At 58.8% G+C, this 49,260-nt stretch carries 51 protein-coding genes; 45 read left to right on the plus strand and 6 right to left on the minus strand.

Annotated features, from left to right (window positions below; genetic code table 11):
• The first annotated feature begins 155 nt into the window (after positions 1-155).
• The 9 genes from IEX04_RS14805 to IEX04_RS14845 all read left to right on the plus strand — a co-directional run bounded on the left by IEX04_RS14805 (position 156) and on the right by IEX04_RS14845 (position 8,852).
• Entirely contained in the window at positions 156-1,181 is a 1,026-nt protein-coding gene (locus tag IEX04_RS14805) for a LacI family DNA-binding transcriptional regulator (protein WP_188686698.1), read from the plus strand.
• Positions 1,182-1,225: 44 nt separating this feature from the next.
• Positions 1,226-2,902 carry an ABC transporter substrate-binding protein gene (locus IEX04_RS14810; protein WP_188686700.1) on the plus strand — a complete coding sequence of 559 codons (1,677 nt, stop codon included), beginning with the start codon at positions 1,226-1,228 and terminating at the stop codon, positions 2,900-2,902.
• A gap of 72 nt (positions 2,903-2,974) precedes the next feature.
• Positions 2,975-3,952 (plus strand): ABC transporter permease, encoded by a 978-nt coding sequence (locus tag IEX04_RS14815; protein ID WP_096256852.1) that lies wholly within the window; start codon positions 2,975-2,977, stop codon positions 3,950-3,952.
• 5 nt (positions 3,953-3,957) lie between these two features.
• Positions 3,958-4,932 carry an ABC transporter permease gene (locus IEX04_RS14820; RefSeq protein WP_188686701.1) on the plus strand — a complete coding sequence of 325 codons (975 nt, stop codon included), beginning with the start codon at positions 3,958-3,960 and terminating at the stop codon, positions 4,930-4,932.
• A complete protein-coding gene (locus IEX04_RS14825) occupies positions 4,929-5,846 on the plus strand; it encodes an ABC transporter ATP-binding protein (protein WP_188686703.1) in 918 nt (305 codons plus the stop codon). Before IEX04_RS14820 ends, IEX04_RS14825 begins: the two co-directional genes overlap by 4 nt.
• Positions 5,843-6,793, plus strand: coding sequence for an ABC transporter ATP-binding protein (locus IEX04_RS14830; protein ID WP_188686706.1), 951 nt, complete (start codon positions 5,843-5,845; stop codon positions 6,791-6,793). Before IEX04_RS14825 ends, IEX04_RS14830 begins: the two co-directional genes overlap by 4 nt.
• A gap of 42 nt (positions 6,794-6,835) precedes the next feature.
• Positions 6,836-7,174, plus strand: coding sequence for a hypothetical protein (locus IEX04_RS14835; protein ID WP_194446461.1), 339 nt, complete (start codon positions 6,836-6,838; stop codon positions 7,172-7,174).
• Between the two features lie 664 nt (positions 7,175-7,838).
• Positions 7,839-8,330 (plus strand): hypothetical protein, encoded by a 492-nt coding sequence (locus IEX04_RS14840; RefSeq protein ID WP_188686713.1) that lies wholly within the window; start codon positions 7,839-7,841, stop codon positions 8,328-8,330.
• 198 nt (positions 8,331-8,528) lie between these two features.
• Positions 8,529-8,852, plus strand: a complete 324-nt coding sequence (locus IEX04_RS14845; RefSeq protein ID WP_188686716.1) for a transposase — start codon at positions 8,529-8,531, stop codon at positions 8,850-8,852.
• 190 nt (positions 8,853-9,042) lie between these two features.
• Here the strand turns inward: IEX04_RS14845 and IEX04_RS14850 are convergent, their stop codons facing one another.
• The 6 genes from IEX04_RS14850 to IEX04_RS14875 all read right to left on the minus strand — a co-directional run bounded on the left by IEX04_RS14850 (position 9,043) and on the right by IEX04_RS14875 (position 14,874).
• On the minus strand, positions 9,043-10,185 hold the full coding sequence (locus IEX04_RS14850; RefSeq protein WP_229677174.1) for a glutamate--cysteine ligase: 1,143 nt from the start codon (positions 10,183-10,185) through the stop codon (positions 9,043-9,045).
• A gap of 145 nt (positions 10,186-10,330) precedes the next feature.
• Complete coding sequence (locus tag IEX04_RS14855) at positions 10,331-11,572, minus strand: THUMP-like domain-containing protein (protein WP_188686722.1); 1,242 nt, start codon at positions 11,570-11,572, stop codon at positions 10,331-10,333.
• A 96-nt stretch (positions 11,573-11,668) separates the two neighbouring features.
• Positions 11,669-12,043: a flagellar assembly protein FliW gene (locus IEX04_RS14860; RefSeq protein WP_188686725.1), complete on the minus strand. Its 375-nt coding sequence runs from the start codon at positions 12,041-12,043 to the stop codon at positions 11,669-11,671.
• Positions 12,040-12,915 carry a flagellar hook-associated protein FlgL gene (gene flgL / locus IEX04_RS14865; protein WP_188686728.1) on the minus strand — a complete coding sequence of 292 codons (876 nt, stop codon included), beginning with the start codon at positions 12,913-12,915 and terminating at the stop codon, positions 12,040-12,042. Before flgL ends, IEX04_RS14860 begins: the two co-directional genes overlap by 4 nt.
• Positions 12,916-12,930: 15 nt before the next feature.
• Positions 12,931-14,334: a flagellar hook-associated protein FlgK gene (gene flgK, locus IEX04_RS14870; RefSeq protein ID WP_188686731.1), complete on the minus strand. Its 1,404-nt coding sequence runs from the start codon at positions 14,332-14,334 to the stop codon at positions 12,931-12,933.
• 9 nt (positions 14,335-14,343) lie between these two features.
• Entirely contained in the window at positions 14,344-14,874 is a 531-nt protein-coding gene (locus IEX04_RS14875) for a flagellar protein FlgN (RefSeq protein WP_229677175.1), read from the minus strand.
• A gap of 235 nt (positions 14,875-15,109) precedes the next feature.
• Between IEX04_RS14875 and IEX04_RS14880 the strand changes: the two genes are divergently transcribed.
• The 36 genes from IEX04_RS14880 to IEX04_RS15055 form a co-directional block, all read left to right on the plus strand.
• Positions 15,110-15,919 (plus strand): sigma-70 family RNA polymerase sigma factor, encoded by an 810-nt coding sequence (locus IEX04_RS14880; protein ID WP_188686737.1) that lies wholly within the window; start codon positions 15,110-15,112, stop codon positions 15,917-15,919.
• Between the two features lie 110 nt (positions 15,920-16,029).
• The gene (locus tag IEX04_RS14885) at positions 16,030-16,899 is read left to right on the plus strand and encodes a flagellin N-terminal helical domain-containing protein (RefSeq protein ID WP_194446462.1); all 870 of its coding nucleotides are present in this window, start codon (positions 16,030-16,032) and stop codon (positions 16,897-16,899) included.
• A 162-nt stretch (positions 16,900-17,061) separates the two neighbouring features.
• On the plus strand, positions 17,062-18,384 hold the full coding sequence (gene fliD, locus IEX04_RS14890) for a flagellar filament capping protein FliD (protein ID WP_188686739.1): 1,323 nt from the start codon (positions 17,062-17,064) through the stop codon (positions 18,382-18,384).
• Positions 18,381-18,791, plus strand: coding sequence for a flagellar export chaperone FliS (locus IEX04_RS14895; RefSeq protein ID WP_229677176.1), 411 nt, complete (start codon positions 18,381-18,383; stop codon positions 18,789-18,791). Before fliD ends, IEX04_RS14895 begins: the two co-directional genes overlap by 4 nt.
• Complete coding sequence (locus IEX04_RS14900; RefSeq protein ID WP_229677177.1) at positions 18,784-19,113, plus strand: hypothetical protein; 330 nt, start codon at positions 18,784-18,786, stop codon at positions 19,111-19,113. Before IEX04_RS14895 ends, IEX04_RS14900 begins: the two co-directional genes overlap by 8 nt.
• Before the next feature lie 115 nt (positions 19,114-19,228).
• Positions 19,229-19,570: a flagellar basal body rod protein FlgB gene (flgB, locus tag IEX04_RS14905; protein WP_188686745.1), complete on the plus strand. Its 342-nt coding sequence runs from the start codon at positions 19,229-19,231 to the stop codon at positions 19,568-19,570.
• The gene (locus tag IEX04_RS14910) at positions 19,570-19,962 is read left to right on the plus strand and encodes a flagellar basal body rod protein FlgC (RefSeq protein WP_188686748.1); all 393 of its coding nucleotides are present in this window, start codon (positions 19,570-19,572) and stop codon (positions 19,960-19,962) included. The genes flgB and IEX04_RS14910 overlap by 1 nt, the downstream gene beginning before the upstream one ends.
• A complete protein-coding gene (fliE, locus tag IEX04_RS14915) occupies positions 19,962-20,270 on the plus strand; it encodes a flagellar hook-basal body complex protein FliE (protein ID WP_188686750.1) in 309 nt (102 codons plus the stop codon). The genes IEX04_RS14910 and fliE overlap by 1 nt, the downstream gene beginning before the upstream one ends.
• Positions 20,270-21,865 carry a flagellar basal-body MS-ring/collar protein FliF gene (gene fliF, locus IEX04_RS14920; protein WP_308422427.1) on the plus strand — a complete coding sequence of 532 codons (1,596 nt, stop codon included), beginning with the start codon at positions 20,270-20,272 and terminating at the stop codon, positions 21,863-21,865. Before fliE ends, fliF begins: the two co-directional genes overlap by 1 nt.
• A complete protein-coding gene (gene fliG / locus IEX04_RS14925) occupies positions 21,862-22,887 on the plus strand; it encodes a flagellar motor switch protein FliG (protein ID WP_188686753.1) in 1,026 nt (341 codons plus the stop codon). Before fliF ends, fliG begins: the two co-directional genes overlap by 4 nt.
• Positions 22,880-23,503: a FliH/SctL family protein gene (locus IEX04_RS14930; RefSeq protein ID WP_188686756.1), complete on the plus strand. Its 624-nt coding sequence runs from the start codon at positions 22,880-22,882 to the stop codon at positions 23,501-23,503. Before fliG ends, IEX04_RS14930 begins: the two co-directional genes overlap by 8 nt.
• A complete protein-coding gene (locus tag IEX04_RS14935) occupies positions 23,500-24,819 on the plus strand; it encodes a FliI/YscN family ATPase (RefSeq protein ID WP_188686757.1) in 1,320 nt (439 codons plus the stop codon). The genes IEX04_RS14930 and IEX04_RS14935 overlap by 4 nt, the downstream gene beginning before the upstream one ends.
• Before the next feature lie 17 nt (positions 24,820-24,836).
• Positions 24,837-25,244: a flagellar export protein FliJ gene (locus tag IEX04_RS14940; RefSeq protein ID WP_188686760.1), complete on the plus strand. Its 408-nt coding sequence runs from the start codon at positions 24,837-24,839 to the stop codon at positions 25,242-25,244.
• Positions 25,241-26,047: a C40 family peptidase gene (locus IEX04_RS14945; RefSeq protein WP_229677178.1), complete on the plus strand. Its 807-nt coding sequence runs from the start codon at positions 25,241-25,243 to the stop codon at positions 26,045-26,047. Before IEX04_RS14940 ends, IEX04_RS14945 begins: the two co-directional genes overlap by 4 nt.
• Positions 26,044-27,780, plus strand: coding sequence for a flagellar hook-length control protein FliK (gene fliK, locus IEX04_RS14950; RefSeq protein ID WP_194446463.1), 1,737 nt, complete (start codon positions 26,044-26,046; stop codon positions 27,778-27,780). Before IEX04_RS14945 ends, fliK begins: the two co-directional genes overlap by 4 nt.
• A 13-nt stretch (positions 27,781-27,793) precedes the next feature.
• Positions 27,794-28,261, plus strand: coding sequence for a flagellar hook assembly protein FlgD (locus tag IEX04_RS14955; RefSeq protein WP_188686767.1), 468 nt, complete (start codon positions 27,794-27,796; stop codon positions 28,259-28,261).
• A gap of 64 nt (positions 28,262-28,325) precedes the next feature.
• Positions 28,326-29,498, plus strand: a complete 1,173-nt coding sequence (locus IEX04_RS14960; RefSeq protein ID WP_188686770.1) for a flagellar hook protein FlgE — start codon at positions 28,326-28,328, stop codon at positions 29,496-29,498.
• An 80-nt stretch (positions 29,499-29,578) separates the two neighbouring features.
• Entirely contained in the window at positions 29,579-29,791 is a 213-nt protein-coding gene (locus IEX04_RS14965; protein ID WP_188686773.1) for a flagellar FlbD family protein, read from the plus strand.
• Between the two features lie 28 nt (positions 29,792-29,819).
• A complete protein-coding gene (locus IEX04_RS14970) occupies positions 29,820-30,638 on the plus strand; it encodes a motility protein A (protein WP_188686776.1) in 819 nt (272 codons plus the stop codon).
• Positions 30,635-31,441, plus strand: a complete 807-nt coding sequence (locus IEX04_RS14975) for an OmpA/MotB family protein (RefSeq protein ID WP_188686778.1) — start codon at positions 30,635-30,637, stop codon at positions 31,439-31,441. The genes IEX04_RS14970 and IEX04_RS14975 overlap by 4 nt, the downstream gene beginning before the upstream one ends.
• A gap of 94 nt (positions 31,442-31,535) precedes the next feature.
• Positions 31,536-32,450, plus strand: a complete 915-nt coding sequence (locus IEX04_RS14980) for a flagellar motor switch protein FliM (RefSeq protein ID WP_188687030.1) — start codon at positions 31,536-31,538, stop codon at positions 32,448-32,450.
• The gene (gene fliN / locus IEX04_RS14985; protein ID WP_188686781.1) at positions 32,447-33,196 is read left to right on the plus strand and encodes a flagellar motor switch protein FliN; all 750 of its coding nucleotides are present in this window, start codon (positions 32,447-32,449) and stop codon (positions 33,194-33,196) included. The genes IEX04_RS14980 and fliN overlap by 4 nt, the downstream gene beginning before the upstream one ends.
• 17 nt (positions 33,197-33,213) lie before the next feature.
• Complete coding sequence (locus IEX04_RS14990; protein ID WP_188686784.1) at positions 33,214-33,657, plus strand: FliO/MopB family protein; 444 nt, start codon at positions 33,214-33,216, stop codon at positions 33,655-33,657.
• A complete protein-coding gene (gene fliP / locus IEX04_RS14995) occupies positions 33,657-34,490 on the plus strand; it encodes a flagellar type III secretion system pore protein FliP (RefSeq protein ID WP_188686787.1) in 834 nt (277 codons plus the stop codon). The genes IEX04_RS14990 and fliP overlap by 1 nt, the downstream gene beginning before the upstream one ends.
• A gap of 2 nt (positions 34,491-34,492) precedes the next feature.
• The gene (gene fliQ, locus IEX04_RS15000) at positions 34,493-34,768 is read left to right on the plus strand and encodes a flagellar biosynthesis protein FliQ (protein WP_188686791.1); all 276 of its coding nucleotides are present in this window, start codon (positions 34,493-34,495) and stop codon (positions 34,766-34,768) included.
• Position 34,769: 1 nt separating this feature from the next.
• A complete protein-coding gene (gene fliR / locus IEX04_RS15005; RefSeq protein ID WP_382344652.1) occupies positions 34,770-35,531 on the plus strand; it encodes a flagellar biosynthetic protein FliR in 762 nt (253 codons plus the stop codon).
• The gene (locus IEX04_RS15010) at positions 35,528-36,649 is read left to right on the plus strand and encodes an EscU/YscU/HrcU family type III secretion system export apparatus switch protein (RefSeq protein WP_188686793.1); all 1,122 of its coding nucleotides are present in this window, start codon (positions 35,528-35,530) and stop codon (positions 36,647-36,649) included. Before fliR ends, IEX04_RS15010 begins: the two co-directional genes overlap by 4 nt.
• On the plus strand, positions 36,646-38,700 hold the full coding sequence (locus IEX04_RS15015) for a flagellar biosynthesis protein FlhA (RefSeq protein ID WP_188686796.1): 2,055 nt from the start codon (positions 36,646-36,648) through the stop codon (positions 38,698-38,700). Before IEX04_RS15010 ends, IEX04_RS15015 begins: the two co-directional genes overlap by 4 nt.
• Positions 38,678-39,613, plus strand: a complete 936-nt coding sequence (locus IEX04_RS15020; RefSeq protein WP_188686799.1) for a hypothetical protein — start codon at positions 38,678-38,680, stop codon at positions 39,611-39,613. Before IEX04_RS15015 ends, IEX04_RS15020 begins: the two co-directional genes overlap by 23 nt.
• A 33-nt stretch (positions 39,614-39,646) precedes the next feature.
• Positions 39,647-39,904 carry a carbon storage regulator CsrA gene (gene csrA, locus IEX04_RS19030; RefSeq protein ID WP_188686802.1) on the plus strand — a complete coding sequence of 86 codons (258 nt, stop codon included), beginning with the start codon at positions 39,647-39,649 and terminating at the stop codon, positions 39,902-39,904.
• Positions 39,905-40,539: 635 nt separating this feature from the next.
• A complete protein-coding gene (locus tag IEX04_RS15030) occupies positions 40,540-42,048 on the plus strand; it encodes an amino acid permease (RefSeq protein ID WP_188686805.1) in 1,509 nt (502 codons plus the stop codon).
• 195 nt (positions 42,049-42,243) lie between these two features.
• Positions 42,244-42,540, plus strand: coding sequence for a co-chaperone GroES (gene groES / locus IEX04_RS15035; protein ID WP_096253924.1), 297 nt, complete (start codon positions 42,244-42,246; stop codon positions 42,538-42,540).
• Between the two features lie 100 nt (positions 42,541-42,640).
• Positions 42,641-44,239 (plus strand): chaperonin GroEL, encoded by a 1,599-nt coding sequence (gene groL / locus IEX04_RS15040; RefSeq protein ID WP_188686808.1) that lies wholly within the window; start codon positions 42,641-42,643, stop codon positions 44,237-44,239.
• 244 nt (positions 44,240-44,483) lie between these two features.
• Positions 44,484-46,667 (plus strand): acyltransferase family protein, encoded by a 2,184-nt coding sequence (locus IEX04_RS15045; protein ID WP_188686812.1) that lies wholly within the window; start codon positions 44,484-44,486, stop codon positions 46,665-46,667.
• Positions 46,668-46,764: 97 nt separating this feature from the next.
• Positions 46,765-48,270 (plus strand): IMP dehydrogenase, encoded by a 1,506-nt coding sequence (guaB, locus tag IEX04_RS15050; protein ID WP_188686813.1) that lies wholly within the window; start codon positions 46,765-46,767, stop codon positions 48,268-48,270.
• A gap of 138 nt (positions 48,271-48,408) precedes the next feature.
• The coding region (locus tag IEX04_RS15055) for a hypothetical protein (RefSeq protein WP_194446464.1) at positions 48,409-49,260 on the plus strand (852 nt) is incomplete at its 3' end.

Raw genomic sequence — 49,260 nt, forward strand, 5'->3', positions numbered from 1 at the left:
GGTTTAACGCGCCGTGATCAATGGGTTTTCAGAACCGCTTTTGAACTGCGAGAGCCATACCTTATTTCTCAGCGTAGTAACGCGCGTTACTGAATCGTGTTAGCAAATCTGCAATACGGACAGTTTCGCATTGATCTCAAGGGGGAGGAGGGGAAATGACGCAGCAATCCGTGACCATGGCCGATGTCGCCAAGGCAGCCGGCGTAAGCCGAACAACTGTCTCATTTGTGCTCAATGGCCGGATGGAAGCAAATATCCCCGAAGCCACGAGAGAGAGAATCAACCAGACGGCACGCATGCTGGGCTACCGCCCCAATGCGGCCGCACGAACTCTGGCTAGCAAACGCAGCGCCTGGTTCGGTCTGGTGACCGAGATTGCTACATCACCCTTTGCTACCGACGTGATCAAGGGAGCACAACGCTCGGCGTGGAAAGATGGAAACTTTCTGCTCATCGCACCCAGCGATGATGACCCCGGCATGGAAATGCTCGCGGTGGAGAAGCTCCTTGAACAACAGGTAGGCGGGCTGATCATTGCAACCACCTGGCACCGAGAAATCATCGTGCCAGAGAATGCAAAATCGGTTCCCTGCGTTCTGGTCAACTGCTTCGACGCCGAGGGAGAATTTCCATCAATCGTCCCGGACGAAGTGGCAGGCGGTTACGCCGCCGCCGAGATCCTCGCACGGGCTGGACACACCAACATTGGCCATATCACTGTTGCCCAAGGAATCCCTGCTCAGATCGGGCGCCAAACCGGTATGAAGCAGGCTCTGCGTGATCATGGACTTAGCCAAGAAGAGTCAAAGATTGTTGCCGGTGACGGTACCGCCGATAGCGGATATCACGGAACTCAAGAGTTACTGGCTCAACCAGATCCGCCAACCGCAATTTTTTGCGGTAATGACCGGATCGCCATGGGAGCCTATGACGCAATCAAGGAACTCGGTTTGCGAGTGGGGGAAGACATCTCAATCGTCGGTTTTGATGATCAAGAGATTCTGGCACCACATATGCGACCAAAACTGACAACCATCGCCCTGCCCTTTGAAGAAATGGGTATGGCAGGGGTGTCATTACTGAATCAAATGGTAGAGGGCTCACCGATTGAGAATCGCCAAATTACCATCGGCTGCCCTCCACGCATTCGTTCATCTGTGGCCATGCACGGCCAAAGATGAGCTTCCCCTCCGCTACACATCACATGAATGGATGAGGAACTTCCATGATAGTCAAATACTTACGCCGCGCGCACCTTGCCGTGGCTGCGACCGCAGCGGTCGGCGCACTCGCGCTGACCGGATGCGTCGCATCAAACCCAGGCGGAACCGAAGCTGACGGAGCAACAACCAGCTCAGCGTTCCTCACCATCCCGCGTGAAGACATGGGTACCTTCTCCAAGAACTTCAACCCGTTCTCGCCCAACGCCGCGCCAATGACCGGCCAGTCCATCTATGAGTCCATGCTGGTTTACAACCCTGCCGGCGGCGACACGGTGCCTTGGCTGGCCACCGACTGGGAAGCGGGCACCGACGGCAAGTCGCTGACCTTTAATCTGCGTCCGGGAGTCAAGTTCTCCGATGGCACCGAGCTGACCTCCGAGGACGTGAAGCTTTCGGTGGAACTGCAGAAGGAACTGCTCGGCGGCTACGACTACCTGAAGTCCATCAAGACCCCGGATAAGACCACCGTGGAGTTTACCTTCAAGAAGGCTTTCGCCCCGGCACTGTACGAATTGGGGCAGCAGGTTATCGTGCCTGCGCACATCTGGTCCAAGTTCGACAAGCCAGGCAACGAAGAGAACCCGACCCCGGTCGGCACCGGCCCATACACCGAGATTGCCAACTTCCAGGCCCAGTCTTTCGAGCTGCAAAAGAACCCGTACTACTGGCAGCCCGAGAAGCAGAAGCTTGGCGGCATCCGGATGCTCGCCTTCGCCGGCAACGACGGTGCCAACCTGGCCGCCATCTCCGGCGATGTCGACTGGACTCAGACCTACATGCCAGACATCCAGACCACCTATGTGGATAAAGATCCAGAACACCGCCACTACTGGTTCCCAACCACAGGCTCCGAGATCAACTGGCAGCTAAACACCACCAAGGAAGAATTCTCCGACGTGCGGGTGCGCAAAGCACTAAGCATGGCCGTTGACCGTGAACAGGCGGTCAAGGTTGGCATGAGTGACTACACCGTTCCGGCCGACTGCACCGGACTGTCGGGCAACTACGACAAGTGGCGTGATGCCTCGGTCGTGGAGAAATGCGACTGGACTAAGCGCGATCTTGAGGGCGCCAAGAAGTTGCTGGATGAAGCTGGCTACAAGGAAAACGCCCAAGGACAGCGCACCACCCCAGACGGTAAACCATTCACCTTCGACATCTCCGTGGGTTCAAGCTCCACTGACTGGCTGTCGGTAGCAAACATTATCGCGCAGAACCTTCAGGACGTGGGCATTAAAGCCACCGTCGATTCCCCTGACTGGGCCGCGGTGACCGCAGCCTACGAGACCGGTGAATTTGATACCGGCATCGTCTGGACGGCTAACGCTCCGACCCCGTATCAGTACTACCTGAACCTCATGGGAAGCGAAAACGTCAAGCCGGTCGGCAAGCAGACCTTTGACAACTACCACCGCTTCAGCGACAAAAAATCAGATGACCTGCTGAACAAGTTTGTTGCTACCGGTGATGAAGGCGAGCAGAAGCAGGTCATCAATGACTTGCAGTCGCTGTATAGCGAACTAGCTCCGGTTGTGCCGTTGTTCCCTGGCCCGGAGTGGGGTGCCTACACCACCGAGAATTTTGTTGGCTGGCCCACCGAGGAAAACCCTTACGCGACTCTGAGCAACCGCGCACCGACCACCGTGCTGGTGCTCACCAACCTAGAACCCGCGAAATAACATCAAGCTCCCACGTGGTGGGCGGCCTCTGGCTGCCCACCACGACGCGATCTTTCGTGAAGGACACATATTATGAGCTTCCTCTTCCGGCGTCTGGGCTTTTACCTGCTAGCCTTCTGGGCGTCCATCACGCTAAACTTTCTGCTGCCGCGGCTGATGCCCGGTGACCCGGTCACCCGCATGCTTTCCCGCTCGCAGCAACGCCTCGAACCACAGCAGGTCGACGCGCTACGCACCATGATGGGCGTAGACGGCGGCCCGCTGATCCCCGAATATTTCAGCTACCTTGGCCGCATCCTCACCGGCGATTTCGGAATGTCGATTTCCCGTTTCCCCACGCCAGTCTCCGAAGTTATCGCCTCTCAACTGCCGTGGACCCTGCTGCTCGGTATCACCTCATTGGTGATCGCCGTAATCCTCGGCAACCTGCTGGGTATCCTGGCGGCCTGGCGCCGTGGCGGTTTCCTGGACTCGGTGGCTCCGCCACTGCTGGTATTCATTGGTTCCTTCCCGTACTTCTGGCTCGCCATGGGTGCGCTATATATCTTCGGCATCAATATGGGTGTCGCCCCGATGCGCCATGCTTTCTCGGTGGGTCTGGTCCCCGGATTCAACCTTGAATTCATTTTGGATGTGGCAGCTCACCTGTTCCTGCCGGCACTAACCATTGTGCTGGTGTCCTTGGGCGGCTGGATGCTGGGCATGCGCAACACCATGATCGCCACCAACTCCGAGGATTACATCCTGATGGCGGAGGCCAAGGGTCTGCGCCCGCACCGCATCATGCTGAACTATGCGGCACGCAATGCAATGCTGCCTTCAGTGACAAGCATGGGCATGAGCATCGGGTTTATCGTCGGTGGAGCCTTGCTCACCGAAGTAGTGTTCGCCTACCCGGGCGTTGGCTACCAGCTGCTCGCTGCAGTCCAAGGCCTTGACTACCCCTTGATGCAGGGCATGTTCCTGACCATTACCGCCGCGGTGCTAATCGCGAACTTCCTTGTAGACCTGGTCTACGTCCGACTTGACCCTCGTGTGCGGAAGGGCTGAACCTCATGAGCCAGATAACCACAGATCCTCTGACCTTGACTCCCGAGGACCCAGCGGCAGAAAGTGCCACGGACCGCGCTCGACTGGGCGCCACACGCCTGTTGCGTACCTTGTTGCGCAACGGAAAGGCGGTGGCCGGGCTGAGCATCATTGTAGTGTTCATTGCGCTGGCCCTGCTGGCCCCGGTGTTCTTCCCGGGAGATCCGGCGCGCATCACCTCTGCCGGTGCCGCAGCTCCGAGTCTGGAGCACTGGCTGGGCACCACCACTAAGGGCCAAGACGTCCTTGGATTGACCTTGTGGGGCGCGCGCTCCTCGCTATTTGTCGGCTTTGCCGCTGGGATCTTGTCCACCGTGATCGGCGTGCTGATCGGTTTGAGCGGTGCGTACTTCGGCCGTGGCCTGGACGAGGCGCTCTCACTGGTGACCAACGTGTTCCTGCTGGTTCCTGGTCTGCCGTTGTTGGTCATCCTGGCAGCATTCATGCCGCCGGGCCTTGGAACGGTTATCGTGGTGCTGGTGATTACCGGTTGGGCCGGTAGTGCCCGCGTCATGCGTTCTCAAGCCATGTCCATTCGGGGCAAAGATTATGTGGCGGCCGCTCAGGTATCCGGTGAACGTCCACTGCGCATTATGGTGCGCGAGATCTTGCCCAATATGGCCTCGGTGGTCATGACCACCCTGCTGGGCTGCATCATCGGTTCCATTGGTGCCCAGGCCGGGCTCGAATTCCTGGGTCTGGGAGACGTCAACACGCTCTCCTGGGGTACCAACCTGTTCTGGGCTACCAGCGATGGTTCGCTGATGCTCGGCCAGTGGTGGATTTTTGTTCCATCGGGTCTGGCTATTGCGTTGGTGGCCTTCGCCTTGGCGTTGTGCAACTACGCGGTAGATGAGATTACCAACCCGCGCCTGCGCCGGCCCAAGCATGCAACGAAGAGCACCGCGGCAACCACCGTGGCGCGAAAGGAAGAAAAATGAGCGTCCCGGTATTGGAAGTTCAGGACCTGACCGTCGAATACGTCAGCGACGAGCGTGCGGTCCGCGGTGCGGACCGGGTCAGCTTCACCATCCATCCCGGTGAGATCTTTGGCCTGGCCGGCGAGTCCGGCTGCGGCAAGTCCACGATCGCGAACTCGATCATGCGTCTGCTCAAGGACCCTGCCCGGATCAGCAACGGCAAAGTCCTCTTTGACGGCACGGACGTGCTGGGCATGGATGAGGCAGCGTTGCGTGCCTGGCGTTGGAATAACGTGGCCATGGTGTTCCAGTCGGCCATGAACTCCCTGAACCCGGTCACCCGTATCGGTGAGCAATTCATCGACGTGATCCGCACTCACCGTGGTGGTACCCGGGCGGCCGCGCTGCATCGTGCCCACGAACTGCTTAAGATGGTGCGCATCGATCCGGTACGGTTGCGCGCTTACCCGCACCAGCTTTCCGGAGGCCAGCGCCAACGCATTGTCATCGCCATGGCCTGTGCTTTGAACCCGCGGCTGTTGATCCTTGATGAACCTACTACTGCGCTAGATGTGGTGGTGCAGCAGGAGATCTTGGAGCAGATCCGTGAACTGCAAAAAGAACTCGGCTTCGCGATTCTGTTCATCACCCACGACATGTCGTTGATGCTTGAACTCTCTGACCGTATTGGCATCATGTATGGCGGTCGTATTGTGGAGCTGGCTCCGGCAACAACACTGCGCCATGGTTCCCGGCACCCCTATACTCAAGCGCTGCTGGGAGCTTTCCCACCCCTGCATGGCCCAAGGGTTAAACTCACCGGGCTGGCCGAAGGTACCAAATTCACCAACATCCAGGATCTGGAAGACACCGGCGAGGGTCATTGGGTGGCTCCCTCGGATCAGCCTGTGCTCTCGCAAGGAGAACTGCTATGACTTCAATTGCTACCCAGCGGACCGCAGTGGGTCCGGCCGTGCGAATCCGTTCGCTGAGCAAATCGTTCACCAGCTCCGCGTTATTTAGTCGAAAGAAAATTCCTGCCTTGCGGGATATCGATCTGGAGATGCAACGCGGGGAAATCGTGGCACTGGTGGGAGAGTCGGGATCCGGCAAGTCAACGCTGGCCCGTTGTCTTGCGCTGCTTGAAACTCCGGATTCCGGTGAGGTTCTAGTCAATGGAAAAGATATTGCGGGGCTGAAGGGGGCAGCGGTGCGCAAGTACCGCAGCGAAGTGCAGATGGTCTTCCAAGACCCCTTCGGTTCGCTGAATCCTACCTTCCGCGTGGAGCATATCTTAGAACGCGCTTTGGCTCTGCACCAGCCAGAAATTAAGTCAAAGCGCAGTGAAATGGCAAAGCTGGTGAGCACCGTGGGTCTCAGCCCGGATGTGCTCTCCTCCTTCCCACATGAGCTCTCTGGCGGCCAGCGTCAACGTATCGCGATTGCCCGAGTGCTGGCGGCCAAGCCGAGCATCATTCTGGCCGACGAACCGACTTCAATGCTGGACGTCTCGGTGCGCATTGGTGTGTTGAACCTGCTGCATAAGCTGCGTGACGAGCATGGGATCACCATCTTGTACGTCACCCATGATCTGGCTTCGGCCCGTTACCTCTCGGACCGAATTGCTGTGCTCAACGAGGGGCGAATCGTGGAATCAGGGGAATCCGTGCATCTGCTAGATAACCCGAGCCATCCATATACTCAGCTGCTCGTGGGTGCGGTGCCTGATCCTGACCGAGACAGTAGCTTCGACGCTCCAAAGCGCGCGGCCCTACGCGAACAAATCCAGCGCTGGTCAACCAGCGCCAACCTGCAAAAGCACATTATCGATGAATCAAGCCAGCACTGGGTGCTGGCGGACGAAAGCGAAAAGAATAACTGATGGATCGGGAAAACAGATTCATTGGACGCTCATCGGATAGCGATGGCCACGTTGTCACTGGACGAAGAGCAATTGCGCCGTCCCCGTTTGAATGAAGGGATCAGGCAAGGCATTCGCATCCTTACGAATTCCCGGGTCTCGATGTCTAAAGATCGTACGCGGTCGGTCAACGCGCTGAACGTGTTGGTTCGCAGCAATGCGTTGGGAACCGACGCCCGCAAGACGTTAACACGAGTTCAGATGGAGGAAGTCAGCCGGTGGCGCTACCGCGATGAGCAACTCTCCGTGCCGATTGCGAAGACCAAGATAGTTCGGTTGGCCAAGCACATTTTGGAGCTGGACGCCCAACTGGCTACCAAAGAACGCCAGTTAGGTGATTGAATCAATGCCAGCGAGGCAGCCCCATCTGCTTGAAGTACCCGAGACTGGCGCAGTGACTGCGGACAAGTGCTTCGTTCCCTGGTCTCACGAAGGAAGTCTCCGCGACTAGACAGCGATCGGCTGCCTAGCCGGGGCGAATTCCGTCTCATCGTCCTATATGAATACGAGCAGACACCGGCTCAATAGAGTTGGTGATAGCACGTTGAACAGTGCCCTACCCATGTCTACAGTCGTGAGGATGGCCCACTACGACGAGACACGTGCATACGTTGAAAAACGCTGTGGACAGCGCAAGACGGACAAATGGACTCGTCGTTGCATCAAACGCTATTTGGTGCGACAAGTCTTCCGGATACTGGTTGCTTCCGTCAAATGCGAAAACGTTTAGTTCGCGGTTTGACAGACATAGATTCGGATCATTGGTTAGACAGAGGCAGGACACCATGCCGAGATTGGTCAGCCGGCAGCCTCAAGGATCCTCTTTTTAGGGGCTATCAAAACGGGAAGCAACGATCGCTGGCACCGGTCGCAGTTGGTGCTATCGAGTCAAGGAGTTCAACGGCACCTACTTCAATGTTCACTTCAGCATCGAGATGGAACCAAATCAGCTGCTCCCTGCGCGTACTGCCTACTGATAAGAGCAAAACCCGCATACAATCAGGTCATGAGTTCAGATGAGCGCAATCGCGTACAAAAAGGTGATTCCACAGGCGGACAGTATCCTCAGGATCTTGTGGATGCAGCATCGCAGCGGATAGCCGAGGCAAGTGAAGTGGTTTCCAAGGCTTACCCGAGAGCTGCCAATTACCGTGTCAGCGGTACGAATGACGGCACTGAAATTACGCACGAAGTCACGGACCGGAAATCCGTAAACATCACCGAGAAGGGAGTATGCACACCTGACGAAAATCAGAAGGCGCTTGATGATGCCGCAGAAATACTCTTTCCTGGCGGACAGATTGCAAGCGATGATTTCGCTTCAGGCTACAACGGAAACCGAGGTGGACAACTCACTTCTTTCGCTCCAGGGGAAGTACTAAATCCACAAATGCCAATGGAAACACGTGAAGGCCAGCCTATAAAGAGCACCGACTGGTTCATCAGCATCAAGATTGACCCACCAATGCCACCAGCACCCCCTACTCGAAAGAGCTAGGCCCCGCACGCGGACTGACTCCACTGCCACATCCAAGCGAAAGTCCCCGCGATTTTAGACAATATGAGGTGAAGGGAGCGTCGGGGCCACCACGATCTCAATCTCTCGTGGGTTACCCAGTACCAACACCCCTTTCAGACCAGTGGCCTGCGGGTGTTCACTGGTAGTGCCAGCATTTGAGGCAAGGGAGGCCCCGACATGTTTCAGAGTACCTTTATTGGTTTGGATGTCCATGCCCAAACCGTTGTCGCCTGCGCGCTGAATACAGCCACCGGCGAAGTCTCACGAACCAAAATGTCCTCAGAACCCGAAGTGGTTCTCTCCTGGATCCAAAAGTTCCCCACCGCTTCCAAAGCCGTCTACGAAGCCGGACCTACCGGCTACCCACTAGCCCGGCACCTACAAGAACACGGCATTGACTGCGTGATCGCAGCCCCATCAAAACTGCTCCGTGCGCCGGGAGACCACGTCAAAACAGATAAACGCAAGGTGGGGACCGGATTTCTGCGGAACCCGAACTGATTGCAGAAATGCGTGCCACCAGCGAAATCAGCGGCTCGCCGACGGATTCAATGGCTACATGCACGCGGGCCATGAAGTACTGGTTGACGCAATCGAAGCTAGCGATCCAGAAGCAGCAGCCAAAAGCGTTATTGAAAATCTTGACTACTGCATGAGCTGGATGCCGGAACTTCCGGTTCCGAGATACTTTCTAAACAGCGTTCATTTGCGCTACGTTGTCCTTGACCACGGCTTTAAAGTCGCCGCCAGTGGTCGCAAAAATCTGTCGTTGGATTTGGTATCCGGCGCCGCGCTCAATGAGGCGGATGATTCCCTGAAGTTCGTCTCGACAGCCAAGCTGTTCGGCCACCGGAGTTAGTCGTTTCACCTCGTTGCGCAGGTGGTCTGTTACGAGCATTTCATCGCCTTGGGCGTTGAGAATAATGATCGCGTCCAGTCCGTAGCGCGCTGCACGCCATTTATTCTCCACTCGGTGCCATGCAGGCATGACAGGGATCTTGTATCCGGCTTCAAGAGACAATGACATGTCGTGGACCAGGCACTGGGTTAATGCAGTGATGGCAGAGATGTCTTCCAACGAACTCATACCATCGCAGATACGCATTTCCACGGTACCCAGGCGGTTGACCGGGCGGACGTCCCAGCGAATCTCGGAGATGTCATCGATGACTCCGGTGTGGAGCATATCTGCCACGTAGGCTTCGTACTCGGACCACGAATCAAAGTGGAATGGAATTCCAGCCGTTGGAAGCTGCTGGAACATTAACGCACGCTGTGAAGCGTAGCCGGTGTCTTCTCCACCCCAGTAGGGGCTGGAGGCGCTCAGTGCCTGGAAGTGTGGCTGGTAGTTGATCAGACCGTCGGTGATTGGCAGGGCCTTTTCGCGGTCATCTAGTCCTACGTGTACGTGGATGCCGTAGATGACCATTTGCCGTCCCCACCATTGGGTACGGTCAATCAGGTTTGCATAGCGTTCTTTGTCGGTGACCGGCTGAGAAGTTGGCGCAGCAAAAGGGTGCGAGCCTGCGCAGTAGAGATCTACGCCCATGGGGTCGGTGACTTCACGGAGCCGCCGGACGTTGGCGCGCAGCTCATCGGCAGCATCAGCCACGGTGCGGTGCACTCCGGTAACAACTTCCACGGTATTCATCAGCAACTCAGGCTTGATGGTGGGGTGCTCTTGGTCTGCTGGAATTCCAGCATCTTCTTTGAGCTTGTCCAACACCTTCTCGGCCACCGAACAGAGGTCAGCGTTTTCACGATTGACCAACGCAATTTCCCATTCAACACCGATAGTTGATTGGGGTGAGTCGGCGAATTCGATCTTTTGCACGTAACTCCTCATTGCGTGATGGGCTCGTGAAACTTCCGAGCCAGATGGCGGGCGGGTGGTGGCTACCCGCGCAAAAACGGAGGATATCCATACTCATTGTATTTGCTCCCCGGGCTTGCTCAGTGCAAGACATGGAACGAGGATCTTAGTGGGGCAGTACTTCGAAGGCTACGCGCTTTTCTCCCAGACGGGCCAAGATGAGAGTTGCCTTGTTCTTGGCGCTCTTTGGGGAACCGGACAGCAAGATACGACGCAACTCTTCCGGAGTGACATCCACACCGCGCTTCTTGATATCCAAGGAACCAATACCGTTGGCCTTCACCCAGCCGCGCAACTTTTTCACGTTGTAATCGTGAACCGCCAGTACTTCAAAACCACGTGCAAAGGGTGTATTAATCTCTTCCGCATGGGTGAAGTAGGCGATGTGCTCATCTAAGAGATGTCCACCGGTCTGCTCAAGCATGGTGCCTATGAGATGCGAGCGGATGACCGCGCCATCTGGTTCATAGATGTGGGCCGCTAGTTCTCCGACAGGTGCCTTGGCGTCTTGCTCGACGGTGACCGAGCTAGTCAGTTCGTGTGCGCCATTCTTATCGATGACTAGCGCGGCACGGGCAATGTCTTGACGTTTAAGTTTGCCGAACCACAGGCAAACTTCAATGACCGAGCCATGATCTGACATCCAGACGGCCTCGGCACCTGCAGGGATGGCCTCGTGAGGTATTCCCGGACCGAGCTTTACGCCAACATCCATACCATCATCGACTAGTTTCTCCACAAATGACAGGGGAGGGGAGAACGCTTCAGGATCAAAGAGCCGGCGTGAGGAGCCAGAAATATCAGTTCGCCGTGCTGGGTCCAGCCAGACCGCGTCAATTCCTGTCAGGTCAGTATCTTCTGCGGTGCCGTGGCGCACCTCGGCGTTCTCAAAAGGCATGAGGTTGAGCGTGACCGCAGCCGCCGTCGTCTCATCCTTCTCTACCGCGGTGACCCTCAGGCCGGCGCTGGACATGGCAATGGAGTCGGCGCCAATGCCGCAACCGAGGTCTGCCACGTGCTTACTTTGGGCTTGCTCAAAGCGGCGTGCATGCAGCCCAGCGATCATCAGGCGAGTGGATTGCTCCAACCCGGCCGGGGTAAAGATCAGGGTGTCGGCAAAGGGGCCAAACTTGACTCGTCCGCGGTAGCGAAGTTCTGCTTGAGCGATCACTGCTCGAACTACTGCTGCATCGTGTCCCTCTTTGCGGAGTTTCTCATTCAGAGCCCACGCCGAATCTTTGGACGCCACCATGGAAGGGTCAATGGTAGCGAGCAACGACCAACCCTCGGGGGAGAGAAGCGCTGCGAACTGGTCGTTAAGAGTTGAGTCATTTGATGCCTGGGCCATAAGTTCCAGCCTATCGGACGGTGGAACAAAACATCGTTGTCTCGGTGTGATGTACCCGAAAGCCACAAGATGCGGCACCGGGTCATGCAGAACTAATCACATGGCCAGTTCAAAGCGCAGCGGCCACTCTTGGCCTTCCAAGATCAATTGGGCGCAGCTGCCAGTTTGTGTATGAAGAAGCAACGGTGCCAGCAGGTTAGCACTGACTTTGCTGTCCGACGTATTCACCACCACCAGCACGCTTCGCGAGTCGGCATCTGGGTTTCCGAGCAATGCCAACTGGTCCGCGGTGAATTGAGGTGCGTAATCCGGTAGGTGCACCGAGGCATCAAGCACGAACCAGCGTAGGTGCGGTGCCTGAGCAGAGGTCACCGAATACAGACCCATGGCACCGTCCACCGGTTCCAGATTCAGTGTGGTCGCTTCGGGGAAACCTGGCAGGGCTACCGCAGGACGAAGTACGCGGCTCATCGGAGGAAGTCCATGAGCGAGGGCTGAAGTGTACGCGAGGCAGCGCTCAGCGCGGCTTGGTAGGCAACCTCTTGGGACTTCAGCTGAAGAATCATCGAGGCAAGGTCAATATCTTCGACACTGCCAAGTTTGCCTTGCAGAGTGACTGCATCCGTCGCAAGCTTTGATTCCGCGGTTTGCACGGAGGCGTGGCGGACGCCGATCTTCACTTGTTCACCAAGAACGGCCTGCAAGTGAGTGTCCACCTCTGCTACCCGTGCGGAGATGCTGTCACCGGCACGCAGGTCCTGGGCAATTGACAGCACCGTAGCAAAGACACTATCGGCGCCTTCGCCGAAGACCGCACTTCCGGAAACATCCACTCGGACGTTGGAATTCGGGCCGACTCTGCGTTCCACGGGGCTACCATCCAAGAATTGATTTGTTGCGCCCACTGCGGTGGACGCATTCGAACTCCCTGCAAAGATGAGCCGGCCGTTGTACTGGGTATTAGCCGCTACCTTCAATTCCTCATGCAGCTGCTCAAGTTCCATGGCAATGGCATTTTTTGCTTCTTGATTCAGTGCGCCGTCATTGGCTCCGCGCAGGACCAGGTCCCGAGTACGCTGCAGCAAATCGGTGGTGGTACTCAAGGTTGCATCTGCTGTAGATAGCCAGCCGATAGCATCGGCGGCATTGCGCGAGAACTGGTCATTTTGGCGCTGTTCGGAGCGCACCTGCATGGCAGTTGCGGTGCCTGCTGGATCATCACTAGGAGAGTTGATCTGCTTCTGCGTGCTTGCCTTGTTCTGGATGGTGGCAAGACGTTCCATGGCGGACTGCAGGTTGCGCTCGGTATTAAATCCGAGTCCTGCCTGAGTAATTCGAGTCATCGGTTCCTTCTCCCGTTAGCGTCCGACAAGGCCTGTTCGGTTGATCAAGGTATCGAGCATTTCATCAATCGCAGTCATGACCCGCGCCGCACCTTGGAAGGCATGCTGATTGGCAATCAGAGAAACGTTCTCTTCATCAATTGATACGGCGGAGGCGGCGAACCTGTCACTGACCGCAGAATGCGCGGCTACACCAGCGGCTACAGCTTGCTCGGCTGCAGATTTAGCCTTTGCTCCCAGTCCTACAACAAGCTTGGTCCACAATGCGTCAGGGCCAGCTGATTCATTGGCAATGTCAGCCATGGTCAGAGCATTGGAGCCATCCAAGGCGCCTCCGGATACGCTTCGTGTGGCGAGATCCTGTGCCCCGGTGGCCAAGACGCTGAGCTTTCCATCGTCAAAGGAGAAAAACGCTGCCCCCGGTTTTCCTGCGGTAGTGAGCCCCTGAGCCTGCACCTCGTTGACCCGTGTTGCCAGCTGGGAAGCCACCGAGTCCAAGGAGGCGAGAGCTTCGGCTAGTGCGCCACCGGTACCGGCGCTATCGGCTGGAGCCAAAAGAGCGACAGCGCCCGCCATGCGGCCGCCCTGCAGCGCTACGGCTTGGCCCGGACGGTGTGCGAACTCCACTCTTGGTGGGATATCGCCGTTCAATTCGGTGGATCCACCGACCTGCAATGCAAATGCCGAAGCACCAGAGACAATTGGGTTTCCATCCACCAGCAGATCCACCGTGCCATCGCTCTGCTCGCGCAGGCTGGCTCCAGTCAACTCTGCTAGCGACTGCGCGTAGAGATCGCGTTGGTCCATGAGTGAATTGGCGGAACCTCCGGATGCCAGCACCGAACGGATCTGTGCATTGAGCTCTGCGACGGTCTGCGTAGCGGTATTTACTTCGTCAACCATGCTCCGCAATGAACGGTGCTGGGCTTCGAATTGATCTGAAATTTCACTGCGGGTCAAAGACACACGTTCGGCTATGGCGTTGGCTCGTTCCAGAAGCACCACGGCTGGAGCTGAATCTCCGGGGGAATTTGCGACTTCTTCCCAACCTGCCCAGAAATCGTTGAGCAACGCGGACAGGCCGTTCTCACCTGGTTCGCGCAAGACCGATTGCAGGTCGTCCAACGCTGCCGCACTGGTATCTGACTGAGCTGCCAAGGAGATGCTTCCGCGAACGCGGGCGTCCAGATGTGCATCTGCCAGACGGGCAATTCCGGTAAAAACTGTTCCCTGTCCGGGACCGGATTTCGTAGCGAAAACTCCGGAAGAGGCCAGCGGCCCCGCGGCGGTGAATTCCGCGCGTTGGCGCGTGTAGCCGGTCGTGCCGACATTCGCCAAGTTGTTGCCCGCAGTTTCCATGGCGATACGTGCTGCGTTCAAGCCAGAAAGTGCCGTGTTCAAACCACCAAAGGTACTCACTCGGGATCCTTAGAGATTAGTGTCGAGGACTTGGGCTGCGGATGATTGGGCATCCGGTTCGCCTGTTCGGCCATAGAGAGTGGGATCCGTTCCCAGCTGGGCAAGAGTTTCCTGCGCGGAACGATGGGCCGCACGCAGATATTGCTCGTTGGAATCCCTCAACCGGGCAATTTCCTCGGTTGTCTGCCGCAACGCGGTCAAATGAGCCGAGAGCAAGTCTTTCTCAATGCCTTCCGGAGCACTCTTCGCAATTTCTGAAAGCGGCGCATGAGAGTCGAGTCCCCACTCGATGGCCACCTTGCTGGCTTCAATGGCGCGCACTAGTCCAGCATTATTTACTTTTTCAAGGACATTCTCAATTTCCCGCGTGGCCATTGAAAGCCACCGAGTTTTGCCTGCAACAAACAGCAGATGCTGTTCATCCAGCTTAAATTGCAAGAGCTCAAGAAGCTCTCGTTCCTTCCACAGCAATGCAGAGAGCTCGTTGGTATACACGACTTTAAATTTCTCCGAACTTTTTGATCCCCAGTTATTCCCCATTCAAGAGTATATATCGGTTCAATTTGGGGTTCCGTTAGTTGAAGATCAAGGCATCTGTGCCTAAAACGCTATGCGTATGCTACTGGACGGTCAGTTAAGCGTTGTACTTTTGTTACATAAATTCGGCTAATTCACAGGATCTGGTCTGGTATCTTTATGGACGTTGTGCATTGATCGTTACCTTAAACACCTGGACCAACGGAGAAGCACACGCTCAGTGACAAGGAATTCTACGTTGGATCGATCCGCGCGCAACCAACTTGTGTTGGAAAATCTCCCGCTCGTTGGCTACCTGGTAGCCGACCTGTGCGCCAAGGCAACCCATCTTTCACGCGATGATATGGCCTCCGTGGGAGCTGTCGCCTTGATTACCGCCGCAGACTCTTTCGACAGCACGCTCGGTGTGCCGTTTGGTGCCTATGCCCGCCGTCGAATCGTGGGTGCATTCGCAGATGAGATGCGCTCGAATGACTGGGCCACTCGTGGTGCCCGCAAGCGCATCACCGAGACCAGGGCCATCCAAGAGACGCTGACTGCGACACTGGGCCGGATACCGACAACCTCCGAAATATCTCAGGCACTCGGTGTCAGCATGGAGGAGACCCGGGCAATCCTCAGCGATGCGGCGCGCTCCGTGGTCACCATCGATGATGCAATGAATGACTACCTGGTTTCGAACACCAGCACCCCGGAAGATGCGGTGTTGGACTCGGAACGTACCAAGGTAGTCCGGCAAGCCGTTGCTGCCTTGCCGGAGAACCTGCGCACCATCATTGAACGCGTGTACTTTGATGGATCCACCGTCAAGGAAGTAGCTGCCGAAATGGGAGTGACCCATTCTGCCGTCTCGCAACGACGGACCGCTGCGATGAAGCTGCTGGGGGAGGGCTTGCAGAAGAACTATGTTCCGGAGCAACCAGAAATCCCGGTATCCGGACTCACCCGTGCTGCGGAGAAGCGGCGAGCCACCTATCTGCAGGACTTGTCCGAAGGATTGTCCGGCGTCACCCGCCGCATTCTTGACTCACCCTCTAGCGCCTACTAAAAAATTTCCGCCGCGACGCTAACCGGTCAATTTGATCTGCCGATAGTCGGTGTACGAGGTCCACGGATGGACCTTTGTACGTACACACCCGTCTCACGGAGGAAATCACCATGGGTATGCAGATCAACACCAACCTTGCGGCTCTGAACGCTCACCGCAACCTGTCCAACACTCAGAACGACCTGTCGAAGTCACTGGAGAAGCTCTCCTCGGGACTGCGCATCAACCGTGCAGCCGATGACGCTGCAGGTCTGTCCATCGCAGAAGGCCTGCGTTCACAGGTCAACGGCATGAACGTGGCCGCACGCAACGCGCAGGATGGTATCTCGGTCATCCAGACCGCAGAAGGCGCCCTGTCTGAGGTCCACTCGATCCTGCAACGAGTTCGTGACCTGACCGTACAGGCAGGCAACGACTCGAACAATGCTGATTCCCGAACTGCAATCCAAACGGAAATTACTGCGCTGGGCGACGAACTTAGCCGTATTGCAACGTCAACGAACTTCAATGGGATCAGCCTTCTGGACCGAGCAGATACTGCAACTGGCACTTTGACTTTCCAGGTTGGCGCTGGATCAGTTGCTGCGGATGATCAGATCGGAATTGACCTCAGCGTTGCCAACGTTTCGACTGTAGCTGACGCTGTTCTCGCGATCGACGTTGAGCAAACGACTGCGACTGACGATGCAACTGCCGCCACGGCTCGTCTGGCAACAATTGCTGCCGTAGACGCCGAGATCAAGAATATATCGACAGCACGTTCTGATCTTGGTGCAGTTCAAAACCGGTTCGAATCAACTATTAACACCCTGAACGTGACCCGCGAGAACCTGCAGTCAGCAGAGTCGCGTATCCGCGACGTTGATATGGCTGCCGAAATGGTGAACTTCACCCGTTCGAACATCCTGTCCCAGGCCGGTACCGCTATGCTCGCGCAGGCAAACCAGTCGAACCAGGGTGTTCTGCAGCTTCTTGGCTAAGCGTCAAAGCTAAAGAGCACTTAGGGGTTTTCTGAACCACGACAGTGATTCTCAAAATTCCAAACCTCCAACAATCTCCCGCGCCAGGTGCCGACTCGCAGAGTTCAGCCTCTGCCGCGGGAGATTCGCGGTATCAACACAAAATTAGGAAGCGGAGAAATCATGGGACTTTCCCTTGATGGGCTGGCCAGTGGTCTGGATACGACCACACTGATCAAATCCCTCATGCAAATTGAGGCGATTCCTCAAACGCTTCTGAAAAATAAAGTCAGTGCCACCAAAACCATGGTCTCTGCATTGCAAGCGCTCAATACTAAAGTCGCGGATCTCGCTACAGCATCTACCAAGCTTGCCAAGCCTGAATCTCTGCAATTATTCAAGACCACAGGCAGCTCAGAGGGCCTGACCGTCACAACTTCCACTGGCGCTACTGCCGGGTCCCTCGACCTGCGCGTTGACAAGCTGGCGCAAAGCCAGCTGCAAGTTACCGACCCCATCACCGCATGGGATTCCGCAAGTTTGACCATCACCACCGGTGGCACGTCAACGGCAATTACAGCTAGCTCAAACTCGCTGGACGACATCATCACCGCGGTCAACGCGTCGGAAACCGGTGTCAAGGCCGTCAAGGTTTCCGCCGGCCTGGATGCCAACGGCGTTGCACAATACCGCGTGCAATTCTCCGCTACTGATTCTGGAGCAGAGAACTCATTTACGATTGATGGCTCAGCGGTTCCGATGACTCAGATTCGGGCCGCGCAGGACGCCGAGGCCACGCTCTGGGCGGGGACAACGGCCGAGCAGAAAATTACCTCGTCCAGCAATACGTTTACCGCGCTGCTGCCCGGTGTGGACGTCACCGTTTCCAAGACCTCGACCGAGCCTGAGACCGTCTCGGTTCAACGCGACGAGGAGGCTACCTCCAAAGTTGCTTCCGATTTAGTCGGATCATTGAATGATCTGTTCAAATTCATTGACGTCAATTCTTCTGTTACCTCGGGTACCGGTGGTGCCACCAGCGGCATGATCTTCACCGGAGACAGCACGGCCCGCTCCGTCAAGCAACGAGTCATGGATGCGGCGATCATGCCGATCGATGGGAAGTCCCCCTCCGAAATCGGAATTTCAATCACCAAGGACGGAAAGGTTGAATTCGACGCGGAGAAATTCTCCAAGGCACTGGCCGAAGACCCCGCCCGAGTCGAATCGACGCTGCAAACCATCTCCTCGCGCGTCTCAACGGTCGCCACCGATATGTCAGACAAATACGATGGCGTGATTACCTCGCGCATCAAGGGACAAGAATCCACACTGTCACGCTTGGACGATCAGATCATGGATTGGGACCTGCGATTGGATAAGCGCGAAGCGACGCTCAAACGTATCTACTCGGCTCTCGAAGTCCAGATGAGCAACATGAATGCCCAATCTTCATATCTTGCCTCGCAACTTGCCTCGCTCCCAACAACACAGAAGAAGTCATGATGAATCCCGCGTTGAAACGTGCACAGCTCAATCGTGAAGCAATTCTCTCGGCAAGCCCCGCACGTCTGTTGACCATGCTCTATGACCGTCTACTGGTGGACCTGAACCGTGCCGAATCCGCACAGCTCACTGGCGATTTTGCGGTTGCTTCGGAGAACCTGGTTCATGCACAGGCAATCATCGCCGAACTTGCGTCCAGCTTGAATACAGATGTCTGGTCCGGGGCGAAAGAGCTTCAAGGGATCTACACGTTCGTCACCCAACTGCTTATCGACGCGAATATCAAGCGCAACCCGGATCTCACGCGGCAGGCTATCGTGCTGATGGCACCTCTGCGGCAGACCTGGCATGATGCTGCGGCCGCGCCAACAACTGCGTCCACCACCGGTGGCGAATTCCTTGCCTGAGTTGCCTGACGCTTTGTCACAGGAAGAAGCTTGGGGGGCATTCTTGGATGGTCTTGCCACGGAGTTGAGCCAGCTTCGTGCAGCAGCGTCCCATGAAAGCCAATTACTGGATCTTTCCGCAGATCCATGGGCACCGCCGGCGAACCTCGGCGACATGCCGGTGGCGTTTGAAGCCCAAGCGAGAAAACTGCTCAACGACATCGCGCAGTTGCAGCCTGTTCTGGCCCAGCAGCGGGACGCAACGGCCAAACAGCTTCGACTCGTCGATGCGGTTCCCCGCGATGGGGCGGAGACCGCAATTTATTTGGATTCCGCCGGATAGCAAATTCAGCTAACGCAGCTGACAGATGTGCCGATTGTCTAGATAGAGCACGGATTGCTCTTTTCCTTGATGCCCACGGATGGGCTACAGCAAAAACATTATGGAGTCATTCCTCGTGTTCGAATCCGTCACCTCTTTGGCCATGAACAGTGCCTTGGATGGTTTGGCGTTGCGCCAGCGCGCCATCGCCAATAACATCGCCAACGTCAACACACCCGGATATCAGGCCCGCCGCGTGGAATTCGAGAATGCGCTCGCCAAGTCCGTGGCAGACGGCGGCGGACAAGTTGACGCCCAAACACAGAATTCCACAGCGCCCACGCGCCTAGACGGCTCAAACGTCAACCTCGATACGGAAACTCTGTCCAATATCGATACGGTGCTGCGCTATCAATTCGCCACCCAGTCAGCCTCGGGACCCTTCAACTCGATGCGCACAGCCTTGCGGAGCAACTAATGTTTGATGCAATTTCCATCGCGGGCAGCGGACTGAGCGTTCACCGCCAATGGCTTGACTCGGTCTCGGATAACCTCGCCAACGCCAACAACGTCACCTCCACCGATGAGAACGCCTTCCAAGCACGTTACGTCGTAGCCCAAGCCGGAGAAGGCAATTCGGGTGTGCGTGCAACCGGCATTGAATTTGGCGACCCGGAAGGGCGGGTAGTCCACCAGCCGGATCACCCGTTAGCGGATGAGGAAGGCTATGTCCGCTACCCGGATATCGACATGTCCGAGCAAATGGGAAACCTGGTAATGGCTCAGCGCGGATACCAGGTGAATGCCGCGGTGGTTGACCGCGCCAAAGAAACTTATCAAGCTGCTTTGCAGATTGGACGTAACCAGTAATGGCCTTTGAAATCTCCGGGATCTCCGGTGTAAGCCCTACCCAAGCTACCGGCTACCTGAAGCCTTCGGAATCGGTTGGCACCGACGGCTCGGTATTCGCCGAGAAACTTGGCGGAGCGGTCAATGAGGTCCAGAGCCTGCAGGGAACCTCCAATGACCTCGCCATCAAGGCAGTGACTGGAGAACTGACCGACATCCACGAGGCAACTCTGGCCTCCACGCGTGCCTCGGTGGCGCTGGAAATGGCAGCCACCTTCCGTAACCGCGGCGTGGAAGCCTTCAACGAGATCATGAGGATGCAGGCCTAGTGGCATCACTTCCCACCCCGCTGGCAAATGCCATGTCCGCGATCCGCGGCTTTACCCTTGCCCAGAAGACCATTGCAATTATCGGCATAGCCGTACTGGCTTTGGGAACCATGGCATTGGTGACCTTCATGAACCAGCCTAAAATGACTCCATTGTTCTCGGGTGTTTCGGCGACTGATGCCTCTGCCATTGTTGAGCAGTTGAAATCTGATTCGATTCCCTATGAACTCACCGGCGGGGGAGGGACCATTCTGGTACCCGAAGCCAACGTCTATGATTCACGGCTCAAAGCTGCCGCGGCAGGATTGCCGGGCGCCTCAACCAGTGGATATTCGTTGCTGGACGATATGGGAGTGACCTCCAGTGAATTCCAACAGTCGGTCACGTACAAGCGGGCTTTGGAAGGAGAACTGGCCTCCACGATTCAGGGAATGGATGGCATTGTTGCGGCCTCGGTGAAGCTCGCCATTCCGGAAGATACCGTGTTCGTTGATTCAAAAACCGAGCCTACCGCGTCAATCTTCGTGGAAACCCAGCCGAATGTCTCACTTGACCCCGCCCAGGTCAAAGCCATTGTCCATCTGACTTCTGCAGCCGTGGATGGATTATCTGCCGATAATATCTCCGTGGTTGATTCCACCGGAAAGCTGCTCTCCGCTGCCGGTGTGGGCTTGAACGGCGGAACAGACAAGCAAGCAACCGACTATGAAACCCGAGTTGCAGGCGTTGTCCAGTCAATGCTTGACCGCGTGGTGGGTCCGGGAAATGCCACGGTAGCGGTAGCCGCTGACGTCGGCCTGGAATCGGCTAACCGCGTCGAGGAGTCCTTCACCAATCCAGACGGCAACCCGGTGCTGACCGAATCCAGCAAGGAAGAGGAATACGAAGGCAGTGGGGCCGGTGCTGGTGCAGGCGTTCTAGGTTCCAACGAGGAAGGCGCCGATAACGCCCGCGAAGGCACCTTCTCCTCCAGCGACACCAACAAGACCAATGCAATCAACAAGGTCACAGAGACTCGCGAAATTCCTGCTGGAATTCTGAATCGCCAAAGCGTCTCGGTGGCCATTGACCAGGCCGCCGCAGGTGGCTTGGATATTGACGAGGTTACAGCTCTGGTCAGCGCCGCAGCGGGCATTGAAACCACCCGGAACGACACAGTGAATGTTTCAGTGGTTCCGTTCAATACCGATGCTGCAGCCGAAGCCCAAGCCGCACTGACTGAAGCCAACGATGCGGCGGCAGCCGCCCGCCAGGCGGATTTGATGCGCAACCTGATGATCGCCGGTGTCATTGCCTTGGCTCTGATTCTTTTCACCGGCTATGCAGTCTACGCGCGGCGTCATAAGCAGAAACGCGAATTGGTGAACCTGGGCGAATTGCGGGAGATGACTCCTATTGAGCCCGTCGCCGCGGCGCCCTTGATGCATTCGGATACCGTGGCGCTCGCCCAGGTGCCGGCATTGGCTCAATCGATGCCAGCCGTGGAACAGTCCAGAACCGCCAAGCGGGAGGAACTCTCCGCCTTGGCTGCCAGCGAGCCAGCCAAGATGGCGGACTATTTGCGTACCGTGATGGATGAGAAGGAAAACGCATGAGTTCACCTGACACTCCCGGTACCGAACTGAGCGGGGTCCAGAAAGTTGCGGTGGTCCTCATGCAGCTCGACCCGGAATCTGCCGCCGAAGTTCTGCGTCAATTCACGGAATTCGAAGCTGACGAGATTACCGCTGAAATCGTCAAAATGCGTCGCGTCGATAGCCACGTCGTTGATGCCACTATCGACGAAATTCATCATCTCGCAAGTTCTGGCAGCACCGGAACACGTGGTGGGCGCGAGGTGGCCGCAGGTTTGCTGGAACTGACCTACGGGGCAGAAAAGGCCACGACAGTGATGGGCAGAGTCAACTCGACCATGGCAGGCCGGACCTTCGAGTTCCTTGACGGCACCGACCCAGCGCACATTGGTTCACTGCTGGACGGGGAACTGCCGCAGACCATCGCACTGGTGCTTGGCCACCTGGCGCCGGAAACGGCTTCTGCCGTGCTCGCAGGATTAAATCCGCAGCTGCGCAACGATACGGCCACCGCCCTGGCTACCATCGGCACGCCGGTACCCGAGGCCGTGCGTGTGGTCTCCGAAGAGCTGAAAAAACGCACGGGTACCGTCATTACCGCTCAAGAACCGGTGGAGCAGGTCGGCGGAATCCGCTCGTTGGTCGACATCCTGAATCACTCGGATGTGGCAATGGAAAAAGACCTGCTCAATTCCATGGATTCACGGGATCCAAAATTAGCAGAATTACTGCGTTCCCAGCTTCTGTCCTTCAGCGACCTCGTTAAATTCGAACGCCGCGATGTCCAGCGGGTCTTGCGCGGAGTGGAAGCGGCCACCTTGGCCTACGCCTTGCGCGGGGCCGAACCAGAACTTGAAGAACTGATCCGCGCCAATATTTCGGATAGAACCGCCGAGATCATGGACGCAGAAGTTGCCACCATGGGCAGGGTGCGTTTGTCGCAGGTGGAGGAAGCGCGCGCCAGCGTGGTCCAGTCGATCCGCGTACTTGAAGCCAACGGCGAGATCACCATCAAGCGCGGAGATGAGGATGACTATGTCTGATGACAGTGCGTCATTCAGCTACGCAACCTTTGGTGAAGTTGCGCCCGAGGATTCAGGCCATCTAGAAGGGGCCGCCGAAAGTTTCCAGGCCCGTGGTTACGCCATTGGCTATGCCCAGGGTATCCGTGCCGCGGAGTCACAGGCCCGGGAGCAGCGTGAACGTATTGCGCAGGTGGTCAAAGATGCTGAGTCTGCACGGGATGGCCAGCATCAAGCTGCGTTGCAGGCGTTGACGGCGGCGTTGAAGGCCGTGGAATCAGTCACCGCCCCAACCATCGAAGCAGCGAGCAATATTCTGATTGAATCGGCACTGCAGCTGACCGAACACATTCTCGGAAAATCTCTGGAAGACTCAGCATTCGCTGCGCGTGCCGCCCTCGAACGAGCCCTGGCGGGGCGCGAAATAGGTAATCCGGTGCGCGCGATCCGCATGAATGCTGCGGACTTGATGGACCTGGGACTATCGGTGGCACCGGAAACTGGCATCCCCTTGGTAGCTGACCCTACGCTGGAGCGCGGAGACGCGCTCGCCGAATGCGAACGTGGCTTTGTAGACGCACGCATATCCAGCGCCTTGCGTCGAGCAAGCGATGCGCTCAGGAGCCAAAGCCGATGAGACTGGACACCACCTCCTGGCCTGAACTGCACAACGCGCTGCGTGCGGCTCGGCCGGTACCGATGGGGGAAGTCAGCGCCGTAGCAGGTCTCGGACTGCAGGTCAGCGGCCTGCAAGTACCTGTCGGAACAGTCTTGGAAATCGGAACGGGACAGCTGCGCGCAGAAGTAGTCGCCGCGCACAAGGACCTCCTGCATTGCATGCCGCTAGGCGAGCTGCGCGACATCACCGTGGGCGACTTCGCCCATATCGGCGGGAGGGAAACCATGGTCCCGGTGGGTTCGGGGTTGCTTGGACGTGTCCTTGACGGATTAGGGCAGCCCATTGACGGCAAAGGTCCATTGGGGACGCACAGCCTGGTGGCTTTGGAGAACCAGGCGCCAGCGGCCCTGGAACGCAGCAGGATTACCGAGCCCCTGCAGCTGGGCGTGCGGGTGATGGATACGCTCACCACCGTAGGTGCAGGTCAGCGTCTTGGCCTGTTTGCCGGTTCCGGAGTGGGCAAGTCTTCGCTGCTGTCCATGATTGCGCGCGGCACCTCAGCGGAGGTCAACGTCATTGCATTAGTCGGTGAACGCGGACGTGAGGTCCGAGAATTCTTGGAAGAAGATCTTGGTGCAGAAGGGCTGGCACGTTCCATCGTGGTCGTGTCCACCGCGGATGAACCAGCACGGATGCGACTACGCGCGGCGTTCGTAGCCACTCGAATCGCCGAAGAACTGCGCGATACCGGTTCGCAGGTTTTGCTGATGATGGATTCACTGACCCGCGTGGCCATGGCGCAGCGCGAGATCGGTTTGTCCGCTGGCGAACCGCCGGCAACACGCGGTTACCCGCCCTCCACTTTCTCTGTTCTGGCCAAGCTCTTGGAACGTGCAGGAAGCGGAGCCCGCGGAGCGACCACCGGAATCTATACGGTGTTGGTAGACGGGGATGACCACAACGAACCTATTGCCGATGCGGCCAGATCACTGTTGGACGGACACATTGTGCTGGACCGAAAGTTGGCGGTCTCTGGCCACTTCCCCTCCATCGACGCGTTGGCGTCCGTCTCGCGTGTGGCGTCCCGGGTCACCAATCCGGAACAAGGACGCAGTGCCCGGTTATTGCGGCAGGTACTGGCAGCACGCCGTGGTGTTCAAGATCTGCTGGATGTTGGTGCCTACCAGCAAGGCAGCAACCGACTTGCAGATGCCGCGGTGGCACATGAAGCCGCGATCAACACCTTCTTGCAGCAACGGCTTGAAGAGCCTGTTGCTGCAGTCGATTCTTGGAACCAATTGAACTCACTGCTACGCACCATGGGGGTGGCTTGATGCCTAGGAATTTCAGCTTGTCTGGCTTGTTGCGGCTTCGCCGGCTGCAAGAGACCAAAGCAGCGGGAGAACTGTCCAACGCCAACCGACAGGTGCAACGCCGCCGCAGCGAACATGAAGCCATGCGCCAAGAACTGGCAGGCGGTGAAAGCTATCCGGTAGACAGCGACACCCTGCTGGCTCTGATGGCTTCGCGCGCCGCCACCCGTGCGGGACTGCGCGACATGGAAGCAATGCTCTCGGCCGAGCAAGCCGAAGCGTTGTCGGCTACCCAGGCGCATCAAGCTGCGCGCGCCGAGGTAAAAGCACTGGAAAAGCTGGAGCACCGCCACGTGACGGAACTGCGTGCTGAGGATCTGGCCCGAGAACAGCTGATACTTGACGATTTGACCAGCACTGCAAACAAGGAAGGAAGCCGCACATGAGCCTTGGTGATGCCATGTCCCGCATCGGGGCAATTCAAGACACAATTTCTCAGGTCAGCGGCGTTGCTTGGCAGTCCTCACCGACGGCAGTGCGGGCCAGCACAGCGTCTGCCGCGACCAGCGCCCCGGCGGTTCCCGGCAGTGTGGCGACGCCGGCAAGCTCCATCCCACCCACAATTTTCAGCCAGGCTCTGCAAACCGCAGTGGAAACCACAACACAATCCCAGAAAACCAATGCACCACAGCCAGCAACGGTGGCACCAGCAGAGATCAAGGCAAAGAGGCCAGTCTCCCCGGTAGCCGAGCCTCCGGCGACTGCCGGCGGAGCCGACGGTACCGCAGTCGTTGCGGCAGCAAAAAAATACTTGGGCGTGCCCTACGTCTGGGGAGGGAACAATCCGAACGTAGGTTTGGACTGTTCCTCCTTCGTGCAGCACACCTTCAAGGATCTAGGAATTTCCTTGCCTCGTGTGGCCCGCCAGCAAGCGAAGGAAGGCACCGAAGTTCCTTCGCTCGCGCAAGCCAAGCCCGGAGATCTGATAGTGACTCGGGGCGGCGGACATATAGGCATTTATTTGGGCGACAACAAGATGATCCATGCGCCACGTCCCGGTGAAACGGTGAGCATCCGAGAACTGTTTGAAACCGACGCAACCATCATGACTATTCGCCGTATCGTGCCGGCCGTAGCTCCTGCAACCGCCGAAACGGCATCCGGCAATTCAACTAATCCCATTGCCGTGGAGAACATTGTGGCGACGGCGCAGCGCGCACTCTTTGAGAATCAGGTGGTGGGTGCATGATCGGCAATAGTCAAACTTCGCTTGGTGGGGTTCTTGCTCCAGCCGTAAGCTCAGTGACCCTGAGTAGTGAACTACTGGGAACATCTGGTGGGCACAGCGCTGGCTCGGATGCGCCGGCGCAACTGTTTACCGATGTCCTTGCAACGCACCTTGGTGCGTTACGCCCAGATGAGAAGTCAGCGACCGCTGCCCCGGAAATAGCTAGTGGGCAGCGGCAAAGCGTGCTGGCCAGTGAAATTAGTCGTGCCGGTGAGCAAACAACGCTGCGCATCGACGTTCCCCAGGCCCCTTCAGCCGTCGCTTCCGGCACACCAGCCGCCGTGGCGGCGCAAGAGGTGCCTGCAAGTGCAGTTCGAAGTGCGCAGAACCTCGACATTGCGACGAACCTGTTGCTGCGTGTGGCACCGGGAGAGCTGGCACCGTTGAGCAACACATCGCCGGACGCAGGCGAAGACCGTGCAGTGTCCACAGTTGCGGCACCAACAGAGCAAAATGCTGAGCTCTTCGGTACCCAGCAACTAGAGGTGGCAAAATCCTTGATGCTCCGTGTCGAGAGCGGGACAATCCATGATCTGCGCCTGGAGCAGGACTCGCCGTCTCTTAGTCCGATACTGGCAACCCCCGCAGCTCCGGATCAAATGCAAAACAATGCATTGATCACCTCACCGGGCAAAGAATCTTCCTTAGCAGAAGGTTTCTCCCACCCCGGGACGGACGAGGTCTCGGCCGGCAGGGAAATCACCGAACTTGGAGCGCCGCAGGCCATTGATCCACTGGGCGAATTGGCCCCAGAAAACACTGCTCTTGGCTCGGCACCGCGACAGGAAATTGCCCGTCCCTTGGACTCTGCCCGGCCGCAGAACTTTGAACCAGCACCGGTTCACGGCAACGGCACCGTATTGGTGGCTGAAGCCGTGATTGCGCCGAGTGCGGCTTCGCGCACCGACGTAGCTGCATCAGAAATCCCGGAGTTCTCCATAGCTGAAACAACGCCGGTACAAACGGCCAGGGTATCTCCATCGACCACCGGTGAACCCGAACAGCTGCCAGCTCCTGTGCCTACCCAGGCACCGATGCAAATAGCGGGACCGGCACGCATGGAAGCTACCGCGCCGGCTTCCAGCATCATGAATTCGCAACAGGTGCTGACTGGGACTGCAGCCGTCACGGCAGCAGAGGAAACGGCTGCTGCTGTGCCAGCGACGCATTCCAGCGTGCCTCAGCTCATCACCGGTGATGCTCCGCAGGCCGCGCCAACTGCCGCAGCACATGCTCCTCGGCCAAATCCGGTGTACCCGGCCCTGCATCGACAACTCATCGGGCCCATCACCACCTTGGTCACCGAGGCCAATGGGGAGAAAACCATCAGCATCAATGTCGCTCCGGAAAACCTCGGTCCGGTCACTGTCAAAGCCCACCTCGGTACCGAGGGATTGCGCCTGGATGTCAGCGCTCCCACCGAAGCCGGGCGCGAAGCATTACGCGCCATGCTTCCGGAATTGCGCAAGGAACTTGCTGCCACCGGAGGCGGGCAGCTCAACCTGGCCTCGGGAGAACAATCAGCACAACAGCAGCAGCACTCCGGTGCTCAGACACCAAATCCCTGGGGTTCGCGCACTGCCGAATACGTGGCCTCCCAGTTTGCAGGTGTCAGCGGAGAACCTGCTCCAGCGGCCGAACCCCCAGCACAGACCGGACCGGCCGGTTCGGCTCAACTCGACGTGATCGCCTAAGGAAGGAAGAACCATGAGTGTCTCTGCCATTGAACCCTCCCAATTCGGGAATACGGAAACAGTCACCCGTGCGCCCAAGCAAGCCATGGACTCCGAGGTCTTTTTGCACCTGCTGGTCACTCAGCTGGCCAACCAGGACCCGAGCTCTCCGATGGACAGCAACCAGATGATATCCCAAGCCACGGAACTGGCCTCCATGGAGCGGATGAACACGCTGGCCGCTACCCAGCAATCTGCCCTGGATATCCAAGCGCGCCAGGCAGCAGCGGCGCTGATTGGCCAGGAGATCACCACCGGATCCGAGCCGCCGGTCAGCGGAGTGGTGGACTCGGTGTCCTTCAACGAGGATGGTCCGTTACTGCGGGTAGGTGAACAGCTGATTCCCTACGCACAGGTCATCAAGGTAAATGCCGCGCCAGCCGCAGAACAACCGGTGGCCCCGGAACCGGAAGGAACACCGGGCGAAAGCCAGAACGTTTGAGTTAGCCACGAACACCAACTAGAGCACATCCCCGAGCAATTCTCCTTACATAGAAAGTCTTAAAATGCTCCGTTCACTGTATTCAGGAATTTCAGGTCTACGCGCCCACCAGACGATGCTGGACGCCACCGGCAATAACATTGCCAACGTCAACACCTCCGGCTTCAAATCCTCATCGGTCCAGTTCCAGGACACCCTGTCGCAAATGACCCAGGGTGGCACCGCACCTGCAGAGGACGCCGCCGGCGGCAACCCTGCACAGGTTGGACTGGGTGTGCAGGTAGCTGGAATCACCACGAACTTCGCCCAAGGCGCCGCGCAGAACACCGGGCGCTCCTCGGACATGATGATTGCCGGCGACGGATTTTTTGTCACCCGCAACGGCAACGCCAACTCGCTGACCCGCGCCGGAGCTTTTGACTTTGATGCCAATGGGCGGCTGGTCAGCCCGGACGGCGGCATTGTCCAGGGCTGGATGGCTGACAATGCGGGGAACCTTGCCACGGGTGGAGCGCTCAGCGATATTGCCCTGCCCAAGGGAATGCTTTCTCCGGGCAGCGCCACTACCGCCGCCACCATGGAAGGCAACCTGCCAAAGGAGGCAGCGCCCGGTGAGCAGTTGGTGCGCGAAATCGAGATCTTCGCTGCTGACGGCACCTCATCGATGCTTTCGCTCAGCTTCACCCGCACCGGCAACGGCTGGACCGTGGCGAACAGCGATGGCACCGGTGCCACTGCGGCCTTGGCCCAGCAGCCAGACGGCTCACTGACCGGACCGGCAACCACCGCGTTCAAGGGTGTCAACGTCAATTTGAGCGGTCTGACCGGGTACGCGGAACTGCGCACGGTGTCCATCGCCAACCAGAACGGACGTGCCGCAGGAACCCTTGAGTCCTTCACCCTCGGCGCCGACGGGTCGCTGACCGGTGCCTTCTCCAACGGCACCCAGCAAGTCGTGGCGCAGATTGCTCTGGGCAACGTGACAAACCCTGCGGGTCTGCAGAAAAATGGCGGCTCCTCCTACTCGGTGACTGCCAACTCCGGAGCCATCGAGTTCGGCACTCCGGGTTCCGCCGGCTTCGGCTCCATCTCCGGGGGCATGCTGGAAATGTCCAACGTGGACCTGTCCCAAGAATTCACCAACCTCATTGTGGCCCAGCGCGGTTTCCAAGCCAACGCACGCATCATCACCACGGGAGATGAAATTCTCCAAGAACTGACAAACCTCAAGCGCTAGCCGCGCGGCTCTGGGCAGGAACGCAGCTAACGCGTAGCGCGTTCCTGCCGAGAGTTGGCAGGTGAAAGGACTGGGTGGACTTGATCGTTTTAACCAGACTGAACAACACCCGCGTAGCGGTCAATGCAGACTTGATCGAGCGGATACAGCAGAACCCGGACACCGTAGTCATCATGGCCAACGGTGCCAAATACGTGGTGCGCGAAACCATGGAAGACATCGTTTCCCTGTGCGCCGGCTACCGGGCACGAGTCATCTCCTTGGCTCGACTGCACGACCGCGCCACACACTAACCGCCAGCAGCTTCGACGAAGGACTTCCTTGGATCCCGCAACACTCATAGGCCTGTTGCTGGCCTTCGGCGCCATGTTCACCATGATCATCATGGAAGGCGCCAGCATCACTTCCATCTTGCTGCCCGCACCGATGATCATCGTCTTCTTCGGCACCCTGGCGGTTGGCCTGGCCAGCGGCACCATCAAAGACACCATCTCGGCAATCAAAATGCTGCCCAAGGCATTTCGTGGAAAACTTGCCCCTGCCGGGGACACCATCGACAAGCTCGTTGAGCTGGCTACGGTGGCCCGCAAGGATGGGCTGCTCGCATTGGAGGCCGAAGGCCGCGGCATCAAGGACCCATTCCTTTCACGCTCGCTGCAGTCACTGGCCGACGGCATGGATGGCGACGAACTCAGCGAACAGCTCGAAGACGATATTTCCAGCAAGGAACGCGCCGACGCGGTGGGCTACAAGTGGTTCAACACGTTGGGCGGCTACGCGCCGACCGTGGGCATTATCGGCACCGTGGTTTCGCTGACCCACGTACTGGAAAACCTCTCCAAACCAGATGAACTGGGGCATATGATCGCTGCAGCCTTCGTCGCCACCCTGTGGGGACTGGTTTCCTCGAACTTCATCTGGCTGCCTATTGGAGCCAGGCTGCGCCGGCTGTCCGAAATCGAGGTCGAGCAGATGAATGTGGTCATGGAGGGAGTGCTCGCGATCCAATCCGGCATCCAGCCCTTGCTGCTTGATGAAAAACTGCGTTCCATGCTGCCGCCAACCGCCGCCGGCAAGAAGGGCAAGAAGAACGCGCTCGCCGTGGCCGAGGAGCCCGAGAGCTTTGAGGCGGCCGCGTGAGCCGTCGGCGCAGCCGCCGGTCTTCCGTTGCCCAGGAACCGGAGAACCACGAACGCTGGATGGCCTCCTATATGGACATGGTCACCGTGCTGATGTGCCTTTTCATCGTGCTTTATGCCATGTCCACGGTGGACCAGGGTAAATTTGCGGCGTTGAAGGACTCGTTGGCTACAGGGTTTGGCGTCGAAGACATCCAGCGCATCGACACCGCCGAGGGAGTCGTGGTGCCGCCGGAACTCTCGGGTACCACCGGGTTGCTGGCAGATACGACGCTTGAGGGTATGGGCCCCGAAGAACTGGCTAAGCGGGCCGAAGCAGAACATTCGGAACTCGACGCGCTGCGCAAGAAAATAGATGCAAAACTCGTGGAGACCGGCCATGCCGGGGTGGCTGCATACAATATCGACGCACGCGGACTGACGGTGCTCCTGGTGAGCGCCGAAACTTTTTTTGTCCCGAACAGTGCCGAGCTGGCAAACGAAGCCGAAGAAATCATCGACGCGATTTCCCCCATCTTGGCGGACTCAGGCAAGCATATCCAGGTGGAAGGTTTCGCCGACGAACTGCGCCCGATTGATCCGTACCCCACCAACTGGGAACTGTCCGCCAGCCGGGCCACGGGGGTGCTGCGCGCCATGGTCGAGGACGGATCGGTGGCCCCTGACCATATTGCCTCCGTGGGCTACGGCGATGCCCGCCCTTTAAAGGGAAATGAGAAGCGCTCGCTGAACCGGCGCGTGGATATTGTGGTGCTCTCCGATCAGCCAGAATCGGTCAGAAATCTGTTAGCACAGGTGAAGTAGTCTTTTATCCCACTTGTTGGTGCGTTGCGCGAAGAATTTGCGCACTTGGCTAACCAGCACGGTTTTTGTGCCGATAGTGCGGTTCGTGACTTCTATGCCCGCGGGCGTTGCCGGATCCGGCGGCTCGCTATTCTCCTCTGCCAAGGCCTCCAAAGCAGTAGTCTATGATTTCCGCCGTCCCACCAATTTGCGCCGCGAACATGCCCGGGTGCTGGAGATGGCCTTCGAGACCTTTGCCCGTCAATGGGGAACCCAGCTGACGGCAAAACTCAGGGTGCTGTCCCAAGCAACCCTCGAATCGGTGTCCATGCTCAGCTACGACGACTATGTGGCCGAACTTCCCGCGCAAACCACCATGGTGCTCTGCGAAGTCGAGGGCCGCGAGGCCCGTACCGTCATCCAGTTCCCTGCGGCCGAGGCACTGAATTGGGTAGCTCACATGCTGGGCAGCAGCACCGATATCGACGCGCCCGAACGTCCCTTCACGCGTATCGAGCAGACTCTCGTGCGGGCACTGATGGTTGAGGCCCTGGAAGATCTGCGCTATTCGCTGGGTTCCTTGCTGCACCGCGAAATATCGGTGCTCTCGCTGAGCCACCAGCCGCAGTTCGCCCAGGCGGCCCCGAAGTCCGAGATCATGATTGTGGTCAAGCTCCAGATCCGGGTGGGGGAGCACCGGGTTGCATCATCCGTTGCGCTTCCGGCAGATCTGCTGCTGCCCCAACTGGGAGACGCGAACCCGCGCACCCCGGTGGAGGAAGCCGCTGGACTGCTGAGCCAATCGGTGGCCACGGTCCCGGTGGAAGTCGCACTGAGCGTCAAGTCCGCCACGGTCAAACCCCAAGACATCCTGAATCTGGCTGTGGGAGACGTGCTCCCGCTGGGGCATCGAGTACACAAGCCATTTGAACTTTCCATAGAAGGCCGCCGGCTGGGTACCGCCGCGGCTGGAACCCGTGGCGGCCGGATTGCCGCAGTCATCGTTTCGACCGAGGAGAATTCGCTATGAGTTCACAGACCCCATCCGCGACCGCACTGCATTCAGTCGCACTGTATAGCGCCGCGGCGGAAGCCCTGGCGGCCATGCTTCCGGCCAACTCGTCGGTCGAGGCAGTGCCCTTCACCGGCGCACGCGGTGAACTTTTGAAGCTCACCGCCGGCGAGACTGTCGGCGCAAGCTTTGTAGGACAGCCTTCTGCCGAAGTTGCCTTGCAGGTGAATGCTGAACTGCTCGGTGCCGGAGAACAGCGCCGTTCGGCTCGCTTCTCCACCGCAGATCTTTTGCGTCCGGCGCTGGAAGCGTCCACGGCGGTGCTCGGTGCCGGAGTGCTCTCCACGCAGAATGCCCCAAGCGCCCAAGCACTTCTCGAAGATCCGGAAACCGTGTGCTTTGAATTGCGCGTCTCCGGTGAGAACGCAGGTTTCTTCGCCATGCGCCTGCGTGACAACGCGCAGGTGCAGCCTGCCGCCGAGACCGGCGCTCCGGCACCTCTGGAGGATATCGCCAGCAGGTTGGGTCGGATCAATAACGTGGACATGTCGCTGACAGTGGAAATCGGCCGCACTCGAATGTCGGTACGCGATGTGCTGGGTCTGGAGCCCGGCGCGGTAGTGGAACTTGATCGTTCGGCAGGCGCGCCGGCGGACATCTTGCTCAATGGCAGGCTCATCGCCCAGGGCGAGGTTGTGGTCATGGACCAGGATTACGGCGTGCGCATTACCCAGATTCTTGATGTTGATGGGGGACCGGCCTAGCCGTGGATAGTTTTTTCATGCTGCTTCGGGTCATAGTATCCCTGGCGGCGGTCTTCGGGCTGCTTTTCTACCTGCGCAAGAAGCTCGGTGCACGTATGGGTGCAGCGCCTTCCGCGCAGCTTCGCATCATTGAACGCAAACAGCTGGCGGCGAAGTCCAGTCTTGCCCTGGTGGAAGTATCCGGGCGCCGCTACCTGCTGGGAGTCGCAGAATCCAGCGTCAACGTCCTGGATTCTTATGAAGCACCCGAAATCGAAGAATCTGAAGAACCGGCGGACGGGCAGCCAGTTGAAAGCCAGGATACTGAGGGGGAGCGCGAAAAAGCATTTGCTCTGACGCTGAACCGGAGCTCTGCGAACTTCAAAGCTCTCAACGGCCTGGCAGATCCGCTGGCCGGCTCGATACTTTCGGCGCAGACCTGGCGGAACATGCGCGAGGCCTTGCGCAGGACAGTACGCTAATGCAGCTTCACAAGAGAACAATCGCAATTTCCCGTTCGCTGTGGCTTCGCCGCACGCTGCTGCTCGGAGCCATCCTGGCCGTGCTGCTGCTGTGGCAGCTGGCCGCGGCTATTCCGAGTTTTGCAGTACCGGTGGCACCGAACCCCACCGATGGCAACGGCGGACTTTCCGTAGAAATTAATGGCCCGAACGGCACTCCGAGCTCCGCCATCGTCACGTTGATTGCGATCGCGCTGCTTTCGGTTGCCCCGGCTCTACTGCTGATGATGACCTCCTTCACCAAGATCTTCGTGGTGCTGGCCTTCACCCGCAATGCCTTGGCGCTGCCAACCATTCCGCCGAACCAGGTGCTTGCAGGGCTGGCGCTGTTCCTTTCACTGTTCATCATGGCCCCGGTGCTCAGCTCCATGAACGAGATCGGGGTGCAGCCCTATCTGGATGGCAGCATCGACTTGCCCAAGGCGCTGGAAGTCGGCGTGGTGCCGTTGCGCGAATTCATGCTCGGCCAGACGCGCGAGGCGGATATCGCATTGATGACCAGGGCAGCGAACCTGCCAAACCCGGGTTCCCCCGATGATGTCGCGCTGACCACGCTCATACCGGCTTTCATGATTTCCGAGCTGCGAGCAGCATTTATTATCGGCTTTGTCATTTTTGTTCCCTTCCTCATTATCGACCTGGTGGTGTCCTCGGCGCTGATGTCCATGGGCATGATGATGCTGCCACCGGTGATGATTTCCTTGCCCTTCAAGATCCTGCTCTTTGTGCTGGTTGACGGCTGGGGCCTGATCATCACCTCGCTGATCGGTTCCTATCAAGGCGGGGGCGGCTAACCATGGACTCCAACGCCGTATTGGACATTGGCATGTCAGGATTGCTGATCGCAGCAAAACTTTCGGCACCGGTGCTGATCACCTCGCTGGTGGTGGGCTTCGCCATTTCCCTATTCCAGTCAATGACTCAGATTCAAGAAATCACCTTGTCCTTCGTGCCCAAGGCCGTAGCTGTGGCCATTGCACTGCTGGTCTGCGGGCACTGGATGATTTCGGAAATCGTCGCGTTCACCCACGAGCTGTTCGACAAGATTCCCGGACTGCTGGGAGGCGGATAGTTTGCTGGCCACGCTGCCGCTGCAGTTCCTGGAAGTCCTGATGCTTGCCGCAGTGCGGGTGACAGCATTCCTGGTGATCGCCCCGCCGTTCTCGCATAATGCCATTCCGCTGCGCATCAAAGCGATGCTCGGGGTCTGCCTGGCGTTGGCCGTGACCCCGCGGCTCAACGAGCGCTACACCTCGCTGGGCACCGGTGACTACATGGCGGCACTCGTGGCAGAACTGCTGGCCGGCGCGGCCATGGGCTTTATGGTCATGCTTGTTTTTGCTGCCATTCAATCAGCAGGCGGCCTGATTGACTACTTCGGCGGTTTCGCTATGGCGCAGGGCTTCGATCCGCAATCCATGGTCAACGGCGCGCAGTTTGCCCGTTTCTTCCATTTTGCAGCCCTCGCGTTGCTGGTGGCTTCGGACGGATATCAGCTGGTGCTGGCCGGCTTGTTCCGCTCATTTGATGCGATCTCCCTGGGTGCCGGGATCGCGTTGGGTTCCAGCGCGCAATCGCTGAGCGCGGCGCTTGGCCAGATGTTTCTCTCAGCCGTGCAGATTGCCGGTCCGTTGCTGGTGGTGCTGATGCTGGCCGATATCGGCTTGGGACTGCTGACCCGCGCCGCCCCGGCGTTGAATGCCTTTGCCATGGGGTTCCCCTTGAAGATCTTCATTACCCTGATGCTTGCCAGCTCGGTGTTTGTGGTGCTTCCCGCGGTAGTTTCGGCACTGGTGCGCGAAGCGCTGACCTTGTTCCCGGGAGCCGGATCATGAGCCAGGATTCGGGCGAGCGCAGCGAAAAGGCCACCGCCCAGCGCATGAAGGAGGTCCACTCCAAAGGCAAGATGACCCGTTCGCAGGATCTTGCCGCTTGGCTGGGCATCGGTGCCGCGGCGGTCATGCTTCCCGGGGTGATTACCCGGGGCCGGGAGGCGGCGAGCGAATCGCTGTATTTGCTGGATGGGATCGCGTTGGATCCGCAGCCCGGAACTCTGATCACGGTGCTCGGTGATGGCATGTCCACCTTGGGATTCATCCTGGGGCCGTTGTTTGCCGTGGTACTGGTGGTGGTCGTGGCCACCGCCGCGATCCAGGGAGGCATCCGCTTCCGCACGTTCAAACTGGATCCGGCAAACCTGAACTTGCTCACCGGTGTGCAGCGGGTCTTCGGCTTTCAGGCGCTCTGGCAGGGAATCAAGGCCTTGCTCAAGGTCGTGGTGATCGGGCTGGTGCTGTGGTTCGTCATTGCTTCGTTGATGCCGTTGCTGCTCCAGTCTGGTTCCTTGCCGTTGTCCTCATTGCTCTCTGCAAGTTCCGAGGGGACCGCGTCGTTGATTCGCGCCTCGGTGATTGCAGGTCTGGTATTGGCCGCGGCAGATGTCTTCATGGTGCAGCGGCGCAACCGGAAACACACACGCATGACCCGCAAGGAAGTCACCGATGAGAACAAGCGCAGCGAGGGTGACCCGTTGATCAAATCCCAGCGCCGGGCCCGGGCCATGGATATGAGCCGGAACCGGATGATCGCCGCGGTGGCTGACGCGGACGTGGTGATCATCAACCCCACGCATGTGGCCGTCGCACTGCGCTATCAGCGCGGTGTTGCCGCGCCGAAGGTCGTGGCCAGGGGAGCTGACCACGTGGCGACCCGCATCCGCGAGGAAGCCGCCGACAAGAAAGTGCCCATGGTGCGTGACATCCCCTTAGCCAGATCCTTGCACAGCGAATGCCAGCTGGGCGATGAAATCCCCGTCGAATGCTACAACGACGTGGCCAGAGTGCTGGCTTTCGTGATGTCGCTGAAAGCCCGGGGTGCGTCCACCGGCGTGCATGCCTCCCCGAATCCGCGGTCCAGTACCGCAGCGCGTGACCATGGAAGGAACCAGTCATGAACTTCTCTGCACTGCCCAAAATTGCTGTGCCGCTCGGTGTAGTGGGCATCATCATGCTGCTGGTGGTTCCGGTCCCGGCAGCATTGCTTGATTTCCTGTTCACCGTGAGCATCCTGCTGGCGCTGGTGATCTTGCTGATCACCATGTTTGCCAAGCGGCCGCTGGATTTCTCGGTCTTTCCGTCACTGCTGCTGGTGGCTACCTTGCTGCGGCTGGGGCTGAACGTCGCCTCGACCCGTCTGGTCCTCGGCCAGGGCTACGCCGGCGAGGTGATTGCGGCCTTCGGAAATATTGCGGTGAGCGGTTCACTGATCATCGGCTTTGTGATCTTCTTGATCCTGGTGGTTATTCAATTTGTGGTGGTCACCAAGGGTGCCGAGCGTGTGGCCGAGGTGGGTGCGCGATTCACCCTCGACGCCATGCCGGGCAAGCAGATGGCCATTGATGCGGATCTGAACGCCGGTTTGATCACCGACGCGCAGGCCCGCGAACGACGCGCAGACGTTGCCGCGGAAGCCGACTTCTACGGGGCGATGGACGGTGCCTCGAAGTTCGTCAAGGGTGACGCCATCGCCGGGCTGATTATCATCATCATCAACCTGGTGGGCGGCATTGGGATCGGGATGATCTCCCAGGGCATGTCCATCGGCGATGCCATGAACACCTATGCGCTGCTGACTATCGGCGACGGACTGGCCACGCAGATTCCGGCATTGCTCATGGCGGTGGCTACCGGCATGATCGTCACGCGCTCAAACGCGTCGGAAGACATGGGGTCCAAAGCCTCCGCGCAGCTGACGCAGTCGCGTTCGGCATTGCAAATTGCCGGGGCCGGAGCTATTGCGCTGGCGCTGGTACCCGGTATGCCGAAATTGCCCTTTGTACTTATCGGCGCGCTGCTGATCTTCACCGCGGCGCGGATCAAGGTGGCGCGTACCCGGGCGGATCAGCAGTTGGAGGTGGCCAAGGCGAATGAGGCCGCGTCTGCCGCGAAGGAAACCCCGGAAGACCTGATGGAAAAAATGCGGGTGCATGCCTTGGAAATCCAGCTGTCCGCGGACCTGGTGGACCTGGTCAATGGTGGGGGAGATGACCTGTTGGCCCGAGTGCGCGCCCTGCGCCGCCGAGTGGCCATGGACTTAGGGCTGGTGCTGCCTCCGGTGCGTACCCGCGACAGCGTGGACCTGCCTCCTGCCACCTATGCCATCAAGGTTGCCGGGGTCGAGGCTGGCCGCGGCACCGCTCCGCGCGGCAAGATCTTGGCCCTAGGCGACCACTTGGAGACGCTGCCCGGAGAACAAGTGATGGAGCCGGTATTTGGTCTTGCAGGCAAATGGGTCCCAGCTGAGTTGCGGCATAATGCCGAGATGACCGGGGCCACCACCATTGACCGGGTATCGGTGATCGTCACGCACCTTTCATCCATCGTCCAGGCCCAGGCTGCCCGGCTGCTCACCAGGGAGGACGTCCGTCTGCTGACAGATTCCGTGCGCGAACTAAACCCCTCGGCAGTTGAGGAACTTACTCCCGCGCTCATTTCGCTGGCCGAGGTCCAGCGCGTGCTGCAGGGGCTGCTCGCCGAGCAGGTGCCGATCAACGACTTGGCGAGAATTTATGAGGCTCTGGCGCTGCGCGCGAAAACCGGTACCGAACCCGAAGGGCTGATCGAGGCGGCACGTGCCGCGCTCGGACCAGCCATCGTGGCCAAATATCTGGAGGGGCAATTGCTGCGTGTGGTGATGATTGATCCGCTGTTGGAGCAGACCATGCTTGAAGGCATGCGCCCCTCGGAAAACGGCACCCAGATCATGCTTGATGCGCAGCGGTTGGAAAAGGTGCTCGAGTCGGTGAAGAACATTGCAAATGATCTGGAACGGCGCGGGTTGTCTGCGGTGCTGGTGTGCGCTCCGGCGCTGCGCCCGGCGGTGCACAAGTTGCTGGGATCTGGAGCGTCTGCCATACCGGTGCTCTCATATCAAGAGGCCACCGCGGGTGGGGCCACCATCGAGACCGTAGGAGTGGTGCGCAGTGCCGACGCAATATCAGCTTAATGGGTCCAGCCTGCAACAAATCCAGCAGCAGGCGACAGAACTATATGGTGAGAATGCCCAGATTATGAAAGCCGAAAAAGTGCGCACCGGCGGAATCATCGGGTTCTTTTCCAAGGAGCATTTTGAGGCAGTGATCCAGATACCAGAAACTGGAAAACGAGAACCTAAGGCGGAGGAACCATCAGCCGGACGGTCTCTGCATCAGCTGCTGGAACGTGCCGACAAAGAAGAACAAGGCATGGCCAGCACCCAGGCTATGGATCCTGTATCGAGGCAAAGCTCCGCCGAGCAATCCAGCGCGAGTTTCGGCAAAGAACTTGAGGCGCAGGTAATTGCGCTGGATCCGGACGCCAGCCAGCATGCCGGACTCGTGGGCGCCGAGGAGGAAATCGAGGCGGAACTCGCACGCGAAAACGCCCATTTTCGTGACCGCGTACGCGTTTTGCCGCCTGCCGCTGTCGGCGGCCAGCAGGTTCTGGTTATTGGCTTGGGCCGTGACGCGCTGGATGCGTCGGCTGTCCTTGATGACGGATCTGCTCTTCGCCGCAATGCGGGGGAACTGGCTCAGCTCATCGATCCGAACCCGGTCTCGCGCAAACCCTTGAGTGACAGGCAAGGGACATTGCGCGCCCGCGCCGCCGCGGTAGAGCAGCAGCGCACCTTGCTGGTCTCTCTCTCGTTGACTTTTGCACAACCTCTGGACGCCCAGTTGCAGCTGATCTCGCAGCTGCAACCAGACCAGCTATGGGTGTCGGTGGACGTTTCGCGCAAGGCCGAGGACACCGCACAATGGGTGTCCCAAGTTGTGGCGGCGCACCCCGTCTCCGCTGTGCTCGCGTTGAACGCAGAACTGACGTCCTCGGCCCAATCGGTCACCGAGCTGGGTTACCCGGTGCGCTGGGCCGGGCACTAACCTCGAGCCGTGGGACACCGGTATGCTTAGTAGGTGCTGGTACTCACTCGAAAAGTCGGAGAACAGGTCCTGATCGGTGAGGACGTCGTTGTGACGGTCCTCGACGTCAAGGGCGATTCAATCAAGATTGGATTTGATGCCCCCCGCGGGATCAAGATCCAGCGTGCCGAAATGCTGGCTGCAGTCACCGAAGCGAACCAGCAGGCCGCCGCGAGCACTACGGAAGCCACGGCAGAAACTTTGCGCGCGCTCTTCGCCACCAAGAAACCGCCGGTTGACCCCTCCGCCTGAAATTTACACTTGATCCTTTAGCGAGCAGAACGTCGCGCCGTATCTGATCAGTCGCATAGCTTCCCCCAGACGACTCATGGTGGCTTGATACCGATTCATTGTCGGGAAATCTCGGCGTATTCATGGTTTGCCTGTCGAAGAAGCGCCATTGGACAACTCACGAAGCCAGACGCCTTGTTGTTGTTTTGGCAACTGCGAAGACTGGTGCGGCTTTATGACATTTTTGCGTCACATCCAAGATTCTTCAGCCAGGCAACCATGAAGCAGATAAGAAGAAACATGCCGAAAATCCCCTGTGTACGTTTGAATGCCCCGACTGGAAATCTGAAAAGCAGCCCAACTTAGGGATAGTATTACTTATCCTTCGATACCCAGTGAGCAAGTGTTGCTTCATGAATGCGGGATAAGCGGATTTCATTTTGCGCCTCAGCGGCATGTGCTTTTATCCTCCGCCGCCGAGTTCAACAAGCAGGATTCACCCTCAAAAAGAATCGACCGAGGGGCCTCCAAGGCTGCGCGTCAAATGGCTGTGACTCGCATCGCATCCCGGGCTCAACTCGTGTTGTATGTCACCTGTGAGCAAAGTATTCCTGACGAAAGACCAACCCACGGTCCCGCAACGAGGCGGCGCTTCAATGGGAGCAGCACCATTAGGCGAAACAGGAGGAAACCAGCTCAAGCGAGGGCTGAGCAGCCGGCACCTGCAGATGATCGCCATCGGCGGATCCATCGGCACCGGCTTGTTTGTCGCGTCCGGCGGAAGCATTGCCCAGGCAGGTCCTGGCGGAGCACTGGTGGCGTTCGCCGCGGTAGGCCTCATGGTCTACCTGCTGATGCAGTCTCTGGGTGAAATGACGGCGAAGATCCCAGTGGCCGGATCCTTCCAGACGTTTGCCACTCGCTTCGTCTCACCATCGTTCGGCTTCGCCATCGGCTGGAACTACTGGTTCAACTGGGCGATCACCGTCGCCGCCGAGCTGGTCGCCGCAGGCATTGTCATGAGTTTCTGGCTGCCCGATGTTCCTGGCTGGGTCTGGGCCGGCGGATTCCTCATCGTCTTGACGGCACTGAACGCCTTGTCCTCCAAAGCTTTCGGCGAAGGCGAATTCTGGCTTGCATTGATCAAGGTCGTTGCCGTGATTGCCTTCATCATTGCCGGCGTGCTGATGATCTTTGGAATTCTCGGAAGCCATACCGACCCGCTAGCTAACTGGCGCGAAGGCAAAGATGTCTTCAACGGGGGATGGCTGTCCATAGTGGCGGTCTTCATGATCGCCGGGTTCTCCTTCCAGGGCACCGAGCTGGTGGGTGTAGCCGCTGGGGAAGCTAAAGACCCGCGCCGTGAAGTACCTAAGGCGGTGCGCACGGTCTTCTGGCGCATCATGCTGTTCTACATTGGCGCAATTTTCGTCATCGGCACTCTGCTGCCATTCACGGATCCGAGCCTGATGGCCAGTGGCGAAGCCGACGTTGCTTCCTCACCGTTTACTCTGGTCTTTGAACGCGCAGGCATCGTCTTCGCTGCCGCCGCAATGAATGCTGTCATTCTCACCGCGATTCTCTCCGCAGGAAATTCGGGGCTCTACGCCTCCACGCGCATGCTGTACTCGATGGCGCATGACGGCAAGGCACCGAAGATCTTCGGCCGGACCAACTCGCGCGGGGTGCCCATCTTCGCGTTGCTGGCCACCGCCGCCGTGGGACTCTTCGGATTCCTCGCAGCGCTGGTAGGCCAAGGTGCGGCGTACGCCTGGCTGCTCAATGTCTCAGGGCTCTGTGGATTCATTGTCTGGGTGGGCATCGCAGTTTCGCATTACCGGTTCCGCAGGGGGTACGTGGCTCAGGGCTATGACCTCTCGGATCTTCCCTATAAAGCGCCGCTCTTTCCGCTGGGCCCTATCGTTGCCTTTGTGATGCTGCTGTTGGTCATTGGCGGGCAGAACTTCGAGGCCGTGGTTGCCGGCAAGGGCTTGGAAGTGCTCTCCGCCTACATTGGCCTGCCATTATTTCTCGGCTTATGGCTGATTCATCGCTTCCTTACTAAATCCAAGGTGGTGCCATTGCTGGAGATGGATTTGTCTGCCCCAGCGGATATCGAAGAATCAGCGAAAGTCCGCTCTGCGCGAACCGGTGTGACGAACTAGGGCAATCATTAGCACTCGCCTTGACCGAGTGCTAATTCACGGCCTAAAGTCATCAGTGGGTGCTAAGCGCGAGCTCTGCTTACGCGACGCACACCGCCTGACTGGATCACACCAACTGGCACCGCGACGACGGTTGGTCCAATGCCATAGGGCGAAACCCTACATTCATTGGTTCATACACGAAAAGGAGAGACCATGTCTGTCTCCATCAAACCACTCGAAGACCGCATTGTCATCAAGCAGGTCGAAGCCGTAACCACCACCGCATCCGGTTTGGTCATCCCTGATTCCGCCAAGGAAAAGCCACAGGAAGGCACCGTTGTTGCAGTAGGCCTTGGCCGCATCGACGACAAGGGCAACCGTATTCCTTTGGACGTTGCTGAAGGCGACGTAGTGCTGTACTCGAAGTACGGTGGAACCGAAGTTAAGGTCGGCAACGAAGAGTACCTGGTACTTTCGGCTCGCGACGTTCTGGCAGTCGTCGTAAAGTAACGCCAACCTCGTAGTTTTATGGTCCCATCCTTGGATTTCATCACTGATCTCAAAGGGCTCGGGGCCGGACTGCGACCTATGCTATTTCAGGAGTTAGTGCATGGCTAAGCAGCTAGCATTTAATGAGGAAGCGCGACGCGCCCTCGAAGCGGGCATTGATAAGCTCGCAAACACCGTGAAGGTCACCCTCGGCCCACGCGGTCGTAACGTGGTCCTCGCCAAGAGCTGGGGCGCACCAACGATCACCAACGACGGTGTCACCATTGCGCGTGAGATCGACTTGGAAGATCCATACGAGAACCTCGGCGCACAGCTGGCCAAGGAAGTTGCCACCAAGACCAATGATGTTGCTGGCGACGGCACCACCACCGCGACCGTGCTGGCACAGGCACTGGTCAAGGAAGGTCTGAAGAACGTAGCAGCCGGCGCTGCACCAGGCGATATCCGCAAGGGCATTGAACTGGCAGTGGAAATTGTTGCCGAACGCCTGAAGGCTAACGCCGTGGCAGTCGAAGACAAGGTTGCCAACGTGGCATCGATCTCCGCACAGGATGACGAAATCGGCGACCTGCTCGCCGAGGCCTTCAAGACCGTGGGCACCGATGGTGTTATCACCATCGAAGAGTCGTCCACCACCGCCACCGAACTGGTCCTCACCGAGGGCATGCAGTTCGACAAGGGCTACCTGTCCCCGCAGTTCATCACCGACGCAGAACGCCAGGAAGTTGTCCTGGAAGACGCAGTAGTGCTGATCAACCCGGGCAAGATCTCCACCGTGGCAGAATTCTTGCCACTGCTGGAAAAGGTCTTGGAGACCAAGAAGCCACTGCTGATCATCGCCGAGGACGTCGAGGGCGAAGCCCTTTCCACCTTGGTAGTCAACAAGCTCCGCGGCCTGCTGAACGTAGTTGCCGTCAAGGCTCCAGGCTTCGGCGACCGCCGCAAGGCCATGATGCAGGATCTCGCGATCCTCACCGGCGCCCAGGTAGTCTCCGCCGAACTAGGTCTGCAGCTGGACCAGGTTGGCACAGAGGTTCTTGGTTCCGCACGCCGCGTGACCATCACCAAGGATTCGACCACCATCGTTGATGGCGCCGGAACCGAAGAAGACGTTGCAGAGCGCGTAGCCCAGCTGCGTGCAGAGCACGCCCGCACCGATTCCGAATGGGACCGCGAAAAGCTGGCGGAACGCCTGGCTAAGCTTTCCGGTGGCATTGGTGTCATCAAGGTAGGTGCCTCCACCGAGGTTGAACTCAAGGAACGCAAGCACCGTATCGAGGACGCAGTGTCCTCGACTCGTGCCGCGCTCGAAGAGGGCATCGTTGCCGGTGGCGGTACCGCACTGGTTGATGCACTGTCCGCACTGGACGAAGACGCACGCGTCACCTCCGCCGAAGGCGATATCGCCGCCGGTGTGGGAATCGTCCGCCGCGCCCTGGTGCAGCCACTGTTCTGGATCGCTACCAACGCCGGCTTTGACGGCGCAGTAGTTGTCTCCAAGGTCGCAGAGACCGGACCGAACGAAGGCTTCAACGCCAAGACCGGTGTTTATGAGAACCTGCTCAGCGCAGGCGTCATTGACCCAGTGAAGGTCACCCGTTCGGCACTGGTCAACGCATCTTCGATCGCTGCTCTGGTACTGACCACCGAAACCCTGGTTGCCGAGAAGGCTCCCGCGGAAGAGGCGCACGCCCACTAAGGGGTTTTCCCTTGACCGAATGCCGTCACCAGCTAGAGCTTCCGCTCTGGCCGGTGGCGGCATTTTGTTTTCTCATACACGGCTTTATCCAAGGCACGCCCACTGTGAGCCATTCGGTTCGCCGTTAACTCGTAGCTAAACCACACAAGTCAGCCCCTTTTGGTCACTTCACTAACTAGCATCTGCACCGACGCGCACAGCTTGTACCAAGCTCATAACGAAGTTCACTTGGTAAAATTGCTGGTTGTCCGCTGAGACCACGGTCTTCGGTGGAGCACAGACCACAGAACCGAGCAGGAAAGCCACAGCCGTGTCCCAAGCGATCAGCAGCACTAAAAACACCGTGCCTTCCGCGGGTTTTCGTGCCGATTTGCAAGGACTGCGCGCGCTCGCCGTGCTCTTGGTGATGTGCTATCACATCTGGTTCTCCCGGGTCTCCGGCGGGGTAGACATCTTCCTGATGCTCTCAGCCTTTTTCCTCACCGGATCGCTGTCTCGCAAACTCGGCAGTGGCCAGAAAGTCTCGGTGCTCGGTAACTGGCTGCACCGCTTCTCCCGGTTACTGCCGCAGGCGGCGCTGATCATCGTGGCCACCGCGGTCACCGCATGGCTGGTACTGCCGGCCACCGGATGGCTGGCGCTGATCAACGAAGCGTTCTCCTCTCTCTTCTTTAAACAGAACTGGGCCTTGGCCGAGACCAATGTGGACTACTACGCGTTCAACACCTCTGCCTCCTCGCCGCTGCAGCACTTCTGGTCGCTGTCGGTCCAAGGGCAGATCTTCATCCTCTGGCCGGTATTGCTGGTGGTGTGTGCTTTCATCTGGCGTCGCTTTTTATCGCGTTACCGGTTCGAGCTCATTGCGTTCATCATGTTCGCCGCCGTATTTGCCGGTTCGCTTTCCTACTCCATCTACCTGACCGCGGCCGATCAGCGCCTGGCCTACTTCCACACCGGCACCCGGATGTGGGAATTTGCGCTGGGTTCCATGCTCGCCTTGGCCTTGCCGCTGCTGGCGCGATTGCCTGCTTGGCTGCGCCGCCTCGGCGGCTGGACCGGGCTGGCGGTCATCGTCTCCTGCGGTGCGCTGCTGGATGTTGAAGGCAAATTTCCCGGCTATCTGGCCTTGGTGCCGACCCTCGGCGCCGCGCTGCTGATCATGGCTCCGGAACCGCGGTCATGGAAGAACCCTGCCGGGTTCTTGAGCGTGGCACCACTGGCCAAACTGGGCTCGCTGTCCTACGGGATGTACCTGTGGCACTGGCCGCTGCTGGTTTTCTACCTGCAGCTGGCGGGGGTGGACCACGCCTCACCACTGGCCGGCACGGTGCTCATTATCGGGTCCATCGGCTTGTCCTGGCTGAGCACCCGATGGGTTGAAAAGCCTTTGCTCCGGCTGGAACGATCCCGGGTGCTGCCGATGCTGGCAACGGTGCGCCGTCCCCAACTGGTTTCCCAAGCCTTCGTCATCACGCTGGTGGCGCTGCTGGCCGCCGCGCCGATCGCCGTGTGGGACTCCAACGTGCAGCAGCGCAAGGTGCAGGCAGCTTCGCAGTCTCCGGAGGAAAACCCTGGCGCTCAGGCGACCGCGGACTGGGATCCGTCCCCGGCCGCCCTCACCTTGCCGCTGCGCACCGATTTAGACACCGAGTGGCAGACGCCGGGGGATCACTGCACGGGTAAATACTCGCCGCAAGATCCGGCGATCATGTTCTGCAATCAGGGCGGGGACCCCAACGCCGCCCCGGACCTGGTCCTGCTCGGTGACTCACATATCCAGCACTGGTCCGATGCCGCCGCGGCCACCGTCGAAGCGTCCGGTGGCAGCTGGGTGATGATCTATCATCCCGGATGCCGCTACGGTTCGAGCACCATGCCCTGGGATGCCCAAGAGTGCGCCGCGTTCCAAGAAGCCGCGCAAGACTACGTCACCAAGCTGGCGCCCTCGATGGTGCTCACCGTCGCCACCCAGACCGTGGGCGCACCGGATGAGTTTGGAAACTCCGCGGCGTCCCAAGAAACCATGGTTGATGGCTACGCGGCGGCGATCGATCCGTTCGTGAAAGCCGGATCCCAGGTCATTGCGATGCGCGACACCCCGCGCTTTGAGTCCTCCATTCCGGACTGTGTGGGCCGGCACCGATCCGATGACACCGCCTGCGATGCACCGGTGGCGGATAAGCTCGCCGCGGTCAACCCGGTCGATACCTTCTTGGCTTCGCATGATTACGGCTCCGCCGTCCGCTCATTTGAGATGACCTCACTGCTCTGCCCGGAGGGTATCTGCAAGGCGGTGATTGGCAACGTGCTGGTTTACCTCGATGATTCACACCTGTCCAAAACCTTCGTCAACAGCGCCGCCACCCGCTTCGCCTCGGCGTTTAGCGCGGCTACCGGATGGCCGCGGGAAGAAATGACGTCCCGCTGACGTTAGCTTAGACACAGATCTTCGACGAGAATCGTCTATAGGCCAAAAGAGATCTACCATTTAAGCAACCTCCGCTTTCGCTCCGAAAGGTTCTTACGTGACTGAGTTCAACCCCTTTGCCTTTGAAGGACTCACCTACGACGACGTCTTGTTGTTGCCTGGCCCAACGGACGTGATCCCCTCAGACGCGGACACCACCACCCGTTTCACCAAGCGCATCAACATTGCGACACCGATCAGCTCCGCCGCCATGGACACCGTCACCGAGGCCGGCATGGCCATCGCGTTGGCCCGTCAGGGCGGAATCGGTGTGATTCACCGTAACCTGTCCATCGAGAACCAGGCCAGGCAGGTTGACCAGGTCAAGCGCAGCGAATCGGGCATGATCTCGGACCCGGTCACCGTGCATCCAGGTGCCACCTTGGCCGAATGGGACGACCTCTGCGCCCAATACCGCGTCTCGGGCCTTCCGGTCATCGATGAGAACCGCAAACTGCTGGGCATCATCACCAACCGCGACACCCGCTTTGTGCCGCGCGAAAACTTCATGACCACCAAGGTCTACGAGGTAATGACCGGCATGCCGCTGATCACCGCCAAAGAGGGCGTGCCCCGTGACCAGGTCATCGAGCTACTCTCCAAGAACCGCATCGAAAAGCTGCCACTGGTTGATGACAACGGTGTACTCACCGGTTTGATCACCGTCAAGGACTTCGACAAGGCCGAGCAGTACCCACTGGCCACCAAGGACGACGACGGACGGCTGCGCGTAGCGGCCGCCGTAGGCTTCTTCGGTGAAGGCTACGAGCGTGCGATGACGCTGATCGACGCCGGCGTGGACGCACTGGTGGTGGACACCGCCAACGGCCACAGCCAGGGCGTACTGGACATGATTGCCCGGTTGAAAAAAGATCCAGCCGCCGCACACGTGGACGTTATCGGCGGCCAGGCTGCCACCCGCGAGGGTGCCCAGGCACTGATCGACGCGGGCGCCGACGCCATCAAGGTCGGCGTAGGCCCAGGTTCGATCTGCACCACCCGCATCGTTGCCGGTGTCGGCGTGCCCCAGGTCACCGCAATCTACGAGTCCGCCAAGGCTGCCATCCCGGCCGGCGTGCCACTGATCGCCGACGGCGGTCTGCAGTACTCCGGAGATATTGGCAAGGCCCTGGTGGCCGGCGCCGACTCGGTGATGCTCGGCTCGCTGCTGGCAGGCACCGCAGAATCCCCAGGCGATCTGGTCTTCATGGGCGGCAAGCAGTTTAAGGCTTACCGCGGCATGGGTTCCATGGGCGCGATGGAAACCCGCGGCAAGAACACCTCCTACTCCAAGGACCGTTACTTCCAGGCCGACGCACCATCCAACGAGAAGCTGATCCCCGAGGGTATCGAAGGCCAGGTCCCGTACCGCGGCCCGCTCTCCGCAGTGGTTCACCAGCTTGCCGGTGGCCTGCGTCAGACGATGTTCTACGTCGGCGGACGCACCATCCCGGAGCTGAAGGCCCGCGGCAAGTTTGTCCGCATCACCTCAGCAGGCCTCAAGGAGTCGCACCCACACGACATCATGATGACCGTCGAGGCGCCGAACTACCGCTCACGCTAAACCCCGCACGATCAACGCCCCGCACCTGTCCAACAGGTGTGGGGCGTTCTTGTCCCCGCCAAAGAAACTTTCTGCACTTATCCACAGTCGGTTCGCACCCCCACCTACCCGGTCCACCCTTCCGCGCATACTCAAATCATGAACACCACCGCCGGGGCCGCTCTCACCGAACTGCACACGACGCTCACCGAGCTCACCGCAGCCACCGGTGAGCCAGAAAACCTCACCGGCGAAACCCTGCGGACTCTCGCCACGACCGGCACCGCCCTCTTCACCTTCCTGCGCTTACACCTCGCCAACACCACCGATCCCCGCCTCGCCCTAGAGCTCGCCACCATCGGCCAACACCTCGAAGATGAAGCAGCCCGGATCCGTGTCACCGGCGCAGACCGGCTCGCCGCCACCAACGCCCACACCCTGGATGAATCAGAACTCGACACGCTGCGCACCACCGCCCCTGACACCAGCCGCCAGGCGCACCGTTGCGCCGGTAAATCAAGCTTTCAAACACCCGCAGCGCTCCTAGCGTCCTGGACACATATCCCGTTTAGTGAAGCGAACAAACTCATCGGTGACGCCAGTGATCTTATTAGCCGCCGCGATATGGCAGGCAACCAAGTCCCACCACGTTTTGAACACCTCGCCACGTTATTCACCACCCCTGGCCCGGAACAATCACCGGCACTGCACCCATCGGTGGTGCGTGAGACCAGTCAGAAACTCGCCAAACGCGAACCGAAAGACCAAACCTTTGACGGGCTCCGCACCGAGCCGACGTTGTTTCATGCCGATGGCCGGCCGGTCGAAGAACACGCAGCCAACCTGTTAACTGCCGGGCAGAGTGTCGCCGAAACGAACAAGCAGGTCAAAGAGCTGATCACTACCGCGAGCACCACTGCGGGTACTGCGACGTCTTCGTCGTTGCGGAGGGGGTTCTTCCCGTTGCCGATTAAGAACGAGTTCACCCGCGAGTTTTTACTGCGGGTCACC

Source organism: Glutamicibacter ardleyensis (assembly GCF_014644555.1).
GTDB lineage: Bacteria > Actinomycetota > Actinomycetes > Actinomycetales > Micrococcaceae > Glutamicibacter > Glutamicibacter bergerei.

Excerpts from the sequence above, each read along its gene's own strand:
- IEX04_RS14805 (WP_188686698.1), top strand. The coding sequence starts at position 156 with ATGACGCAGCAATCCGTGACCATGGCCGATGTCGCCAAGGCAGCCGGC.
- IEX04_RS14810 (WP_188686700.1), top strand. The coding sequence starts at position 1,226 with ATGATAGTCAAATACTTACGCCGCGCGCACCTTGCCGTGGCTGCGACC.
- IEX04_RS14815 (WP_096256852.1), top strand. The coding sequence starts at position 2,975 with ATGAGCTTCCTCTTCCGGCGTCTGGGCTTTTACCTGCTAGCCTTCTGG.
- IEX04_RS14820 (WP_188686701.1), top strand. The coding sequence starts at position 3,958 with ATGAGCCAGATAACCACAGATCCTCTGACCTTGACTCCCGAGGACCCA.
- IEX04_RS14825 (WP_188686703.1), top strand. The coding sequence starts at position 4,929 with ATGAGCGTCCCGGTATTGGAAGTTCAGGACCTGACCGTCGAATACGTC.
- IEX04_RS14830 (WP_188686706.1), top strand. The coding sequence starts at position 5,843 with ATGACTTCAATTGCTACCCAGCGGACCGCAGTGGGTCCGGCCGTGCGA.
- IEX04_RS14835 (WP_194446461.1), top strand. The coding sequence starts at position 6,836 with ATGGCCACGTTGTCACTGGACGAAGAGCAATTGCGCCGTCCCCGTTTG.
- IEX04_RS14840 (WP_188686713.1), top strand. The coding sequence starts at position 7,839 with ATGAGTTCAGATGAGCGCAATCGCGTACAAAAAGGTGATTCCACAGGC.
- IEX04_RS14845 (WP_188686716.1), top strand. The coding sequence starts at position 8,529 with ATGTTTCAGAGTACCTTTATTGGTTTGGATGTCCATGCCCAAACCGTT.
- IEX04_RS14855 (WP_188686722.1), bottom strand. The coding sequence starts at position 11,572 with ATGGCCCAGGCATCAAATGACTCAACTCTTAACGACCAGTTCGCAGCG.
- IEX04_RS14860 (WP_188686725.1), bottom strand. The coding sequence starts at position 12,043 with ATGAGCCGCGTACTTCGTCCTGCGGTAGCCCTGCCAGGTTTCCCCGAA.
- flgL (WP_188686728.1), bottom strand. The coding sequence starts at position 12,915 with ATGACTCGAATTACTCAGGCAGGACTCGGATTTAATACCGAGCGCAAC.
- IEX04_RS14875 (WP_229677175.1), bottom strand. The coding sequence starts at position 14,874 with ATGGGGAATAACTGGGGATCAAAAAGTTCGGAGAAATTTAAAGTCGTG.
- IEX04_RS14885 (WP_194446462.1), top strand. The coding sequence starts at position 16,030 with ATGGGTATGCAGATCAACACCAACCTTGCGGCTCTGAACGCTCACCGC.
- fliD (WP_188686739.1), top strand. The coding sequence starts at position 17,062 with ATGGGACTTTCCCTTGATGGGCTGGCCAGTGGTCTGGATACGACCACA.
- IEX04_RS14895 (WP_229677176.1), top strand. The coding sequence starts at position 18,381 with ATGATGAATCCCGCGTTGAAACGTGCACAGCTCAATCGTGAAGCAATT.
- IEX04_RS14910 (WP_188686748.1), top strand. The coding sequence starts at position 19,570 with ATGTTTGATGCAATTTCCATCGCGGGCAGCGGACTGAGCGTTCACCGC.
- fliE (WP_188686750.1), top strand. The coding sequence starts at position 19,962 with ATGGCCTTTGAAATCTCCGGGATCTCCGGTGTAAGCCCTACCCAAGCT.
- fliG (WP_188686753.1), top strand. The coding sequence starts at position 21,862 with ATGAGTTCACCTGACACTCCCGGTACCGAACTGAGCGGGGTCCAGAAA.
- IEX04_RS14930 (WP_188686756.1), top strand. The coding sequence starts at position 22,880 with ATGTCTGATGACAGTGCGTCATTCAGCTACGCAACCTTTGGTGAAGTT.
- IEX04_RS14935 (WP_188686757.1), top strand. The coding sequence starts at position 23,500 with ATGAGACTGGACACCACCTCCTGGCCTGAACTGCACAACGCGCTGCGT.
- IEX04_RS14945 (WP_229677178.1), top strand. The coding sequence starts at position 25,241 with ATGAGCCTTGGTGATGCCATGTCCCGCATCGGGGCAATTCAAGACACA.
- fliK (WP_194446463.1), top strand. The coding sequence starts at position 26,044 with ATGATCGGCAATAGTCAAACTTCGCTTGGTGGGGTTCTTGCTCCAGCC.
- IEX04_RS14955 (WP_188686767.1), top strand. The coding sequence starts at position 27,794 with ATGAGTGTCTCTGCCATTGAACCCTCCCAATTCGGGAATACGGAAACA.
- IEX04_RS14960 (WP_188686770.1), top strand. The coding sequence starts at position 28,326 with ATGCTCCGTTCACTGTATTCAGGAATTTCAGGTCTACGCGCCCACCAG.
- IEX04_RS14980 (WP_188687030.1), top strand. The coding sequence starts at position 31,536 with ATGCCCGCGGGCGTTGCCGGATCCGGCGGCTCGCTATTCTCCTCTGCC.
- fliN (WP_188686781.1), top strand. The coding sequence starts at position 32,447 with ATGAGTTCACAGACCCCATCCGCGACCGCACTGCATTCAGTCGCACTG.
- IEX04_RS14990 (WP_188686784.1), top strand. The coding sequence starts at position 33,214 with ATGCTGCTTCGGGTCATAGTATCCCTGGCGGCGGTCTTCGGGCTGCTT.
- fliP (WP_188686787.1), top strand. The coding sequence starts at position 33,657 with ATGCAGCTTCACAAGAGAACAATCGCAATTTCCCGTTCGCTGTGGCTT.
- fliQ (WP_188686791.1), top strand. The coding sequence starts at position 34,493 with ATGGACTCCAACGCCGTATTGGACATTGGCATGTCAGGATTGCTGATC.
- IEX04_RS15010 (WP_188686793.1), top strand. The coding sequence starts at position 35,528 with ATGAGCCAGGATTCGGGCGAGCGCAGCGAAAAGGCCACCGCCCAGCGC.
- IEX04_RS15015 (WP_188686796.1), top strand. The coding sequence starts at position 36,646 with ATGAACTTCTCTGCACTGCCCAAAATTGCTGTGCCGCTCGGTGTAGTG.
- IEX04_RS15030 (WP_188686805.1), top strand. The coding sequence starts at position 40,540 with ATGGGAGCAGCACCATTAGGCGAAACAGGAGGAAACCAGCTCAAGCGA.
- groES (WP_096253924.1), top strand. The coding sequence starts at position 42,244 with ATGTCTGTCTCCATCAAACCACTCGAAGACCGCATTGTCATCAAGCAG.
- groL (WP_188686808.1), top strand. The coding sequence starts at position 42,641 with ATGGCTAAGCAGCTAGCATTTAATGAGGAAGCGCGACGCGCCCTCGAA.